Raw genomic sequence first — 43567 nt, forward strand, 5'->3', positions numbered from 1 at the left:
AGCCTGCATCTGCTGCCGCCTTATGTGCTGGCCAATCACGACGGCATGCTGGCGGTGGATATCGGCGGGCGCAACATCCGCGCCGGGATCGTGTTGAGCCAGGTGGACAAGCAGGCCGATCTCGGTCGGGCCAAAGTGGAAAAGCTCGTGATCTGGCGTCATGCCGATGACGAGCCGGCGCGGACGGCGGCGATAGGTCGCCTCGGCGAGATGCTGCAGGACCTGCGCTCGCGCGCGGAGAAGAACAAGATCAGGCTCACCCCGGTGATCGGCGTGGGCTGTCCGGGCGCCATCAGGCCCGACGGTTCCATCGCGCGCGGAGGCCAGAACCTGCCGGGTGCCAACTGGGAAGGCGCCAATTTCAACCTGCCGGCGGCCTTGCTCAAATTCGTACCCAAGATCGGCGGGCAGGCGACCCACGTCGTTCTGCACAATGATGCGGTGGTGCAGGGCCTGTCGGAGGTGCCTCGCATGGGCGACGTCAAGCGTTGGGGCATCTTGACCATCGGCACGGGGCTGGGCAATGCGCGCTTTACCAACAGGAGGAAGGACGAGGGCAAGGCCTCAGCGCGGTGATGCCGGCTGGCGTCTGGCGTTGGAACCGAGTTGTCACCGGACCGTTCGGGAAGTCCATACCGCAACGGAGTGGAGCACGATGCCCGAGAAAAAGACCAGGACGAAGGAGCCGCTGGGACGCCCGAACGACAATGGGCGGAACGAAGAGGCGGAGAAGCTCAAACATGGCGAAACGCCGAAGGATCAGACCGGTGCGCCCAAAGGCAGGAATCGCAGCAATGCCGGTGAGACCACGTCGTGAACAGGCCGGGCCCGGATAGGGTCCTCCCTCGCTTCGGCTGTCATACCGATGAAGGCAGTCTCGGCCTCTGCCGATGCGGCCGGCGATTTGGCCGACCGAGTTTTGGATTGTCTTTATCCAAACGGCTTGGCTATTGTGACCGTGATATTTCTCCGCGCTTCGGGCGTACGGCGCATTTCAGGCAATAGGTCCGAGTCTTTGAAGCAATCAGGGCTGTGTCGGCGTTGAAAACCAAGAAGGAGCCGAGCGGTAGGCCGGCGCTCGTCTCCGGCGTGGCAGATCCGGAGCTGGATGAACAGGCGCCGCTCGCGCATCGGATGCGCCAGCAAAATGCGTTGTTCCACTTCACCGATCTTCTTTATCGCGCGCGCACTCTCGAACAAATCTACGACGCGGCCTTGGACGTCATCAGCGACATGCTGGGCTGCACGCGGGCAGCGATCCTGCGGTTCGACGGCAAGGGTGTTCTGCGTTTTGCGGCCTGGCGACGACTTACCGAACAATATCGAGCCGGCGCCGAGGGGCATTCGCCATGGCGGCCGGACGGCGAGGAACCGGCGGCGATCTATATAGGTGATATCGGCCAGGCCGATCTGCCGCCGGACCTTGCACCCCTGACCCGGCACGAGGGCATCGGCGCACTGGTCTTCATTCCGATCATGGTCAGCCACGGCGTGGCCGGCGAGTTCGTGCTCTATTACGACACCCCCCGTCCGTTCACCGACGAGGAGCGTGAAACGATACTGATCGTTGCCCGCCAACTGGGCTTTGCGGTCGAGCGCCATCACAACGACCAGACCGCCCGCCGCCTCGCGGCGCTGGTGGAATCTTCCGGCGATGCCATCATTTCCAAGAGTCTCGAAGGAATCATCACCAGCTGGAATGCCGGTGCCGAGCAGCTTTTCGGCTATGCCGCCTCCGAGGCGATCGGCCGATCCGTGATGATGCTGATCCCACCTGATCGGCATAATGAGGAACCGGCCATATTGGCGCGGATCCGGGCGGGTGAACGGATCGACCATTACGAGACGATCCGCCGGCGCAAGGATGGCAGCCTTGTCGATATCTCGCTGAGTGTCTCGCCGATCAAGGATGCCGAGGGCGTGATCATCGGGGCGTCCAAGATCGCGCGCGACATCACCGAGCGGCGCCGGGCCCAGGAGCAGCAGCAACTCCTCCTGCATGAGATGAACCACCGGGTGAAGAACCTGTTCGCCCTTGCTACCAGCATCGTCAATCTGAGTGTGGGTTCCGCCGACACGCCGGCGATGCTTGCCTCGATCGTCGCCGATCGCTTGGGGGCGCTGTCCAGGGCGCATGCCCTGACCCTGGCTTCCGGAACGGCCGATAGCGGCTTCAGGAAAACGGCGACGTTGCACGCGCTGATCGAGGCGATCCTGGCTCCCTATGTGGAAGGAGCACAGGGGGAGCGCAGGCGGTTTACGGTTGAAGGGCTCGACATCGAACTTGCGGAAAATGTGGTGACACCTGTTGCCCTTCTCCTGCATGAGTTCGCGACGAATGCTGCCAAATATGGCAGCTTCTCGACGTCGACAGGCCGGGTGGCGATCGAATGCCGGCGACAGGACGGTGATGCTGTGATCGTCTGGCGTGAGATCGGCGGACCAAAGGTGCAGCCATCGGATGCGGAAGGTTTCGGCAGCCATCTCGTGCGGCTGGCTGCGAGCCAATTCGGCGGATTTTCACGCCAATGGCATCCCGAGGGGCTGGTTATCGAACTGAGAATGGATCTGAGCCGCGTCGCCGCCTGAATCCCGGCTGTGTGGCCTCTTGCGGAACCTAAAGCCTTCTGTTGGGTTCTTCTTGCGCATTCGGAACATGAGGGATGCGCAATGGGAAGAATAGTCGGGGCCCTTGCCGGCCTTCTGCTTCTTGCTGGCGTGGCCAGTGCCCAGACCACCAGCACCGCTCTACCTCCGCAGGGCAGCCTGAAATTGTCGCAGATCATCGCCAAGGTCGAAGCCCGGGATGGTTTTGCCTATATTTCGGAGATCGAATGGAGCCAGAGTGGCTATTATGAGGTCACCTATATGACCACCGACAAGGCCAAGGTCGAGCTGCATCTCGATCCGATGTCCGGCGCCACTCGATAGGGCGCATGCGCCGGCGGAGCCACGGCTGAGGACTATGCCGAACCCCTGCGGGGTGGGGTGCTGTCATTGTGCGCGGTTTCCCCCGCTGGGATGCCCACTCGGCGCAAGAGCCTCACCAACGAGGACACTAGCGCGATGGAAGAGCGGATCATTGATGGCGAGGGCGTGAGGATCCGGACGCAGGCCTTCGGCAATCTCGACGATCCGCCGATCCTTCTGATCGCAGGTGCGTTCGCCTCGATGCTCTGGTGGCCGGAAGACTTCGTGGAGTTGCTTTCCTCGGGCGGGCGCTATGTCATCCGCTACGACAACCGGGATACCGGTGCGTCCACAGCCTATGTGCCCGAAACGGCCAGGTATGCGCTTGGAGACATGGCCAAGGACGCCATGGCCGTGCTCAGCGGTTACAACCTCCAGGCAGGCCATCTGGTCGGCATGTCGATGGGAGGCGTCATCGCCCAATTGGCAGCCCTCATCAGGCCGCATCGGGTCAAGACGCTCACCGTCGTCAGCTCCACGCCGCTCGGCGTCGAGTGGTTGCCGCCGCCTAGCGAGGAATACAGGCAGCACATGGCCACGCTCCACCATCTCGATTGGAACGACAAAAACCAGGTGGCTGATTTTTTGGTCCGCGATGCCGAAGCGGTTGCCGGCAGGCGCCACCCGCACGATGCCGATGCGGCCCGGCAGCTGATCGACAGGGATCTGGGCCTCTCGCCGTCCTTTTCCAGCCTGCGGAATCATTTGGCGGTGGCGGCGCCATCACCTGTTCAGGCCAAGGCCGCCGATATCCAGGTTCCCACCTTGATCCTGCATGGCACGGCCGACCCGGTATTTCCGATCGCGCATGCTGAAGCCATGGCGGCGGCCGTGAAGGGTGCCCGCCTGGTCGCCATCGAGGGCGGTGGCCACGAACTGCATCCCAATGACTGGCCGCAGATCGCACGGGAAATCCTGCTCCACACCTGCGTCATTCACATCGGAAGGTCGTGAGAGCCAGGTCCAACCCGCGGGCCTTGGTCGCGTGCCTGGATACCCTCTGGTTGCGCGTTGTCCAGCTGCCTGTGGCGATGCCAGAGAGGCAGGACATACCACAGCCCCAGCAGTAACATGGCCGAGAGGCCGGCAAGCAGGTTGGCGAGCCCGCCGCTCAGGGTGATCTTCTGCACGACGACATGGATGTCCGCGCAGAGGCCGAGAGCGAGAAGGACGGTCGCGGCCAGGACGAGCCGGCTCGCCACCGCATGAAACCCTTCGGTGTCCTGCCCCTGGTAGCCCAGCCGGTGATAGGCCGCCGGCGCCATCAGCAGGACGGTGGAGAGCGCCACCAGGCCAAGCGCCAAGCCGTGCACGAGCTTGGCGGATGGCGGGAGATGCTCAAAGCCGTCGGTCAGGATGATGGCCAGCTGAAAACCCAGCAGCGCCTGCGCACCGGGCAGGACCACGCGCGCCTCCGTGAGGACGTGCTCCACCTTGGTAGCGATAGGGGGCTCCTTGGCGATCGGCATGGCTTGTACTCGCTGTTGCCGGTCGTGAAGGAGCGGCAGGCCGTACCAGAAGCCCAATGCAAGGATGGTTCCAGCCACCGCCGTCGCCACGCCGGTCGTGAAGCCGGCGACGCGGTTTCCGGCGATGTAGAGGTCCAGCCCCAGCGCCACCGCGAAGGGCAGCAGGGTCGCAGCCATGGCCCATTTGACTATCCCTTCAACACTCGGGGCAGCATGTCCCCGGTGTACGACGCGGTGGTGCGCACTGGGACAGACAAGCAGACCCAGAACCAGCACCATGATGCAGAGCACGACGACCTCGATGGTCTTTTCACCGGGCGTCAGATGCTCGAAGGCGTTCTGGAAAGGAGCCTGCAATTGAAAGCCGAGCAGGATCTGAGCCCCGAGCATCAGAGTGCGGGATTCGTCGAGAGCAGCCTTGACCTTGCCCATCTGTTCCTCGTAGCCCCGGCGAGCAGGCTCAGCCGGTGGCAATCGCCAGAGTGAGAAGGCAAAAGGCCAGCACGGCGGCTCCGGGTTTCCAATCCAGGCCGGGGACTGCAGCCCCGATCACGGCGGCCAGGATCGACAGCCCCAGTTCGAGGCAGGCCAGAACCCACAAATGGGCCACTCCCCCCACGGCAAGCGCGACAACATGGGAGAGCAGCAGGAAGATAACGATCAGTGTGAGACGTATGAAGCCGTCATAAGCCTGGCGATGCTCGGCGAAGTCGAGGGATTTTCTCTCCGGTTGCATCATTGTTACCTCCATCATCGACGACTGGTACCCTGTGCCTGGTCTTCTCCTGCGAGTTTGCGATCCGGGGAGCGAGGCATGGTTAGCCGCAAGGCTTCTACCAGGTTGACGGGTTAGCCACACAGGCCGCGGCAGGCATCGCGTCGCCAGTCGCATTCCTAAGCCGGCTGCGGGAGCCTTGTTCCCGCGCATAATGCGAGATTGTCGCGAGATTGTTTCGGCAAACGCAAATCCGGCTGGTCCAACTTCGCGTCGATAGCTATTCCCCGAGGACCGTGTGGATCTTGCGCAGATCCTCGATGAAGGCGGTGCGCGCGCGTTCGGCGGCACCCGAGTCCGGGATACGCTGCAGATAGCTGGGATGAACGGTTACGAGAACCTGGAGCCCGTCCGGGCCGGACAGAACCTGGCCGCGCTGCTTCATCACGCCGACGGCGCGCCCGAGCAGGGCCAGGACGGCCGTTGCTCCCAGGGCCACCACCAATCGGGGCTTGAGGATTTTCAGTTCCCTGTCGAGCCACCATTTGCAGGCCTGCACCTCGCCGGCATTAGGCCTTTCGTGGATCCGGCGCTTGCCGCGGCGTTCGAATTTGAAATGCTTGACGGCGTTGGTGACGTAGCACTCGTCGCGGTCCAATTCCGCTTCCTTGAGGCATCGATCCAGCAATCGGCCGGCCGGCCCGACAAAGGGGCGCCCCTGCAGGTCCTCCTGATCGCCCGGCTGCTCACCGACCAGAACCAGGCGGGCGTGCTCGCTGCCTTCTCCCGTTACGACCTGGGTGGCGTGCTCGTAGAGATCACAGCGCCGGCAGCCGCCGGCGAGTCGCCGGATATCAGCGAGCGTGGCGATCTCCTCGCGATCCGAAGCTGAGGTTTCCGCCTCAGTTGGAGGGTGGGTGCCGGCACCCGTTCGAGCTTGCCGCGCCGTCATCGATCCGGATCGTCTGATCTGCGTGGAGGAGGCCCTTTGTCCGGCGGGCGCTTGACGCCTCCGCCGGGCTTGCTGTGGGCTCGCCTTTCCTGCGGATCGGTCGGCGGTTTCACCTTGTCGAACCGATATTCCTCTCGCTCGGTGGCGTAGGGCTGGTCGTGCTCCCTCTCCGTCCGCTTTGGCTTTCGGGCCATGGTTTCCTCCCTCATGCTGCAGACATCACCTCAGGCATTGTGGGCTTCGTGGCGTTTGCGCGTGGCGGCTGCCTTCTTGGCTGAAGCGGAGCGCGCGGCTGCCGGGCGCGAGGCGGAAGCCTCACCACCGAGTTTGCCGCCCTTGTGGGATGCCGGATGGGTGGTGGATTTTCCGCGTCCCGAACCACCTGGTTTCTTGCCGCCACCATCATCCTTGTTGACAGTGGCCCAGGCGCGCCTTTCGGCCTCCTTTTCGGATACGCCGCGCGCCTCATAGCCTTCGGCGATATGATCTGCCTTGCGTTCCTGCTTGTCGGTGTATTTCGACTTGTCTCCACGGGGCATCATGAGCCTCCTTTGTGCTGGCCTTCCTAACCGGTACGGCCGCCCCGGGTTCCCGAGCCTCCTCGGCGTGACGGCCGCCATGGCTTGCCGTCGATGGGAGGGAAGGAGGAACCGGTGCCGGCATCGGGGGTTCGATGAGCATGGACAAGCCCGCCGACAGGAGGTTTCCATGCCCGATATCAGGCACGCCAGGATACTCATGATCGCCACGCACGGCTTCGAACAATCGGAACTGGTCGAGCCGCGCCATCAGCTGCGCAGCAACGGGGCCGAGGTCGACCTTGCAACGCCCGACGGCCTGCCCATCCGTGGGTGGAACAGAACCGATTGGGGAGAAACAGTCGAAGCGGATCTCAAGATAGGAGAGGCCCGGCCGGATGATTATGATGCTCTCGTCCTGCCCGGCGGCGTGATGAACCCCGACAAGCTCAGGACAGATGATGCGACCATCGAGACCGTCCGCAATTTTATCGACACCGGCAAGGTTGTCGGCGCAATCTGCCATGCCCCTTGGCTTCTGGTCCAGGCCGATGCCATTCGAGGGCGCGACGTGACGTCCTACCAATCCATCCGAAGGGATGTCGAAAATGCCGGCGGCCAATGGATCGATCGGGACGTCGTCGCCGACAACGGCATCGTGACAAGTCGCGGACCGCAGGACATTCCAGCCTTCGTGGCGAAGATCGTCGAGGAAATCCAGGAAGGCCGGCACAAGCGCGCGCGGGATCTGATCAGACCGTCGGTTCCTTCGGTGCCAGAAGACCCAGCGCCGCCTCGGCGCGGCGCCGATAGCCGCTCGAGCGGGCCTTCATGAAGGCTGTGTGCAGCCGGCCCGTCTTGAAGGAGTCGATGATCAGCGCCGGCACATAACTCTTGCGGACGACGGCCGGCGTGTTGACGAGGTGATACGAAACCTGCCGCATGACGGCGGCAATCTGGCGTTTCCGGCCGGCCATGCTGCGGGCCGGGGTTAGGGCGGCCAGCTCCTGGACGGCCCATTTGCTGGCGCCCAGCAGGCGCAGATCCTTGGCTGTGACATCAATGCCGGAGATGCTGCGTAGATAGGCATTGATGTCGTCGGCTTCAATCGTGTGGCGGGCCCCTTCCGCATCCACGAACTGAAACAGCCTGGGACCGGACAGGGTACGCAAGCGGGCGAGAGCACGGGCGAGGGCGGCATCCTCCGCCCTGCGACGGATGGGTTTGCCGCCCTTGCCACGGAAACGCAGTTCCACCCGGCTTGCCGTGATGGTGACGTGCCGTTTGAGCAGGGTGGCCGCACCATGGCTGCCATTGTCCCGCGCATAGGCTTCGCCGCCGACCCGGATATGCGTGCTGTCGATCAAGGCGACGGCACAGGCGACCGCCTTGTTCCGGTCCAGCTTCGGGGAGGCGAGGTCGCGGCGGATGGCCGCCCGGATCCTGGGAAGCGTCCGCACGAGCTTCATCATGTTCAGGGTTTTGCGGTTTTCTCGCCTGCGTTCCCATTCGGGATGATAGCGATATTGCAGCCGGCCGGCTTCGTCTCGGCCGATCGCCTGGATATGAGCCCGCTCGTCCGATGCAATGCGCACCTGCGAATAGGCCGGCGGAATGGCAAGAGCACGAAATCGGGCCAGGGCTGTCTTATCGGTGATGCGTTCCCCCGCCGCGTCGACATAGGAAAATCCGCGCCCGCAGCGGCGTCGGCGCAGCTCGAGTTGATCGGGCGAGACGATCTTCAATTTTGGCACGGGTTCCTCCCTGCGGCAGGGCAACGGCAGAATGAACGGGTTCCGAAGGTTGGGAATCGATCAAACCATCTGGCGCGCCGGGAACCCCTGCGGGCATCGAAGGTTCGGAGAGGAACGCCGCGCCATGGCGCGGCTCAGGTCGTAATGCGCGGAGGAGCGATCCCATGAGATCCAGGCAAGACGGAACCGGCATGGCTCCCTATGCGGCCGAATCCCGGCGTGAAATCCGCACGCTAGGCCCCGGTGGCCGGGGAAATGCCGAGAGTTTGGCAGATTCCATCCGGCGTGGCGTCACGCTGGCACGTGCGGCCGAGGCGGTCGACAGATCGGCTTCCGGGCAAGGCAATGCAGAAGAAGGCGGCACGAGACGCAAGCGGGCACCGCCGTCTTCCCAGCCTCGATAGCTTCATATTCGACCGAGCAGGACGAGTAGAAGCACAATGACGACGACAAGGCCAAGGCCGCCGCTGGGCCAATACCCCCAACCGGCGGAATAAGGCCATGTTGGCAAAGTGCCAACCAGAGCAAGTATAAGTATGATGAGGAGAATTGTGTATAGCATGGAAATCTCCTTTATATTGGCGTCATATAACTCGTATGTGCCGAGATCGGTTCCATGAATTTATTGGTTACTGATATATTTCTGATTTATGAATCAAAAATATTGAGGTATCTCGATCGCTCCTGGTGAGGGTTGGCGAATGCCGACAATCGACGGTGGGCAAGGCTTGCCATAGGTCGATACCGGCTCAGCTCAGCCAGCGACTTTCCCGTTTGAGGAGGATGGCATGTCCGGTCTTCGTCTTCTGGCGTCGCTTGCAGCTGCGTTCACCATCGCCAAGCTGCTGGACGAAAATCGCCGTTTGCGGGCGGAACGGGAGGCTCGCATTGCTCGGGAACTGGCCCTGGATGAGAAGGCTAGGCGCGGATTGGGTGGGGAGCGCCACGCCGGAACCGAGGCGATGCGCTATCCTCCCCGGCATTGGGATGAGGTTGATGAGGCGGCGGATGAATCCTTTCCCGCTAGCGATCCTCCAGCCTTCAATACCCGCAGCACGACATAGCCGGGCGACAGAACATTTCGGCTCCTGGAGAGTTCGGTAGCGGTCTCAAACAGGAGGACGACATGGACTGGAACCGCGTGGAAGGAAACTGGAAGCAGCTCAAGGGACAGGTGAAGGAGCAATGGGGTAAGCTTACCGACGATGACCTGGATGTCATCGCGGGTCGGCGCGACCAGCTCGAAGGCAAGCTCCAGGAGCGTTATGGGCTCACCAAGGACAGAGTTCGCTCAGAGATCGACTCCTGGTACGCCAGCCAGAAGTGGCAGTAAAACCAACGCCCCGGCTCGCCCTTCGTGTGAGCCGGGGCATTCCATGTCCTGGAGCGGCGCCATGGGTAGTGAACGCGTCAATTCACGACATAGATGAAGCGCGTCCGTCCCCGTCTATCCCGGCACCACCAATAGCCGCGCAGGCCGCGAGCTTCCTGAAGCGTTGCATAGCTTTTTTCACGCACGATCCGCTCGTTCGAGCCGGGGCCCAGTTGTGCGATATGAAATGTCATGGCCTGTTCCTTTCGGGTAGACGCGGCCCGGCTGGGCCTCAAGCCGCGGAAGTGAGGCGCCTGACCGGCTGCCCTAGCCGCTCCATCAAGGCCTGGGCGTCATGGGGCGCCTGCAACTTGTCGGTATTGTCGAAGAAGACGAAGACATCGCGCCGTCCTGATATGTCCCTGGCCGGGCCGATGAACCGGCTTTCGACTGGCTTCCTGCCCTGGGTCCATGCCTTGGCCCGCTTTGCCCAGAGATCGATCGCCTTGGCGCCGTAGGCACTGCGATAGAGTTTCTTCGATCCGTGCAGCCGGCAATAGGTGAAGTCCGAGGTAGCGTCCATGACGAGCGGCCAATCGACACTGTCGGCGCAGACCAGCGCCATATCGGCCTCGCGCAGCAGGGTGATGAAATCGCCGACGAGGAAGCTTTCATGCCTGATTTCGAGAGCATGCCGTATCGGCTGTTCGCCGGCGGTTTTCAGCCAGGGTTCGGTGCGAAGTTTGTCGTCATGCTGCCTGGCGATATGCAAGGCAGCGGTGGTGTTCCGAGGTAGGCGTCTCAGGAAGTCAGCGAGCAGATCCGTATCGAACCGGAAATTGGGCGGCAATTGCCAGAGGATCGGCCCCAGCTTGTGCCCTAGCCGCAAGACCCCGGACGCGAAGAAGTTGGCGAGCGGCGCCGAAATATCGCGCAGTCGCTTGACATGGGTGATGAAGCGGGGGGCCTTGACGGCGAAGGTGAAATCCACCGGGGTCTGGTCGAACCATCGCCCGAAGGTCGCCGGGCTCTGCAGACGATAGAAAGTGCTGTTGACCTCGATCGTCCGGAACATGGTGCTGGCGTAGTCCTTCCGGATAGAAGTCGCCGCGCCAGGGCGGATAGGCCCAGCCCGATATGCCGATGCGAATATCTGCGTGGCGCATGCAGCCTCCGTTGACGGACACAGCTGGTGTCGACCAAACCTGCATCGGCCCATGCTGTTCCAGACTGCCGACGAAGAGCGGAGATTCATCACGAAGTTCGACCCGGCGACGGAACAACCACCGTTATCTTCGCGTTGACCCAGGACATCCCATCATTTCAGCCGTCAAACGAAGGGGATTTCCTTTGCAGGATAATCACGTGACCGAGAATGCTGAGCGGGCCGACATCGTAAAGCTGATCCCAGCCTTGCGGGCCTTTGCGCGCACCTTCTGTCAGGAACCCGCCGATGCCGACGATCTGGTTCAGGAAACGCTTCTCAAGGCTCTCGCCAATATCGATCAGTTCGAACCGGGAACCCGTTTGAAGTCCTGGCTCTTCACGATCATGCGCAACAGCTATTGCACGAAGGCCAAGAAGCGGAGCCGTGAAGTGCTGCGTGGTGACGACACGCTGTTCGACAGTGCGGCGATGCCGGGCGAACAGGAATGGAATGTCAGGATCGGCGAGGTCGGCCGGGCGTTCCAGTGCCTGCCCGACAAATACAAGGAGATCATCGCCCTGATCGTGGTTCTGGGAGAATCCTACGAAAGCGCGGCGGGGATCTGTGGCTGTGCCGTAGGCACGGTCAAGAGCAGGCTCAACCGGGCGAGGGCCCGCCTGAGCTGTGAAATGGGCGAGGATGACTACAGACAGGCGAGCTAACTGCGGCCGCCATGCGTTTTGCTTGCAGCCGCAGGACCGCTCCGCCAGCTGCGGGCGAAGAAATGAGTCCTCCCCTCAAGGCACGACGTCGATTTCGGCTTCCTTGCAAGCCTCGAGGAAGGCGGCCCGGGCATCGTCGGGGCCTCCGATGCCTGCCAGAACATCCAGGCAGGTGCGCTGGGCTTCGATGAACTTCGGCCCGATGTCGGCAGGCCAGTCGTTCTGCAGATAGTAGGATGCCTCTTCCGTCGAAGTCAGGATCCTGATGTCTCCGCCCTCGGTTCCAAACTGGACCGGGCGGCTCCAGGGCTGGGTGTCCATATCATATCTCCTGCTCAACAACCCGAGCGGGATCGGATGGTTCCGGCACGGCCGGAACAGGAACGTATCGTCAGGAAAGAAGTTGGGGGCGCAGGCAGATCGAGAAAAGGAGGCCGACATGACCCCCACGGTCGAAAAGGACAATGTCCAGCCGGCACCGCCCGATGGGCGAGAGACGCAGAACATCACGACCGATACCGTTCGGCAGGGGCCGGCGGGATGGCGGGTTCTCTACGTCCTGATCCTGGGAATGGCAGGTGCGGCCCTGGCCTGTTTCGTTGCCTACATGATCTGGACATATGTCCAATAGGCAGGCCCCTTGGCTTCGTCGCAGGGGGCTGCCTTTGGCGTTGATGCCGACATCGATGGCCTGCCGGAACAATAGTGCCGACGCCCGGTTTGAGAAACGGTCGCGGGCACCGGCTCAAAGCTTCTCGCGACGTTCATCGTCGAGCCCGGAGGCGGATCCATGGCACCACGAGCGAACTGGAAGGGGTTCTTGAAAATCGCCGAGGTCACGTGTCCGGTTGCGCTCTATACGGCCGCATCGGCCTCCGATCGCATCGTGTTCCACACGCTCAACCGTGCAACCGGCCATCGCGTCCATCGCATCTTCATCGATGGCGAGACCGGCAAGACCGTGCCCCGGGAGGAACAGGTCAAGGGCTATGAGACCGCGCCCGGGGACTATGTGGTGCTGGAGCCCGAGGAAATCGCCTCGGCTGTCCCCGAAAGCGACAAGACGCTTGCCGTCGACGCCTTTATCCGGTGCCGGGAGATCGATGATATCTATTTCGACAATCCCTATTATCTTGCGCCCGCCAACAGCGAGGCTGCGGAAGTCTATGCCGTGATCCGCGACGGCATGAGGGACCGGCAAGTCGCGGCGCTGGCCCGAACCGTGTTGTTTCGGCGGGTTCGGACGGTGTTGATCCGGGCGCAGGGACCCGGCCTGATCGCGACCACACTCAATTTCGACTATGAGGTGCGTGCGGCCGAAGAGGTGTTCGACGAGGTGCCGGACCTCACCATCAAAGGCGAGATGCTGGATCTGGCCGAGCATATCATTCGAACCAAGTCGGGCTGGTTCGATCCATCGAAATTCGAGGATCGCTATGAAGAGGCTCTCGCCGACCTGGTCAAGGCCAAGATCGAGGGAAAACCGGTTCCTATCCGCAGGGAGCCCGTGCGCGAGAAGGTGGTCGATCTGATGGCCGTGTTGCGGGAGAGCGCCGGGCTGGTTGAGGGCAAAACGGCTCAGCGGTCCTCGGCGCCGGCCAAGGTCGCCCGCAAGACCGCAGCGCGCAAGACGCGTGCGAGCAGGACCCGCACCGCTCGACGCAAGGCGAGCTGACATGAGCGCGCTCGAGCCCTATCACAACAAACGCGATTTCAAGGTGACGCCCGAACCGAAGGGACGCGCCGGGCGCAGGCGCGGCAACAGCTTCGTGATCCAGAAGCACGACGCCAGGCGGCTGCATTATGATTTCCGGCTCGAAATGGACGGCGTGCTCAAGAGCTGGGCGGTAACCCGGGGTCCCAGCCTGGTTCCCGGCGAGAAGCGCCTTGCCGTGCATGTCGAGGACCATCCGCTCGACTATGGAGATTTCGAGGGAACCATCCCCAAGGGAGAATATGGTGGCGGCACGGTGATCGTCTGGGATCGCGGGACCTGGCAGCCGATCGGGGATCCGCGTCGGGGCTATGACAAGGGACATCTGGGATTCGAGCTGAAGGGCGAGAAACTCACTGGCCACTGGCATCTGATCCGCATGCGCGGCAAGCCGCGTGAAAAGCGCGAGAACTGGCTGCTGATCAAGGGCGATGACGAGGCCGCTCGCCCGCCGGACGCTCCCGACATCCTCGAGGAGCGGCCGGAATCGGTAAAGACGGGCCGCCAGGTTGCAGAGGTCGCTGGCGAAGAGCCGGGCTGGTCATCGAGGACCGGCAGGATCGCGCCCAAACGCAGGCGAGCCCAACCATCGGAGGGGCGACAGGAGCCTGGCGCCGTCTCCGATCCGGCCTCGATCAAAGGCGCCAGGAAGGCGCCGATGCCGGATTTCGTCGAGCCGACACTCGCGACGCTGGTCGCCAAGGCGCCGGCAGGTTCCGATTGGGTGCACGAGATCAAATTCGATGGCTACCGCCTCCAGGCGCGCATCGAGGCAAAGCGAGTGACGCTTCTGACCCGCAGCGGGCTCGATTGGACCGAAAAGTTCGGCGGACCGGTGCGCGCGGCGTTGCAGGCCTTGCCGGCACGTTCGGCACTCCTCGACGGCGAACTGGTGGTCGAGACAGGCATGGGCGCTTCGGATTTTTCCACCCTTCAGGCGGATCTGAGCGAAGGCCGCTCTGACCGCTTTGTCTATTACGGCTTCGATCTCCTCTATCTCGACGGCCATGATCTCCGGGCCCTGCCACTCATTCGGCGCAAGGCGCTCCTGCAGCAATTGCTGGCTCAGGCCACAAAGGAAATTCGCTTTTCCGATCATTTCGAGGAAAGCGGTGCCATGGTGCTGCGCCATGCCTGCCGGCTGAGCCTCGAAGGCGTCGTCTCCAAGCTTCGCTCCGCCCCCTACCAGTCGGGGCGCGGCCGGAGTTGGGTGAAGTCCAAATGCTCGGCACGCCAGGAACTCGTGGTCGGCGGCTATGTCCCGTCCACCACGTCCCGAACGGCGGTCGGATCGCTCGTCCTCGGCGTCTATCAGGGCGACGAGCTGGAGCCGGTCGGCCGTGTCGGCACCGGTTTCACCCGATCGGTCGCCGAAGACCTGTTCCGGCGGCTGGAGGGCATGCGTATCAAGCAAAGCCCGTTCGGCCGGCCGCTCACGGCCGAGGAAGGCCGGCAGGTGCGCTTCACGCGTCCGGAATTGGTGGCGGAGGTGGAATTCCGGGCCTGGACGGCCGATCGTCATCTGCGCCATGCTGCCTTTCGCGGCCTTCGTGAGGACAAGCCGGCGAGAGAGGTCGTCAGGGAGACCAGGAAAAAGGCAGGAACCATGGCTGCAGCACCGCGCCGTACCGTGAAGCTCACCCATCCGGACCGGCTCTATTGGCCCCAGCAAGGCGTGACGAAGGAAGGACTCGCCGATTATTATGCCGAGGTGTGGCGCGTCATGGCGCCCTTCGTCGTCGGCCGGCCCCTCGCCCTGTTGCGCTGCCCTGATGGCATCGACGGGCCGCGCTTCTTCCAGAAGCATGCCTGGAAGGGTGTGAACGAACACATCCTTCAGGTGAGCGATCCCAAGGACGGGGATGGCGAGCCCCTGATCGCGATCGAGGATCTCGACGGCCTGATCGGCCTGGTCCAAGCGGCCGTCCTGGAGATCCACCCCTGGGGGTCGACGCTCGCCGACTGGGAGCGGCCGGACATGATCACCATGGATCTCGATCCGGGCGATGATGTCGCCTGGAGCGAGGTGATCGCAGCGGCTGAACAGGTGAAGGAGCGCCTCGAACAAGCCGGGCTTGCCGCCTTCGTGAAGACATCGGGCGGCAAGGGGCTGCATGTGGTCGCTCCCCTCAAGCCGAAAGCCAGTTGGCCGAAGATCAAGGCCTTCGCCAAGGCCCTTGCCGACGCCATGGCCGCCGACAGTCCGGATCGTTTCGTCTCGACCATCACCAAGGCCAAGCGCCATGGCAAGATCCTGATCGATTATCTGCGCAACCAGCGCGGCGCCACGGCGGTTGCGCCCTATTCGACGCGGGCGCGGCCCGGTGCCGCCGTCTCCATGCCGATTGCCTGGGAGGAACTGGCGCCGGCGATAGGCCCTGCCTATTTCACGGTGACGAACACGCCGACGCGCCTATCGGCACTTGCCGCTGATCCCTGGGCGCATTTCCGCGAGGCGGCCGTGCCACTCGAGGCCCGCGCGGCGCGCAAGGCAGCCTGACCAGGCGAGCGCCGTACCTGCTGGAATCAGTGCCGTGCCTCGTGCGCCAGGCTCTTGCGCAGGGCATCCATGATACTGACGACCTTGCCGGACTCCTCGCTCTTGCGCCGGGCCACGGGCCGACGCCGTCCTTTCTTCTTGGCGGCGATAGTCTCGAGAAGGCGCTCCTGCACGGGGTCGCGGACCATGTTCCGGTTCCAGGGTCTGGTGCGCCCGTCGATCAGTTTTTGCATGAGCTGCATCGTGGGGCGATCAGGGCTGATATCGCCGAACTCGCCGAAATAGGCGTGGGGGTCACGGACCTCGTCGCCGAAACGCAGCGTCCATACGACGATGCCCTTGCCGCGGGGCTCCAGCATCACCGCGCGCTCGCGCCGATACATCACCAGGCGGGCGATCCCGACCATCTTCGTGGTGACCATGGCGTTGCGAATGACCGCGAAAGCCTCTTCGCCGACGGGATCGTCCGGCGTCAGATAGTGCGGCTTGTCGAGCCAGATCCATTCGATGTCGCCATGGGGGGTGAAGAGGTCGATGTCGATGGTGCGGGTGCTCTCCAGGGCGACCGCTTCGATCTCCTCGTCATCGAGCATGACATAATCGTCCTCGCCGCGCTGATAGCCCTTGATCTCGTCCTCCTCGTCGACGCGCTTGCCGGTGACCGCATCGACATATTGGCTGATGATGCGGTTGCCGGTTGCCCGGTTGAGCGTGTGGAAATGGACCTTCTCGCTTTCCGAGGTCGCCGGCGTCAGCGCCACAGGGCAGGTGACCAGCGAGAGCTTGAGGTAACCTTTCCAGAACGGACGAGAAACCATGGGGCTTTCTCCTGAAGCCGGACTCATTCATGCCCGGACGCCTGTCTTTTCCTGAACTCTGTCCCGACCGGCCTTCACGTCGGGCTCATCCTGGGCCTCCCGAAGGAAGGTATCGGCGTTCGTCGTCACCGCATGCGGCCAGGGCCGCTCGGTGATGCGGGCGTCCGGATCGAGCCGGCCGTCGGAGATGACGTGCCAGACCGTATGGAGGCGGTCGCCGCGCAACAATCCGCTATAGGAACACAAAAGGTCCCCGCCCGCGGTTGAAGCCGTAAAGGCAAAGCTGATGCAATGTCCCAGATGAATGCCGCAGACCGCGATTTCGGTACCGTAGAAACCGCTATCGAGCAGTGCCGTCTTGAAAGTGCCGGTGACCTGGCCATCCCCGTCTTCGGTAATGGTGAGGATCGAGCCATACTGGTTTTTCCATTTTCCTACCCAGCTCATGCCATCCTCCATATTGGCCCTTCCGCTGCTGCCGGCGCAGTCCCGCTGAGAGAAGGGCGCCATGCCGGCGGGATGGCGTGCGTTCGGCACGCCTGCGAAAAATCCCTCCCCAAGGAGAACCAGACTGGACAAGGATTGTTTCATGCTGCGCCCGGGCGGCTGGCGGAAACCCGTTGCCATGGGCCTCGACGGGCCAGCCGATGTCGTCGCTCCGCGATGCTTGAGGAACTTCGTATCTGTCTGGTGGTTAGGTGCTCGTTTCTAACGCGAGCGCACCCAATGATGGATATCCGAGAGAATATGGAAGTCGTCGATGCCAATGACCAACATGTCGGTATCGTCGAAAAGGTGGAAGGCACCTCGATCAAGTTGAGCAGCCATGAAATGCTGGATCCCCGGAAGCCCTTTCTCGACATGTCTCAAGTTTCCGCCGTCGAGGGCAACAAGGTGAAGTTGCGGCAGAAGGTGTCGGCTGTTTCGACGCGAGCTTTCCTGTCTTCCGAGGGATAGGTGCTCAAAGGGGCGAGGCGTCAAGTGAAGCCCTTTGCTTTCAGCGAGCGATGGGAGGTCGCGAGAGGCTCCCATGGTATTTTCAGTGCCTCCGACGGCGCATGGTGAAGCTGTTTCTCCTCGCGGTGGCCGAGATGTTCTCAATTCTTCGTCCGCGACATATCATTCGGGGGTGAATCGGGCATGGTGCTTGGACTTGAAACCGCCCGGGCGGGAACATAGCAGCCGGCCGATGCCGAGCATGCGAATTTCACAGGATGCTTGACATGGGCATGACGCCTCGCCCGCGCACCACTGGCTTGCGGCAATTCCTCGAGCTTGAGCAGCAGCGCGAATGGATAGAGGGCAGAATCGACTTGCCGGACACAGCCGATCGCTCGGAGTCCCTGGAGCATCGATTCAAATATGCCGCTCGCTTTGCAAAGCTGCTTTGCCGTCCCCAAGCAAAGGAAGTGCTGGAGATTCTCAGGCTATACGGTCCAAACTGTATTCCGATCCTGCGCAAGACCGAGCGTTACTACTGGTCGGTTTCCTGTCTGCCGTCGACCTCGGACAAACCGCTGATACGCGTCAATGCGAGCTGGATGGAGCTTTTTACACTCTATGCCCAGGGCGAGGACGTCCGCGCCAGATTCATCGTGCATCTTTCGGATTTCACCAAAGATCGTTCCGCCACGCCGAACCAGGTGGACGAACCCTTGCTCGAGCAAAGCGTCGCCGCGCCGGAGGACGTCAGTTATTTCTTCCCAAGCGGGGCGGACATGTTCGGCATCAATGTGCGCAGCTCCGTCTCGATACGCCAGTTCCTCGCGAACAGCCGCGTCTTGCGCGCCATTCGGGCGTTCAACCTGACGCACATGAACCGGGGTCGGAACGCCTACCAGGCGAGCCATTGCTACAGCGTGGTGGATTACATGCTGGCAGACTGAGAGGCTGTGAAGGGCGTGCCGACCTGGCGAACGCCACAGCGCCGCATGTCGAGAAGTCGAAACGACAACGAAAGCATTTTTGTGCTTGGCCGTCTTGCCTGAACGACGATGCCAAGTTCGGCTGGTATGCGGCCTCATGTCGGTCCAGGACGATCATAAAAGCATGGGGCAATGAGTGGGACGCGTCTGCAGATTCGGCTCCGCTTCTTGGAGATGCATGATTTTGGAGACGCATGATTTCAGTATCGAGCTCGCTGCCCCTGTCCAGACCCGTGGGATCTTGCGGGAAAATTTAGGGCACGATCTCAGTTTTCGTGTCGCTTCACCAATTGAAGAACTTATTATCTGTAGTAGTTCGTAGTGATAAATCTACATGCCGATGCAATCATACCCCTTTGGGTAATAGTCAGCTGAAGATTTATTGGGAATGTTGCTGCTCATTCACCGCGACGCAGCGCGTGGAATTTGTCAGCGGCCGGCCCAGCCATGACCGGTCCTGATCTCCAATAATCTGTCGACAGCCGCCGGGGGCATTGAGGTGACTCCGTTGGACGGTGCGGTGCGGCAAACTCTCGCCCACTCAACCTCCCTCCCGGCCATGAGGAGCAAGAAATGGGCTACGTTCCTGTGATAGTCGGCGACCAGGTCGAGGTCTCCGGCGGCAATATTCCGGTCGGGACTACCCTGACCGCAGGTCAATGGATCATCAGCACGGCCAATACCTACCTGCTGACCATGCAGACGGATGGCAATCTCGTGCTGTACCAGGTGATCGGCACGCCTCCGGAGAGCGGGGGGAGCTTTACCGGCTTCGCGCTGTGGTGGACCGGCACAGATGCCAATGGCGGCAAGACCTTCTCCGTCCAGACGGACGGTAACCTGGTCGTCTATGACAGTGACGGTTCCCCGGTCTGGTCATCCGGCACGGTCGGCCTCCCGGCTGCAAATCTGACCGTGCAGAACGACGGCAACCTGGTGCTCTACTCCGTGCAGCTCGCGGCGCTATGGGCAACGTATACGAATGACAGCCAGGTCTGGCCCAAGTCGAACTGGAGCTACATCCAGTATAGCTTGTCCGAGCAAGGGCAGGCGCCCCTGGTCCTTACCGCAGGCAGCGGCGGCCTGACGCTTACCCCGGCGCAGACGGCGGCGCCTTCGCAGATGTGGCAGTTCACCCCTGATGGGCGCTTGCTCAGCGGCTTGCTGGGAGGCGAGGTGCTGACCCAGCAGACCGCCAGCGACGGCTCGGCCAGCCTGGTCCTCGCCACCCAGACCATGCCCCCTGCGGGCGCGCAGATCTGGGTCTTCAGCAGTGCGCTGGAGGCGGCTTCCATCACTGCCCTGGATTCAGGGCTGGTCCTCGGCGTCGGCAGCGACGGCACATCAGTGCAACTGCAATCGCTTACCGGTGCGGATGCGCGGCAATGGTTCCTGATGCCGGCCAATCCGCTGCAGGCGGTCATCGCGCTGCCCCCGGCAAACCCGTCCTTTCCGGCTTTCACGACGGAGCAGCAACAAGTCTATGCCGTGATCAACCAGCGGCTGAACCTCGCGCCTTCGACCTTGCGCGAGCAGTACACCAATTTGAATGCTGCCATCGGCAGCTATCAAACCAGCGTACTCGGGATGACATTCGACTCCTTCGACCCTGACGTCTGGAAGCCGGTTGTCGAGCAGCTCAATCGTGAGATGACGGCTGTCATCGTCGTGCACAACCTGTTCAACAATTATAGCACCTTCCACAACGCCCTCTTTGCGGATCAGAGCGACCTGCTGTCCGAACTCACGGCCCTGGCCGGTTTCGAGACCGGGGACGATCAGACCACGGGGGTCTGGGGCGTCATCATCAACATCCTCTCCTCGATCGTGTACACCGTGCTCTCGGCGGACCCGGCAACCGCGGTGGCGGCCAATATCATCCAAAGCGCGGTGAATGTTGCCCTGGCAGCGAGCGATGTCGGTACGCAAAGCATTACCGCAAGCCCGTTCCAGGTCACCGCCGCCCAACTTGCGGGCCAGCTCAGCGATTCCCTCGAAACCCTGCTGACGACGGTCGGGGATATGGCAACCACGATCCTCACCGATTGGACCAAGCTCCAGGCGACGGCCAAATTGGGCATATCGTTTGCCCCCAATGGGCTGGCGTGGCCTCCTCTCACGACTGCGGAACTCGTCAAGCAGGCCAAGCCGAGTTACGTCGCCTCGGTGATGCAGATGTTGTTGCAGGCCAAATTCCGCATCTATCAATACTCGACGAGCAATGCGAGCGGATCGGGCTTTGCCAGCCAGTATGATGATGCTCCGAGCTACGGCAAATACGCATCGTCCCAGCCAGATGGAAGCAGCGTTTGCTATTGGATCGCCGACGCGAACGACTATGGCACCTATCCGTCCAGCCAGGCCATGGATGTCATCTGGGGCGCAGGCGTGCCGCAAAACGACTTCTTCGCCGGCAATAATGGCTGGGGGCTGCCTAAGGCCGTCTACGAACCGGCCGGCGCCCCGCCCTTCGACATCCTGGCGGTGGCGATCACCAACCTCACGCCCAACATGCTGACGATCACGGCCGACTGCACGGAAGGTTCTCTGCTCTCGCCGGCCAACACCGTACTGGCGCCCTACAGTACCGTGTTGCTGCTGGGACAGTGCCTCAGCAATCTCAAGGGGCAGGCAATCACATTCACGCTTTATGATCCGTCCGCCGGCCCGACTGCGGGCGATTTCGTCGCCCAGTTTTCGACGCACCAGCATCCCGGCGGCATCGTCGTTGGCGACGTCTGGGCCGATGGCCTGAATCAGGCCGGCAACTACACCCTGACCGCGCCGGTCTGCTACGAGGGGTCCATGGGCCAGACCTATTCCGGCTCCGTGCAGATTGCGGTGGCCCGGACCTGCTGACGGAACTCAGGCAAGGCTGGCGGTGGAATTGAGATGAGTACGGGGGACAGTGTCACGTTGGCAAGATTTCGACATGGCCGTGGCGTGGCTGGCCCTCGCGCTCATTTGTACGGTCTCTTTCACCCTATCTGCAGGTATAACCGCCATCGATGGGTAGCGAGACGCCGGTGATCATCGATGCCGCATCGCTCAGCAGGAACACGATGGGGGCAGCAATCTCGTCCTCCGTTGCCCAGCGGCCCAGTGGCATGTTCTTCAGGAAGGGTTCGGCGACGTGGGGCTGGCTCCAATGTCCTGAAGATATCGGCGTCATGACCACGGTTGGGTTCACGCTGTTGACGCGAATATTGTATTTGCCGAGCTCGAGCGCCGAGACACGCGTGATGTTGTCGAGCGCTGCTTTGGATGAGCCATAGGAGATGTGACCGTCGAGAGCCACCAGGGCCGCCTGGCTGGAAACGTTGACGATCGCGCCGCCTTTGCCGAGCCGAACCATCGACTGGGTGGCATATTTGGTGACGATCAGGGCCCCACGGGCGTTGATGCTGATCACCTTGTCGAAAATAGCGATATCGGTGTCCATCGGGGTGGCGATCTCCCCGCCGAAGCCGCCGCAATTCACGACGCCCCACAGGTCGAGCCCTTCCAGCGCGTTTCGGATCTCCTCTTCGGATGCAAGATCAAACGCCAGGGTGCGGCAGCCTGTTTCCTCCGCGATGGCGTCCAGCGCACTTTGCGAACGTCCGCTCGCGATGACCTTGGCATTGGCCTTGACGAGATGGCGTACAGTGGCGCCTCCGATGCCACCGCTGCCGCCCGTGACCAGAATGGTGCGCCCGTTGAAGTCGGTCATTTGTCGTCTCCTTTGCAAGTCTTTGTGGTGTCCGAGGTGTCTGCGCGGTGTCATAGGCAGCCCGAAGCCGGTTCGTCAGTTCGCCTGCGAAACGCGCAGGCCTTCCGCGTTGAACAAATGGCAGGCCTGCCTGGGGAAGGACGAAGCAACCTGGTCCCCCGCCCGGGCGCGCCGGCCGGCACTGTCGCGGATAACCAGGGCTTCGTCGTTGCAACGCAGATGAATGAAAGTGTCGCTGCCCAACATCTCGACCATGTGGGCCTGGCCGACGTAATCGGCAGGTCCCCCGTCGAGGGAATAGGTCACATGCTCCGGTCTGATGCCCAGGGTAACCGCATCTCCGGGTTTCAGCCCCGTGGCGAGGGGAACGCGCATATGAGCCCCGATCTCCAACCCAATGGATAGGTGTCCGCCGTCGACGGTTTCGACCCTGCCTTTCAGCAGGTTCATGGCAGGTGAGCCGATGAAACCCGCGACGAAGAGATTGGCTGGCTTCTCATAGAGCTCCAGCGGCGGGCCCACCTGTTCGATGCGGCCGGCATTCATCACCACGATGCGGTCAGCCAAAGTCATGGCCTCGACCTGGTCATGGGTGACGTAGATCATGGTGGATGCGAGTTCGGCCTTGAGCCGGGCGATCTCGAGCCGCATGCCGACACGCAACGCCGCATCGAGGTTCGACAGGGGCTCGTCCAGGAGGAAGAGCTTGGGCTTGCGCGTAATCGCCCGCCCTATCGCCACGCGCTGGCGCTGGCCCCCCGAGAGCTCCCGTGGCCGGCGGCGAAGATAGGTGGACAGGCGCAATTTATCGGCCACCGTCGCGACCCGGTCCGAGATCTCGCTGCGCGGCGTGCGGGCGATTTCCAACCCGAAGCCGATGTTCCGGCTGACATCCATGTGCGGGTAGAGTGCGTAGGACTGGAAGACCATCGCCACGCCGCGCTCCGTCGGCTCGGCCGCACTCATATCGGTACCGTCGATGAGGATCCGGCCCGAGGAGATCGGCTCCAGCCCGGCAATGGTCCGCAACAGGGTTGACTTCCCGCAGCCCGAGGGCCCGACGAGCACGCAGAACTCCCCATCGGGTATGGTCAGCGAAAGCTCCGGTATGACCGAGTAGTTTCCGAACCGCTTGGTGATGTTGTCGATCGATAGCGTGGCCATGCCTCAGCCTTTCACCGCGCCGGCCAGCAGACCTCGGACAAAGGCTCTCTGTACCAGCACGTAGAGGAAGATCAGGGGAAGAGCGATCAAGGTGAGGATCGCGAACAAGGCGCCCGGATTGGCCATGTAGAGGCCGGAATACTGCATTGGAACGATGGTAAGCGTTTTCATTTCGGCCTTGGTCAGAACGATCAGGGCCAGGAAGAATTCGTTCCAGGTCACGATGAATTGCCAGATGGTCACGAAGACCAGGGCCGGGCGCACCAGCGGCAGGGCAACGTGCCAATAGGTCTGCCAGGGAGTGCACCCGTCAATGCGCGCCGCTTCGAAGAGCTCCTGCGGCGAATCCTCCATGAAGGCCTTGAGGATCACCATCGCAAAAGGCACCCCAAGCGCGGCATAGGGCATGATCAGGCCGATATAGGTGTTGATCCAGCCGAAATTCTTCAGAAGGATTGCGAGGGGCAGAACCAGCGAGGCGAGGGGTACCATCAGCGTGGTCAAGAGAGCCGTATAGATGAAAAGCGTCCCCCTCAGGCGCAGCACAGCACATGCGAAAGCAAAGAGCGAAGAGATCGCCACGACGATCGCCACGGTCGCGACCGTGACGATAAGGCTGTTCAGGAAGATCCTGCTGAGAGGATTGTCTCGGATCACCGTCACGAAATTGTCGAAGGTGACTGGCCAGGTGACGAGAGAGGCATCGAAGGCCTGGGCCGGGGTCCGCAGTCCGATCGAGAGCATATAGATCTGCGGAACCATCCAGAGCGCCAGCACGATGAACAGCACGAGGTGGATGATGAACGAGCGGATCTGGTTTCGCGTGAGGCTGGTCATGATCTTTCCTTCGACGCTGGCGTGAGGCGAGTGCCGAGGAGAACGATCTGGATCAGCGAAAGCGCCAGGGCGAGCAGCAGGACGATAACCGAGAGCGCCGCTCCGTTTCCGCTGTCGTTGAGGATGAAGCTCTGCTTGAAAATATAGGTGCCGAAGACTTCGCTGGCGTGGTTGGGCCCGCCGCCGGTCATCAGATGGACGATCGGGAAGGTCTGCAGCGTACCGATGATGCCGAGCAATAACAGCGACTTGGTCGCCGGCGCGAGCATCGGTATCACGACATTCACGGCCAGACGCCAGCCGGTGGCGCCGTCGATGCGGGCCGCATCGAGAATTTCGCTCGGCATGTTCGCAATGCCGGCGATGTACATCAGCATCGAAAACCCGGTCCACTGCCAGATATTCACGATGATGAGGGCATAGATCGCCGTCTTGGCATCGCCGATGGGCGAGCTCGACATCACGATCCCGACATGCTTCAGATATTCCTGGGCGATGCCGTAGTAAGGCGCATAGATCTGGACCCAGACGAGGCTGACGACGGAAACCGATGTCACCACGGGCAGGAAGAACATCGTGCGGAAAAAGCCGCGCAAACGATGGGTATGGCGTTCGATGAAATAGGCGAGCAAGCCGCCAATCACCATCTGCACCGGGATGGTGATCACGGCCCAGAGCGTCATGTTGCGCACGACCACCCAGAATGTCGGGTCGCGCAGTACGCCGATGTAGTTTGCCGACAGGCTCAGCGAGGGCGCGCCAGCCGCATCCTTGGTATAGAAACTCTGGCCGAGAACCCAGAGGATCGGATAGGCGATGAAGACGATGAACAACGCCACTGCCGGGATCACGAAGCCGTAGCGACCCAGGGCTCTCCTCGAGGCGGAATATTTCGTCGTCGCGATCGCATGTCCAGCCATCCCGGTTCCTACTGCCATGTCTTCTTCTCCGGGAAGGACCGGGTGCACCGCACCCGGCCCCCTCAGCTGTTGACTTGCCGGGTTACTTGCCGAGCGCCTTGTCCGTCGCGGCTTGCACGGAGGCCAATGCCGCCTCCGGCTGCACACTGCCATCCGCAACGCCGGCGAGCGCATTGTCCAAAGCCTCGGCGACGGCGGGCGAGGCAAAACGCTGGTTCTCGGCCTTTGGCAGATCGGCCATGAACCGGGCCGACATCTGCTTGACGTGATCGGTGATGTCGCCCTTGGGTTCATGCCCCTCGAAAGCCGGCAGATCGTTGAGATCGTTCAACGCCTGCTGCAGGCCGACGCCATTGGTCAGCTCGGAGAGGAAGGTCCAGGCCTCGGGATTCTTCGCCCCGTTCTTCGTCAGGCCATAGCCGATGTCGATGCCCCCGATCGGCGGGCTTGCGGAGCCGCCATCCTTGACAGGCGGGAGATAGAAATAGTCGAAGCCATCCATGTTCTGGACATATTCGGAAAGCGGCGGCGGAAACTTGCTTTCCTGCATCCACCACGAACCCAGTGCCATCATCCCGACGCGGCCCTGTGCGAACAACTGGGCACCGGTGGGATAGGCATGCGCGCCCAGGGCACCCTGCTGGAAGATGCCGTCGTCGAACAGGCCCTTCCAGGCCTTCATCGCGGAGACCAGTTCAGGTGCCGACCAGGGCATCTGGCCAGCCTGGGCCTTGTCGACGATCCCCGGTGAGAATTGATTGGCGAGCATCAGGAATACGTTCTCGTTCTGCCAGCCGTCAGCAGCTCCCTGGAACATCGGGATGTAGCCACCATCGGTGAGAGCCTTCGAAGCTGCCTTCAGATCGGCATATGTCTTGGGAACGGAGATCTTGAGTTTTTCAAAGAGTTTTCTGTTGTACCAAATGCAAAGAACCTGTGATTCCTGGGGGACGATGTAGGTTTTGTTGTCTCCCGCCGGATTGCCCATCTGCATCTGCTTGCGATTGACAGCGAATACATTGTCCTTCCAGTCCTTGCCCCATGTCTTTGCTGCGAGTTCGTCGACCGGGGCCAGATTGTCGCGGTATTGCTGGGTCAGGGAGCCCGGCTGCAGGCCAATGACGTCAGGCAGGCTGTTGGAGGCCGCAGCCGCCTTGAGCGCCGTTATGTATTCCGGCGAGTAATTATAGTAGGTATAGGTTATCTTGACACCGGGATGTGCCTTCTCGAAGGCATCTATGGACTTTTGCATGGTGCTCTGGATGAACCAGGACCACACCGTCACTTCCTTTTGCTGTGCAAACGCCGACACCGTCGACAAGGCAAGCACAAGCATGCTTGTGCCAAGAAATGCTCTGCGTCGCATAACGTCTCCTCCTCCTGGATATTTTTATGTTTATGGTGCGCACGCGCTGCGCTGTATTTGCGCGTAAACCTCCCTCGCTATGGTCGTATCAAGACAAGGGAGCGAGGGCGTTGCAGTGTCGGTGCCTGGTCGAACACTCGGTCCGGCCCAGTCTCACACATGGCCTGGTCAACTGGCCTCACAGGGGTGCAGGCGAATGCCTCTTGTTCGGCCAGCCATTCCAAGCCCGATTGAGAGACCGGGATGATGTCGACGATGTCTCGCGCGTCCGCGCCGACATCGCGGTCCTTGTTGCAGCCGGCGCGGTGATTTGCCGGTTTCTGATCAAGTCTGGTTGACACCGGATGGACCTCGTTGGAGGGCATTGCTCTGGCTTGCTCGTCATAAAAGCAAAATTCCAAACTCTGTCAATCTCTATCTAATTAGCGCAGAAAGATTGATCGAGCTTCGCGCTCGAGCTCTTGAATGCGGCCACATCCTTCAATGTTTTCCGGTAGTTTGGAGCAAAATTCAATGAATTCGCCGATGCCTCGCTCTCTCCAGAGTCAGCTCGGCTTCGGAGCTATCTCCATTTTTGACTGTGTGTTTTTGCCCATCTTCAGAAAATCATGATCAAATAGCGATAAAAAGCATGTGCGTTGGATCAAATGACCCAGATTATTGCGTTTCCGCCAAAGACGGCGATATCGTAGACGAGAGTTCGATTGCCCAGTTGATCGATAATGATAGAAATTGAAGGATCGAGCGTAATGACCGGATCTGGTCTGATCGTAGATTGCAGGTACGTGATCTGATGGTGGCAGCGACAAGCACGCAGGCTTGTGCGCTTGTCGGAAGGCGGCAGGAATAACCAAGGTAGAGCCATGGAATCAGCGACCAAACGAGTGGACATGGTTCCTGCAAAGCGCAGGGCGATCATTCTGGAGCATTTGCGGGCGAATGGCGCAGCCAGCGTACAGGAATTGGCTGATGCGACGGGCGGATCCCAATCAACCGCACGGCGCGATCTCGAATATTTGATGGAAAAGGGTTATCTTGAGAGAACCCATGGCGGCGCCCATCTGGTTCAGCCGGCGCGAGCAACCTTCGAGCGCGAGAATTCACTCAATGCTCAGCTGCAACGCGCCGAGAAGTTGGCAATCGGGCGGGAGGCTGCATCACGGCTGAGCGCCGGACACAGCGTCATCCTGGACAGTTCATCGACGGTGATGGAGGCTGTGCGGGCTGCGGCCGAGCGTGACCTACCGCTGACGATCGTGACAAATAGCCTCGAAATCGCGGATTTCGCCGCTGATATCAGGTCCTGGCGGACGATCATGCCTGGTGGAAGCATTCGCGCCGGCTACAGGCATCTTGCCGGAGAGCCAGGGGAGAGCTTCATTCGCACGCTGCACGCCGATCTTTGTCTCATGGGTGCATCGGCCGTCACCGGCACCCTCTTGACCGAGGCGTCATTGGAAGTGGCCTCGTTGAAGCGCGCCATGATTGCCTCGGCGGGACGCAAGATCCTGCTTGTCGACAGCTCCAAATTTACCTCGCCGAGCTTCTGCACTCTTTGCGAAGTTTCGGAGATCGACGAAATCATCACCGATGACGCGGTTGGCGATGAAGCCCTGGCGCCGCTGCGCACAGCCGAGAAACCGGTAACGCTGGTACCGGTGCAACGCTTGGACGGCAGGCCCCTTCGTCGCGCCGGCGGTGTGATGAGCGAAGCGATGGCAGCGCCAACTTTTCGGTAGAGAACGTCCGAGAAGCAGGCCTCTCTATCTTCAGGGGATCGCGTCCTATGCAGGGATAGCTGTTTCGATCAGTCAGCCATGCCGCCCGTTCTCCCTACTTGCCGAGCTTGGCGAGTTCGTCCTTGAGCTCCGGCAGGGCGATATAGAGATCGGCGACCAGGCCGTAATCGGCGACCTGGAAGATCGGGGCCTCTTCGTCCTTGTTGATGGCGACGATGACCTTCGAATCCTTCGTGCCGGCCAGATGCTGGATGGCCCCGGAGATGCCGACGGCGATGTAGAGGTCGGGGGCGACCACCTTGCCGGTCTGGCCGACCTGCCAGTCGTTGGGGGCATAGCCCGCATCGCTGACCGCGCTGCTTGTCGGGCGCATCATCTCGTTCGGGATTTTGGACAATACGGTCAAGATGGTCAAAATAGTGGCGCCGACCATCTCGGCTTCGTGCCACTCGACAATTCCGAACCCTTCCGCGCGGCGGTCGAAGCCAGGACACCCGTTTCCGATCCGAGGACGCCGGCTGTCCCATGCTGCAAGCTTCGCCGCGGGCCGACGGTGGACAACGCGACAAGGTGCCGGAAGGGCATATGCCTCTTCAGCGCCGTGGACCGGTGTTGGCCTGACCGCCGGCAACGGCAATCACGGCGACGATGACGAGCCCGGTCACCATCAGACGCATCCCCGCGTCGGCGCCAAGCGTGTTGAGCATGATCTGCAGAAACATCAGGAACAATGATGCCCCCCACACGCCCGCGACGCTGGCCTGGCCGCCGCCCACGGCGGTGCCGCCGATGACCACCACCGCGATGGAGGCAAGCAGATACTCATTGCCGATGTCGACCGAAGAACCGCGAAAATAGCCAGCCAGCAAGGCGCCGTTGAGGCCGCCCAGGCCGCCGCAGAGCATATAGGTGAGGCAGCGGATGGCGGCGACCGGTATGCCAGCAAGCCAGGCGGCCCGCTGGTTCTGACCGATGGCAGTGACGCTGTAGCCGAAGATCGAGCGGTGCAGCAGCACCGCGACGCCGATGCTGACGAGCACCGCGGCAAGCACGAAGAGGGGCAGGCCGGCAAGGCGCAGATCCGTGAAGGCGGCAAAGGCGGGCGGCGGCTTGATCTGCAGGCCGCGGCCATAGCTGATGTCGACGGATTGGATGACGAAGCTGGCCGAGAGGGTGGCGATGATGGGAGGAATCCGCAGGGCTGCGATCAGGAGATAGTTGATCGCGCCGATGGCGGTGCCGCAAGCGAGCGCGGCGCACAGGCCGAGCGGGATCATGGCATCCGAGCCGCCCATCACTTTCATCGCAACGGCGCTGGCCAGGCCGATATTGGCCGGCAGCGACAGGTCGACATTGCCGGGACCGAGCGTGATGACGAACATCTGCCCGATGCCGACCACGATGGTGAATACCGCCAGCGAGAAGGCAGCGTCGAGCATGCCGGCGGCGCCGCCCCCGCCGGTGGCGAGGATGGTGACGGCATAGACGAGGCCAGCGCCGATGAAGGACCAGATCCAGGGCAGGGTGAAGAGCTTGCGGACCGGATCCATCGCTCAGTTCTCCCGTTTCGCGATGAGCGCGCGCGCCGCCAGAATGACGATCAGGATGGCGCCGTTGGCACCGACCTGCCAATCGGGCGGGACATGCATGAAGCTGAGCAGCGAGGAGGAGGCGAGAGAGAGTGTCAGGGCGCCGATCACTGCGCCGATGGGCGAGACGCGACCGCCCACGAATTCGCCGCCGCCGAGGATGACGCCGGCGATCGAGAGCAGGGTGTAGCCATTGCCGATATTGGCATCGCCGGCCGTCGACAGCCCAACGAGCGCAAAGCCCGAGAGCACGCCGAAGACGCCGGCCAGCATGAAGGCCGCCACCTTGATCTTCAGAAGCGACCAGCCCGCCCGCCGGATGGCAGCGGGATTGCCGCCGGCCCCGCGCAGGATGGCGCCGTAGGCGGTGCGCTTCAGCCCGTAATGCAAGGTGAGGGCGATGATGACAGCTGCGACGATCGGCATCGGCACGTACGGCGTCTTGATGGTCATCGCTGCATGGAGCCAGTCCGGTGCCTTGCCGCCTGGCGTGGGGAGCAGCAGAATGGCCGCGCCCTGCCAGAAGAAGCTCATGCCGAGCGTCACCACGATGGACGGCAGGTTGCGCAGATGGATGAGAGCACCGATCAAGCCATAGACGGCGACGGCGCCGGTGATCACCGCGGCACCCAGCAAGGGGGTCTGCACCAGCCAGGTGGCGGTGACGCAGCCAATGAAACTGACGAAGAAGCCGAGCGACAGGTCGAGATCGTTGACGGTGATCACGAACATCTGGCCGATGGTGACGAGTACCAGCGGCACGGCTAGGTTCAACATCAGGTTGAAGCCGAGATAGCTGATGGCGCGCGGATTCAGCCAGCCGATCGCACCGAGCACGAGGATGAGGGAGATCGCAGGCAGCACTGCCCGCAGGAGCGGGCGCCAGCCGGCAATGCGGGCCGGAGCGGGGGCAGGGGAGGCGAGGCTCATGCGGCCTCCGTGAAGGAAGACTGGATGACCTTCTCTTCGGTAATCTCGTGGCTGGCGAGTTCGGCGACGATGCTGCCGTTTCGGAAGACATAGACCCGGTTGCAGTTCTCGAGTTCCTCCGTTTCGGTGGTGTACCACAGGAAGGTGCGCCCCTTGCGAGCCTCCTCGCGCAGGAGATCGTAGACTTCCAGCTTGGTGGCGATGTCGACGCCGCGCATGGGATCGTCCATCAATACGATGCGGGCATCCGAGGCGAGCGCCCGCGCGAAGAGGGCTTTCTGCTGGTTGCCGCCGGAGAGGGTCAGGATGTTATCGGTCATGGCCGGCGTGCGGATGCGCATGCGTTTGCGCCAAGTCTCGGCGAGTTCGGCTTCGCTCTGGCGGGAAATCAGCAGGCCGTGCTTGAGGGCACGCATCGAGCCGATGGCGATGTTGCGAGCAATCGAGGAGAGCGGAAAGATGCCGTCGCGCTGCCGGTCGCCCGCGACCAGGGCGGCCGGTGCGGTGACTTCGATCCCGGGTTTGCGCCTGCGTCCCGCCGCGAAGATGTCGATGAGCATCTTGGTCTGGCCGTGTCCGGCAAGGCCCGCAAGCCCGACGATCTCGCCCTGGCGTGCCACCAACTCGATGGCCGATCCCGCACCCGTAGGCCGGGCGTGTACGCAGATCTGGCCGTGCTCGGTCGCCGTCTGCATCCTGGCGCTGCTCTCGCGATGCTCCGCTCCCATGGCATTGACGAGCTTGTCGCGGCTGAATTCGCCGGCCGGTCCGTTCGCGACCACGGTGCCGTCACGCATGACCACGATGCGGTCGGCATTGTCGAGGATCTCGCCGAGCATGTGGGAGATCAGGATGCAGCTCAGGCCTTTTGCCACTGCAGCGCGCATATAGGCGAGGAGCTGGCCTGCCGTGTGGCTGTCGAGCGAGGAAGTCGGCTCGTCGAGAATGATGAGATGGAGCGGTGCACCCGTCACCGTAAAGGCGCGGGCCACTTCCACCATCTGCCGGCGGCCGATCGAGAGATCCTCCACCACGTCGCCGGCGGCGATGCCATGGCCGGGAAAGATCTCGTCGAGCTTGGCCTTGATCAGGGCGCCGGCCCGGCGTCGCCAACCCAGGCCGCGCAGCGCGCCGTGATTGACGCGGGTGTTCTCGGCCACGGTGAGATTGGCGCAGAGCGACAATTCCTGGAATACGCAGCGGATGCCGAGCGCATTGGCGGCCGCCACCGTATAGCTGGTCTGCTGCCGGCCCGAGATCCGGATGGTGCCGGAGGTGGGCGGCAAGGTACCCGCCAGCACGTTCATCAGCGTCGACTTGCCGGCGCCGTTATGGCCGACAAGCCCGATACACTCGCCGGGGGTGACAGTGAAATCGACCCCGGCGAGCGCACGTACAGTGCCGAACTGCATGGTCACGCCATCGAGGCGAACGATATCGGAAGGCCTTTGCGTCACCGATGAATCTCCGCCCTGCATCGCGGCCGCTTACTTCGCGGCCGCTTCGATGGCCTTGGCGACTTCGTCCTGGCCGTATTCGCGATTGGCCGCGCCCCCGGCCGGTGTATCGGCGAGATACTTGTCGAGCTCGCTCGCCCCGATCGTCAGGATGCCCATCGGCACCTCGTTGGGAACCTTCTTGCCGTCGAGGACCTGCTGGGCCACCCAGAAGGCGAAGGTCACCATGCCCGGCGCTTCGGAGGCCGACCAGGTATCATAGCCGCTGGCGCCACCCTGTTCCTTCCACCAGGCAAGCTCGTCCTGGCGGTTGCCGAGCATGATCAGCGGCAGGGGCCGGCCGGCGGCCTTGAAGGCCTGCGCTGTGCCGTAGCCATCGCCGCCCTGGTCGATCACCGCAGCGATCTGGGGCAGCGCGGGCAGGACCGTCGTCACCGCCTTCTGCGCCGTGGTCTGGTCCCAATTGCCGTTGACCTCGGAAACGATCTTGAGGTTCGGGTGTTTCTTGATTTCGGCTTCCACGCCCTTTGAAATGTCCGCGTCGATGCTCGTGCCGGCGAGGCCGCGTACATAGAGCACGTTGCCGCCATTGGGCAGGCGCTTGGCAACCTGGCGGACCTGCTCGGCGCCATAGGTCTCGGCGAGGTCCACCGTCACCTTGTAGGCGCAGGGCTCGGTGACGAGGCCGTCGAAGGCCACGACCACGATGCCGGCGTCGCAGGCCTGCTTGACCGCGCCGTTCAGGGCCTCGGGGGAGGCGGCATCGATGACGATGGCATCATAGCCCTGCAGGATGAGGTTCTGGATCTGGGCGGCCTGGGTCGGAGCTTCCTTGTCGGCCGTGGTGAAGGCGTCTGCGGCAGCAATCAACTTGTCGGCGACGGCCTTCTTGCCGACCTTGTCCCAGCTCTGCAGCATGGCCTGGCGCCAGGAATTGCCGGCATAATTGTTGGAAAGAGCGATCTTCTTGCCCGACGTGTCGGCAAGCGCGGGACCTCCCAGCAGGAGCGCCAGCATCGGCGCGACGACAAAGGCCAGCTTCGAATTCATGGGAGTCCTCCGGTTCGGTGCTCTGATGTTTTTCTTGCCTGCCAACGCAGGCTGCTTGCCGATGAACCTAAGGTACAATATGTCACGTGGTCAAGCGCCCGACCACAACGCGATAGTGGCGCCCTAGCGGAGGTGACTGTGACGATGTCTTGCTTCGAAAGTCTCGACGACCGTTTCCGGCGCCTGTTCGTGGGCACCGCGCAGCTCGACCGGCTGTATACGGGCTGCCGCTGGGCCGAGGGGCCGGCCTATTTCCCGGCGGCCCGTTCGCTGGTCTGGTCCGATATCCCGAACGACCGCATGCTGCGCCTCGACGAATGCAATGGCTCGGTCTCGGTATTCCGCCATCCTGCCGGCCATTCAAACGGCAACACCGTGGACCGGCAAGGCCGGCTGGTGACCTGCGAGCATGGCGGGCGCCGCCGTTTCGCGCACCGATATCGATGGTCGCGTGATCACGCTGGCGGACCGCCATGACGGCAAGCGCCTCAACAGCCCCAACGATGTGGTCGTGCAGTCCAATGGCGATATCTGGTTCACCGATCCCACCTATGGCATCGATTCCGACTATGAAGGCCACCAGGCCGAGAGCGAGCAGGGCGCCAACCGGGTATACCGCCTCGATGCGTCGGGCAAGCTGAGCGTGATGGCGGACGATTTCGTCCAGCCCAACGGTCTTGGCTTCTCGCCGGACGAAAAGCTGCTCTATATCGTCGACACCGGCCGCAGCCATCTGCCGGATGGTCCGGCCCATATCCGCCGTTTCGCCGTGGGCGAGAAGGGGGCGCTCGTCGACAAAGGGCTGTTTGCCGACTGCACGGCCGGCTTCTTCGATGGCCTGCGCCTCGACACGCAGGGCCGCATCTGGACCAGTGCCGGCGACGGCGTGCATTGCTACGATCCGGACGGCAGTCTCATCGGCAAGATCCTCGTGCCGGAGGTGGTCGCCAATGTCTGTTTCGGCGGGCCGAAGCGCAATTATCTTTATATCTGCGGGACGACGTCGCTCTACGGCGTCCGCCTGCCGGTCAACGGCGCCAAGACGTTCTAGGTGGCCGGCGCCCTAATCGTGTCGGGCGCTAGTGCCGATCAGGCCTTCCTGCAAGGCGCGGACATAGGAGTGCCGCGTGTTGAGGATATGATTGACCAGGATCGAATCGAGCTCGACGAGGTCGCCTCTCTCGAAGGCCGACATCATCTGTTGATGCTCGATATAGGAGCGGTCCTGTACGCCGGCGAGCGGTACCGAAAGATGGGTGCGCAACGTCGCAATGGGGCCGGAGACGAGGGCGTAACCGTCTTCGATGAAGCGATTGCGGCAATTGCGGATGAACGCCTCGTGGAACACGGTGTCGGCCCGCGAATAAGCCACGGGATCGGCCTTGGCCCTGGCCTCGTCCATGGCCGCCTTGGCGCCATTCAGCATCTCGATCGTCTCGGCACGGCGGCGGGCCAGCGCGAAACTGACGGCGCGGCATTCGAGCAGGATGCGATATTCGCAAAGGTCCACCAGGTCCTGCTCCGTGGGGAAGAAAACATAGCTGCCTTTCTGCGGCACGATGTTCACCATTCCCTGCAGCTGTAGCATCGAGAGCGCTTCGCGCACCGGCGTGCGGCTGACGCCGAGCTTGGCGGCGAGGCCGAGTTCGGAAAGCTCGCTGCCGAGCGGCAATTCAGAATCGATGATGGCTTGGCGCAACCTTTCGGCCACGGTGGTCGTCAGCGAGCGCGGTCGGTCGATCGACAGAGCTGAGGATGAAGCGAGCGACACGATGGGCGGTTCTCCCGGATTCCAGCTTTCCAGTATGCAAGATACAGCTCGAACCGGCAATGGGGAGTGAATTTCCTCGAGATGCATGCGCTGGCAACAAAAATATCTGAAGTACTGTACTTCAGATAAAGAGGCGTTTAAGTTGCGGGCAGCCTTGGTGGGCTCAGCATCCGGGAAGCCAGGGCATCGACAGGCCTCGTGCTACCCGACGGGAGGGGGAAGTGTTCAAGCCAAATCAGCTGAAGCGGCGCCTCGCAGCAGGGGATGCCCTGTTCGGTGCCTGGGTGGAGACGGGAAGCGCCACCAATGTCGAAATCCTGGCGCATCAGGGTTTCGACTTTCTCATCCTCGATCTCGAACATGGCCTGGGTGAGTTGCGCGATGCCGTCGACATGCTTCGAGCGGCCGAAGGGGGCACGCCCTGCATCGTGCGCGTGCCTTGGAACGATCCGATCATCCTCAAGCGCCTGCTAGACGCCGGCGCCAACAGCCTGATGATCCCATCGGTCGAGACGGCCGAGGAGGCCAGGGCAGCCGTCGCCGCCTGCCGTTACCCGCCGCAGGGACGGCGCGGCTATGCGGCGCCGCTGGTGCGTGCCTCGACCTTCGGCAAGGCCGCCGACTATATGACGCGGGCGAATGAAGAACTCCTGATCGTCATCCAGCTCGAATCCGCCGATGCCGTGCATCGTGCCGCCGAGATCTGTGCCGTGGAGGGCGTCGACGTGCCGTTCCTCGGGGTCAACGACATGGCCGGTTCGATCGGCATGCTGGAGCAGCTCGACAGGCCGGAAGTGCGGGTCCTGGTGAGCGAAGCGGAAAAGGCGCTGCTTGCCAGCGGCAAGCCGATGGGCACCGTCCCGAGCGCCGGTGCAAATTGGCAGTCCCTCATCGAGGCCGGCTATCGCCTGGTCCCGGTGGCAAGCGATGTCGGTCTCATGCGCGACGCCGCTCTGGCGGTGGTGCGCGAACAGGTGAAATTCCGCGAGGAGCGGACGGGCGTGGCGGTTCACTCCGCCCTGCCGATGGACAGGGCTTATGCTTACTAAGATGTCGGCAAATGCCTCCGCCGAGGCCATCCGTGCGCTGGAGGAGGCGCTCGGTCCTGCCGCGGTGCTTTCGGGTGCCGATATTCCCGAACGCAATCTCCAGGATTGGAGCACGCTCGGACCCGTCCGTCCGCTGGCCGTGGTCCGGCCGTCCGATGCCCAGGGCGTTGCGACGGCGATGCGGATTGCCGCTCGTCACGGCGTGGCAGTCGTGCCGCAAGGGGGGCTCACCGGTTTGGCCGGCGGCAGCCGCCCAGTCGACGGCGCCATCGCCCTGTCGCTCGAACGGCTGGTGGGCGTCGAGGAGATCGATCCTGCGGCCGCGACCATGACCGTGAAAGCCGGCACCACGCTGGAGGCGATCCAGCGGGCGGCCGACGATGCCGGCTTCTTCTTTGCCCTGGATCTCGGGGCCCGTGGGTCCTGCGCCATCGGCGGCAATATCGGTACCAATGCCGGCGGCAACCGCGTCATCCGCTACGGCATGACTCGCGACATGGTGCTCGGGCTCGAGGTCGTGCTGCCGGACGGCACGCTGATGACCAGCCTCAACAAGATGATCAAGAACAATGCGGGCTTCGATCTCAAGCAGCTCTTCATCGGGTCGGAAGGCACTCTCGGCATCGTGACGCGGGCTGTGCTGCGCCTGCATCCCAAGCCCAATTGCGTCATGGCAGCCCTGTGTGGCCTTGGCAGCTACGACAAGGTTCTCTCCTTTCTGACCAGCACCCGCCGCTGGCTGGGGCCGACCCTGTCGGCCTTCGAGGTGATGTGGCCAGACTATTGGCAGGTGGCGACCCAGCGTGTTCCAAACATCCGCCGTCCGATTTCCGGCGAGCATGCCTTCTACGTGCTCGTCGAGGGCATGGGCACCCATGAGGACGAAAAAGCGCGCTTCGATGCCCTGCTCGAGAACCAGATGGAAGCTGGCGTCATCGAAGATGCGGCAGTGGCGCAATCGCTGGGCGACGTAAAGGCATTCTGGGGCGCGCGAGACGCGGCGGCCGAGTTCAGGCAGGTGCTGGGGCCGCACAGTTCCTTCGATATCGGTCTTCCGGTTGCCGAGATGGATATCTATGCCCGCGCGTGCCGCGCGCGATTGGCGCGTGAGCTGCCGGGGTGCGAAAGCTATTTCTACGGCCACATTGCCGATGGCAACATGCACATCATCGCCTGCGTTCCCGGCGCGGCGCAGCAGCCTTACGAGGCGATCGACGACATCGTCTATGACCTCGTGCGCAGCCATGGCGGCACCATTTCGGCTGAGCACGGCATTGGGCTGAAAAAGAAGAAGTTCCTGCCTTACACGCGCTCGCCGGCCGAGCTCGAGCTCATGCGCTCGATCAAGGCTGCTCTCGATCCTCGCGGTTTGCTGAACCCTGGAAAGGTTGTCTGAGGCCTGGCGGAGCCGGGCCGTGGCGCAGCCACGACGGTTGCCATTGCGCATGCATATCATTCGGCGGACGGGGCGCAGGGCGTGCTTGCCTCGTCGGCACTTCGAGCCTGCGGCCGAAGCGAACTGCGCCACGCAAGCCGGTGCAGCCGGAGATAGGCGTCTGGCCCGAGGGCAGGGCCAGACTGCGCATCCTGGCAGCCTCCAAACGGGCCTTTCGGAAGATCACCCGACTTAAAACAGAACCGGCCACATGGGAAAGGCCAATGGGACGGAGACTATGATGACTATGAACAATGGCCAGGCCCACCTGGCCGGCCGCGACAGGTCCGATCGGGCATCGCTCGACCGCGCCATATCTCGGGCGAAATGGCGCATCCTGCCGTTCTTGATCCTGATGTATCTGCTGGCCTATCTCGACCGCGTGAACATCGGCTTCGCCAAGCAATCCTATCAGGCCACCACCGGCGTAACCGAAGCGGCCTTCGCCTTTGGCGCGGGTGTCTTCTTCCTCACCTATGCCCTCTTCGAACTGCCGAGCAACTTGATGCTGCACAAGGTCGGGGCTCGCAGGTGGCTGGCCCGCATCATGGTGACCTGGGGCGTCATCTCCGCGCTGATGATGTTTGCCTACAACGACACGACTTTCTCGCTGATCCGCGTCGTCCTTGGGGCAGCCGAGGCCGGCCTTTTCCCTGGCGCCATCCTGTATCTGACGCTCTGGTTTCCCAAGGAAGTCCGCGGAAAAATCCTGGCGATCTTCTATTTCGGCAGTCCGCTCGCCTTGATCTTTGGTGGGCCGATTTCCGGCCTGTTCCTCGACCTGGACGGCCTGTTCGGGCTCCATGGCTGGCAATTGATGTTCCTGATCGAGGGAGGCATCACCGTTCTGGTCGGCGTCTGGGCCTATTTCTATCTGACCGACACGCCGGCCGACGCCAAGTGGATGCCTGCCGACGAGCGCCAGGCCCTGACGGCCGCGCTTGCCGCCGAGCAGTCCGAAAAGGCCCATAGCGGGGAGATCGACTTCGCGCGTGCCGTTCGCAATCCGCTCCTGTTCTATTTTGCCGCCATCTATTTCCTGATCCAGATCACCGGCCTGGGTGTGGCCTTCTATCTTCCGACGCAGGTCGCGGCCCTGCTCGGCGTCAAGGTCGGCCTGCTGGTTGGGTGCATTTCGGCCATTCCGTGGATTTGTGCCCTGATCGCGGGCTTCTTCTATCCGGACTGGGCGGTGCGCTCGGGCCGGCGCCAGATCTGCCTGTTGTTTTCGCTGGCTGCGATCGCGCTCGGCCTGGTCGCATCCGCACATGCCAGCCCGGCACTGGCGATTGCCGCGCTCTGCCTCGTCACCATGGGCATCATGACGGCGCAGCCGATTTTCTGGACCTTCCCGACGCAATATCTGGGCGGCGCGGCGGCAGCCGGAGGCTTTGCGGTGATCAATTCCTTGGGCGCCTTGGGCGGCTTCGTCGCCCCCAACATCCGCACTGGTGCGATCACCTGGTCTGGCATCGACGCTTACGGCCTGTATGCCATCGCTGCAGCCGCGTTTCTTGCCTTCGTCCTGGTGCTTTTCATCAAACGGGTATCGGGCAGCCAGCCGCTCAGCGCGACGATCTCCCCTGTTAGGACGTGAGCGGGACAGCCCGGAGACTGAACAGTTCTCACCGCATGTCGCCGATGCCGCGCCGTTTGGAAGCGGCGTCGCTCGCGCCCGCCGGCCTTACCGCCGGCTTGCCGGACGACCAGGATGGCCGTCCAATCTCGTTGATTCCAAGATAAACACCCAGGCTGACACACGATGATGAAGAAAATCGAGGGCATCATTCCCGTCATGATCACACCGTTCACTTCGAGCGGGAAGATCGACTATGCGGGCGTGGCCAATCTGGTGGAATGGTATGTCGCAAACGGCTCGGATGCCCTGTTTGCCGTTTGTCAATCCAGCGAAATGCAGTTCCTGAGCCTGGAGGAGCGTGTCGAACTCGCAGCCTTCGTCAAGAAGGCGGCTTCAGGCCGGATCCCCGTCATCGCCTCGGGCCATGTGAGCGAAGATCTCGATGATCAGCTCACCGAACTCACCGCGATCGCGGCCACGGGTGTCGACGGCATCGTTCTCGTCACAAACCGCCTCGATGCCAAGAAGGAGGGCGGCACGATATTCATCGACGATCTCAATTGGCTGTTGCTCCGGCTGCCGAAGGACATGCCATTGGGTCTTTACGAATGCCCTGCACCCTATCGCCGTCTGTTGACGGATGATGAGCTGATCTTCTGCGCCAATAGCGGCAGATTTGTCATCTTGAAGCACGTGTCATGCGACCTCGATACGGTCAGGCGGCGCATCGAGCTCACCAAAGATACACCGCTCTCGGTCATCAATGCCAATGCAGCGATTGCTTTCGACGCGATCAAGGCGGGTTCGCGCGGTTTCACCGGGGTTTTTACCAATTTCCATCCCGATCTCTACAAATGGCTGCTGACCAAGAGCTCGGATAATCCGGCCCTCGCCGATGAGCTCTCGGTCTATCTCGCACTTGCCGCGATGGCCGAACCGATGGGGTATCCGAAACTGGCAAAGCTTTATCATCAGCGCATTGGTACTTTCTCCTGTACCGACAGCCGGACCGTGACTTTCGATATTCGCGAGCGATTCTGGGCGCTGGATGCGCTTATGGACAAAATCGTCCAAGGGACCGAAAATTACCGCGGGCGTATTGCGGCGGCCGAGCTTCTTCAGAACAGTTGAGATCGACGCGCGTTCCTGACCTTCACGGCATCTGGCCCGACGCGGTTCATACACGAATATAGTCGTGCGTCCGGCTTTCTCGGCCTCGTCGTCGCCAGGCTGCAACATCCTTTCGGTTTCCAAAGGAATCCGGCCTGGCGGCCCGGCGCGTGGCCTTTGACGAAAGCGGTCTTTGAAGATTTGAACGCTCCGCATGTCGGGGTGTCTTCCAATGCTGCCGGCTTGCCGAAGGTGTCCGCGCTGGAAGCGAGCCCGCCCTGGATGTCGCAGCACGAACCTGCCGGTCTTTGTCGTACTCCTCTACTACCCCAAGCCAGAAAATCGGGCCTATAAGGTCATGCTGGTGAGGTGGCTGGAAAAAGAATATGCTCGCGACAGAGCATGAAATGCCGCCGTTCTGGCCAATGAAATCTGGGAGGAGTTCGTGGTCGAGATCATTTCCAAGCGGGATGGCCCACGCCGGGAGGATGCTGCGTTCCGCAGGCTTCTTTCGGAAAATCGTGCGACCATTACGCGTCTTGCTGATCAGTTCAGTGCCGGCAGCTACTCTGCGAGCAAGGCGCCCAAGCCGAAACCGCAGCCCAAGGGGCTCATCTTCCACGACATGAGCACGAGCGCTCCCGCCGGCGAGCTGCTCGCCCGCATACGCGTCAGCCTGAACGGCCGCGTCATCATGGTGGATGAAAACACCAGCCGCCAGCTCCATCATCTCGGCCAGATCACGGCTCGGAACGGTGAGGAGACCTTCGTGCTGGCGACGAGCGAGAATGGTTTCTTTGCTCCTCTCGACGAGCCGATCGCGACGCTGCTCACCGATCTCGACAACCAGATCGTATCCGGCGTCCATACTGAAGAGTGGCTCATTGCCGAGATCGGCCGCCGGCTGGATCTCAAATGAACGCCGGAGCTTTGCTCTCGCCATGTCCATGGATCTTGCGAGGGCGGCGCATTCACGACGATCTTTCCATCTGCTGCATGGCGCCGGCATTATGCGTTTCGCGCGATCGCCGCCGCCCGATTGGAACTCCCATGAACTAGAGGTGCTACTCGAGAAAGCGATGTGAAGCACGCATGACACGCGATATCGATCTGGACGACATCCGCACCGGCGTTGCCCCACCCGTCCGACAGGCGCAGAACCTGTCCGTGGCGAAGCTCGACTATGACGAACGGCGGACCATGCGGGCCTGGGAGAATCTGCTCTCCGGTGCTTCGGACCAGGATCGCGCGCGTTCGCCGGTCCGCTCCCTCATCCGCGACTCCTGGCATCGCTGCGCCACCGGCGGGATCGACGCGCAGCAGAACGAGGCTCCCCTGAGGGGAGGACGCGACGAAGTCGAGCATCTGGCCTGTCTCAACCGCGAACTGCTGGAGGCGGCGCGCCGGTCCTTCTTCACGATCGGCCGGTTGCTCGAAGGCACCGGCGCCATGCTGGTTCTCGCCGATGGTGAGGGCACCCTCATCGATACGGTCGGCGACGAACGCACCTTGCGCGACGGCATGGATATCCATCTGGCGATTGGCGGCAAATGGACCGAGGATGTCGTGGGCACCAACGGCATCGGTACGGCGCTGTGGGCCGGCGAGCCTGTCTTCGTGCATGCGGCCGAGCATTTCTGCGCGGGCATCAAGGCGTGGACCTGCGCCGGTGCCCCGGTGCGTGATCCCTTCGATGGGCGCATCATCGGCGTGGTCGACCTCTCGGGCCATCCCGACATCTTCAGGCCCCACAACACCGCTCTGGTCGCGGCGGCCGCGCGCGAAATCGAGAAAGCCCTGGCCGACCAGCAGAGCGAGGAGCGCACGCGCCTGCTCGAAGCCTTCATCACCTCGGCACCGCGTTATCGTCGGTCCGACGGATTGATGATCGTCGACCGCCATGGCCGGGTGATCTACAAGGCCAACCTGCCCAGGCCGATCGAGGGGGGCTTCCTCGCCTCCTTCTCGGGCGCCCCGGCCCGCAGGCTGGTCGAACTGACGGGGGCCGACAGCCTGGAGGGGCTGGTCAGCCAACTGCCGCAGGAATTCCAGACCTGCCATGTCAACCGGCTGGAGCTGGATGGAGATCTGCGGGGAGCGGCGCTGGTGTTTCCGCCCGTTGCGGCGCCGAGCCTCGTGCCGGCCGTCAATCCGGCATCCACGCGTCTCAACGAGGCCCGGGCCGCCATCGTCGGCGAAAGCCCTGCCTTGCGGGCGGCCGTCGACGTCGCCTGCCGGGTGTCCCAATCCAGTGACGTCACATCCCTGCTGATTGAAGGGGAGACCGGCGTCGGCAAGGAGCTGTTCGCCAGGCTCCTCCAGCAAGGCAGCCGCTCGGGCACGAGCGCGCCATTCATTGCCCTCAATTGCGGGGCGATCACCCGTGAGCTCTTCGGCAGCGAGCTGTTCGGCCATGCACCCGGCGCCTTCACCGGTGCCAGCCGCGAGGGCAAGCCGGGTGTGTTCGAGCTCGCGAATGGCGGTGTGCTCAGTCTCGACGAGATCGGCGAAATGCCGCTCGATATCCAGCCCTTCCTGTTGCGCGTGCTCGAGGACCGCGTGGTGACCCGTATCGGCGACAGCCGGCGCCGGCCGGTCGACGTGCGGCTGGTGGCTTCGACCAATCGCGAGCTCAAGCAGGAGGTGGAGGCCGGGCGCTTCCGCCGGGATCTCTATTATCGCATTAGCACTGTATCGATCCGCGTGCCGCCCCTGCGCGAGCGCGGGGAGGACATCGTGCTGCTGCTCGATCACTTCAACCAGAAGATCGCTACCCGCATGCAGATGGAGCCGCTGATGTTCACGCCGCAGGCGCTGGACCATCTCATGGCCTATCACTGGCCCGGCAATGTGCGCGAGCTGCGCAACCTGGTCGAGAAGCTGCATGTGCTCAGCCATGGCGGCAGCGTCGGCGTCGCCGACCTGCCGGGGGAGATTATCCGTGGTGATGGCGGCGCACACGCCCCGGCTTCATTGCCCCTCGTGGGAACAGGAACGCTGGAGGACGCGGAGCGTCAGGCGATCCGCCAGGTTCTGGCTGCCGAGGACGGCAATCTGAGCCGGGCGGCGCGCCGGCTCGGCGTCTCCCGCCCCACGCTTTACCGCAAGCTCGACCAATATGGCATCCGCCGCGGTTTCATCTGAATTGGGCTGAGGCTGTTTCGCCTGCGGGCGGGGAGCGGCGCGGCGGTATGCCGATGTGCGCCGCTCCCTGTCGGGATCAGGCGAGATCGAAGCGATCTGCGTTCATGACCTTTGTCCAGGCGGCGACGAAGTCGGTCACGAACTGGCCCTTGGCATCATCGCTGGCATAGACCTCGGCCAGAGCGCGCAGCTGGGAGTT

The 43567-nt window shown here is 62.5% G+C and carries 43 protein-coding genes and 3 pseudogenes (1 of these 46 running past the window's edge); 23 read left to right on the forward strand and 23 right to left on the reverse strand.

Features of this window, described 5'->3' with window-relative positions; translation table 11 throughout:
* The 5 genes from U1R88_RS29525 to U1R88_RS29545 all read left to right on the forward strand — a co-directional run.
* A protein-coding gene (locus tag U1R88_RS29525; RefSeq protein WP_322434501.1) for an ROK family protein crosses the window boundary here: on the forward strand, positions 1-576 show its 3' portion. The gene continues 504 nt to the left of window position 1, outside the view; only the last 576 of its 1080 coding nucleotides appear in the window; its start codon lies off the left edge, out of view; its stop codon occupies positions 574-576.
* Between the two features lie 79 nt (positions 577-655).
* On the forward strand, positions 656-817 hold the full coding sequence (locus tag U1R88_RS29530; protein WP_156771565.1) for a hypothetical protein: 162 nt from the start codon (positions 656-658) through the stop codon (positions 815-817).
* A gap of 224 nt (positions 818-1041) precedes the next feature.
* A complete protein-coding gene (locus U1R88_RS29535; RefSeq protein WP_322434502.1) occupies positions 1042-2589 on the forward strand; it encodes a PAS domain S-box protein in 1548 nt (515 codons plus the stop codon).
* 81 nt (positions 2590-2670) lie between these two features.
* The gene (locus U1R88_RS29540) at positions 2671-2931 is read left to right on the forward strand and encodes a PepSY domain-containing protein (RefSeq protein ID WP_068290161.1); all 261 of its coding nucleotides are present in this window, start codon (positions 2671-2673) and stop codon (positions 2929-2931) included.
* A gap of 135 nt (positions 2932-3066) precedes the next feature.
* A complete protein-coding gene (locus U1R88_RS29545) occupies positions 3067-3924 on the forward strand; it encodes an alpha/beta fold hydrolase (protein WP_322434503.1) in 858 nt (285 codons plus the stop codon).
* Here U1R88_RS29545 and U1R88_RS29550 read toward each other — a convergent pair.
* The 4 genes from U1R88_RS29550 to U1R88_RS29565 form a co-directional block, all read right to left on the reverse strand.
* Positions 3906-4871, reverse strand: a complete 966-nt coding sequence (locus U1R88_RS29550; RefSeq protein ID WP_322434504.1) for a DUF6328 family protein — start codon at positions 4869-4871, stop codon at positions 3906-3908. The genes U1R88_RS29545 and U1R88_RS29550 overlap by 19 nt on opposite strands.
* 28 nt (positions 4872-4899) lie before the next feature.
* Complete coding sequence (locus tag U1R88_RS29555; RefSeq protein ID WP_322434505.1) at positions 4900-5178, reverse strand: hypothetical protein; 279 nt, start codon at positions 5176-5178, stop codon at positions 4900-4902.
* 256 nt (positions 5179-5434) lie between these two features.
* Positions 5435-6124 carry a UdgX family uracil-DNA binding protein gene (locus U1R88_RS29560; RefSeq protein ID WP_322434535.1) on the reverse strand — a complete coding sequence of 230 codons (690 nt, stop codon included), beginning with the start codon at positions 6122-6124 and terminating at the stop codon, positions 5435-5437.
* Between the two features lie 206 nt (positions 6125-6330).
* Positions 6331-6645, reverse strand: coding sequence for a plasmid stabilization protein (locus U1R88_RS29565; protein WP_322434536.1), 315 nt, complete (start codon positions 6643-6645; stop codon positions 6331-6333).
* A gap of 169 nt (positions 6646-6814) precedes the next feature.
* Between U1R88_RS29565 and U1R88_RS29570 the strand changes: the two genes are divergently transcribed.
* Positions 6815-7459: a type 1 glutamine amidotransferase domain-containing protein gene (locus tag U1R88_RS29570; protein ID WP_322434506.1), complete on the forward strand. Its 645-nt coding sequence runs from the start codon at positions 6815-6817 to the stop codon at positions 7457-7459.
* On the opposite strand, the gene U1R88_RS29575 is transcribed toward U1R88_RS29570, so the two are convergent.
* Together U1R88_RS29575 and U1R88_RS29580 are read right to left on the reverse strand one after the other, a co-directional pair.
* On the reverse strand, positions 7377-8378 hold the full coding sequence (locus U1R88_RS29575; RefSeq protein ID WP_322434507.1) for a DNA topoisomerase IB: 1002 nt from the start codon (positions 8376-8378) through the stop codon (positions 7377-7379). The two genes, U1R88_RS29570 and U1R88_RS29575, sit on opposite strands and share 83 nt — an antisense overlap.
* A 406-nt stretch (positions 8379-8784) precedes the next feature.
* The gene (locus U1R88_RS29580) at positions 8785-8940 is read right to left on the reverse strand and encodes a DUF3309 family protein (RefSeq protein ID WP_322434508.1); all 156 of its coding nucleotides are present in this window, start codon (positions 8938-8940) and stop codon (positions 8785-8787) included.
* Between the two features lie 226 nt (positions 8941-9166).
* On the opposite strand from U1R88_RS29580, the gene U1R88_RS29585 reads away from it, so the two are divergent.
* Together U1R88_RS29585 and U1R88_RS29590 are read left to right on the forward strand one after the other, a co-directional pair.
* On the forward strand, positions 9167-9442 hold the full coding sequence (locus tag U1R88_RS29585) for a hypothetical protein (protein WP_322434509.1): 276 nt from the start codon (positions 9167-9169) through the stop codon (positions 9440-9442).
* A 62-nt stretch (positions 9443-9504) separates the two neighbouring features.
* Complete coding sequence (locus U1R88_RS29590) at positions 9505-9711, forward strand: CsbD family protein (RefSeq protein ID WP_068290145.1); 207 nt, start codon at positions 9505-9507, stop codon at positions 9709-9711.
* 77 nt (positions 9712-9788) lie between these two features.
* Here the strand turns inward: U1R88_RS29590 and U1R88_RS29595 are convergent, their stop codons facing one another.
* The gene (locus tag U1R88_RS29595; RefSeq protein WP_322434510.1) at positions 9789-9944 is read right to left on the reverse strand and encodes a hypothetical protein; all 156 of its coding nucleotides are present in this window, start codon (positions 9942-9944) and stop codon (positions 9789-9791) included.
* A gap of 38 nt (positions 9945-9982) precedes the next feature.
* Positions 9983-10765, reverse strand: a complete 783-nt coding sequence (locus tag U1R88_RS29600) for a DUF72 domain-containing protein (RefSeq protein ID WP_425545497.1) — start codon at positions 10763-10765, stop codon at positions 9983-9985.
* Between the two features lie 290 nt (positions 10766-11055).
* On the opposite strand from U1R88_RS29600, the gene U1R88_RS29605 reads away from it, so the two are divergent.
* Entirely contained in the window at positions 11056-11559 is a 504-nt protein-coding gene (locus U1R88_RS29605) for a sigma-70 family RNA polymerase sigma factor (protein WP_322434511.1), read from the forward strand.
* A gap of 75 nt (positions 11560-11634) precedes the next feature.
* Here U1R88_RS29605 and U1R88_RS29610 read toward each other — a convergent pair whose 3' ends face one another.
* Entirely contained in the window at positions 11635-11880 is a 246-nt protein-coding gene (locus U1R88_RS29610; protein WP_068290139.1) for a DUF982 domain-containing protein, read from the reverse strand.
* A gap of 118 nt (positions 11881-11998) precedes the next feature.
* Here U1R88_RS29610 and U1R88_RS29615 point away from each other — a divergent pair, with 118 nt between their 5' ends.
* The 3 genes from U1R88_RS29615 (at position 11999) to ligD (ending at position 15773) form a co-directional block, all read left to right on the forward strand.
* A complete protein-coding gene (locus tag U1R88_RS29615; RefSeq protein ID WP_322434512.1) occupies positions 11999-12190 on the forward strand; it encodes a hypothetical protein in 192 nt (63 codons plus the stop codon).
* Positions 12191-12349: 159 nt separating this feature from the next.
* A complete protein-coding gene (gene ku, locus U1R88_RS29620) occupies positions 12350-13234 on the forward strand; it encodes a non-homologous end joining protein Ku (protein ID WP_322434513.1) in 885 nt (294 codons plus the stop codon).
* Position 13235: 1 nt separating this feature from the next.
* A complete protein-coding gene (gene ligD, locus U1R88_RS29625) occupies positions 13236-15773 on the forward strand; it encodes a DNA ligase D (protein WP_322434514.1) in 2538 nt (845 codons plus the stop codon).
* A gap of 26 nt (positions 15774-15799) precedes the next feature.
* On the opposite strand, the gene ku (U1R88_RS29630) is transcribed toward ligD, so the two are convergent.
* Positions 15800-16591, reverse strand: coding sequence for a non-homologous end joining protein Ku (ku, locus tag U1R88_RS29630; protein ID WP_322434515.1), 792 nt, complete (start codon positions 16589-16591; stop codon positions 15800-15802).
* Positions 16592-16618: 27 nt separating this feature from the next.
* On the reverse strand, positions 16619-17038 hold the full coding sequence (locus tag U1R88_RS29635) for an avidin/streptavidin family protein (protein ID WP_322434516.1): 420 nt from the start codon (positions 17036-17038) through the stop codon (positions 16619-16621).
* A gap of 279 nt (positions 17039-17317) precedes the next feature.
* Here U1R88_RS29635 and U1R88_RS29640 point away from each other — a divergent pair, with 279 nt between their 5' ends.
* From U1R88_RS29640 to U1R88_RS29650, 3 genes are all read left to right on the forward strand, one after another.
* Positions 17318-17548, forward strand: a complete 231-nt coding sequence (locus U1R88_RS29640; protein WP_322434517.1) for a DUF2171 domain-containing protein — start codon at positions 17318-17320, stop codon at positions 17546-17548.
* Between the two features lie 266 nt (positions 17549-17814).
* The gene (locus U1R88_RS29645; RefSeq protein WP_322434518.1) at positions 17815-18477 is read left to right on the forward strand and encodes a hypothetical protein; all 663 of its coding nucleotides are present in this window, start codon (positions 17815-17817) and stop codon (positions 18475-18477) included.
* A 612-nt stretch (positions 18478-19089) separates the two neighbouring features.
* Positions 19090-21375, forward strand: coding sequence for a hypothetical protein (locus tag U1R88_RS29650; RefSeq protein ID WP_322434519.1), 2286 nt, complete (start codon positions 19090-19092; stop codon positions 21373-21375).
* A 124-nt stretch (positions 21376-21499) separates the two neighbouring features.
* On the opposite strand, the gene U1R88_RS29655 is transcribed toward U1R88_RS29650, so the two are convergent.
* The 5 genes from U1R88_RS29655 to U1R88_RS29675 form a co-directional block, all read right to left on the reverse strand.
* Complete coding sequence (locus tag U1R88_RS29655; protein WP_068290123.1) at positions 21500-22228, reverse strand: SDR family oxidoreductase; 729 nt, start codon at positions 22226-22228, stop codon at positions 21500-21502.
* A 75-nt stretch (positions 22229-22303) separates the two neighbouring features.
* Positions 22304-23392, reverse strand: a complete 1089-nt coding sequence (locus tag U1R88_RS29660) for an ABC transporter ATP-binding protein (RefSeq protein WP_322434520.1) — start codon at positions 23390-23392, stop codon at positions 22304-22306.
* A 3-nt stretch (positions 23393-23395) separates the two neighbouring features.
* Positions 23396-24229 carry a carbohydrate ABC transporter permease gene (locus U1R88_RS29665; protein WP_322434521.1) on the reverse strand — a complete coding sequence of 278 codons (834 nt, stop codon included), beginning with the start codon at positions 24227-24229 and terminating at the stop codon, positions 23396-23398.
* A complete protein-coding gene (locus U1R88_RS29670) occupies positions 24226-25167 on the reverse strand; it encodes a carbohydrate ABC transporter permease (RefSeq protein ID WP_322434522.1) in 942 nt (313 codons plus the stop codon). Before U1R88_RS29670 ends, U1R88_RS29665 begins: the two co-directional genes overlap by 4 nt.
* 64 nt (positions 25168-25231) lie before the next feature.
* Positions 25232-26515, reverse strand: a complete 1284-nt coding sequence (locus U1R88_RS29675; protein WP_322434523.1) for an ABC transporter substrate-binding protein — start codon at positions 26513-26515, stop codon at positions 25232-25234.
* An 863-nt stretch (positions 26516-27378) separates the two neighbouring features.
* Between U1R88_RS29675 and U1R88_RS29680 the strand changes: the two genes are divergently transcribed.
* The gene (locus U1R88_RS29680) at positions 27379-28254 is read left to right on the forward strand and encodes a DeoR/GlpR family DNA-binding transcription regulator (protein ID WP_068290111.1); all 876 of its coding nucleotides are present in this window, start codon (positions 27379-27381) and stop codon (positions 28252-28254) included.
* A 94-nt stretch (positions 28255-28348) separates the two neighbouring features.
* Here the strand turns inward: U1R88_RS29680 and U1R88_RS29685 are convergent.
* The 5 genes and pseudogenes from U1R88_RS29685 to U1R88_RS29705 all read right to left on the reverse strand — a co-directional run.
* A pseudogene (locus U1R88_RS29685) lies at positions 28349-28615 on the reverse strand (electron transfer flavoprotein subunit alpha/FixB family protein); the annotation flags it as partial.
* 232 nt (positions 28616-28847) lie between these two features.
* The gene (locus U1R88_RS29690; RefSeq protein ID WP_322434524.1) at positions 28848-29804 is read right to left on the reverse strand and encodes an ABC transporter permease; all 957 of its coding nucleotides are present in this window, start codon (positions 29802-29804) and stop codon (positions 28848-28850) included.
* Between the two features lie 3 nt (positions 29805-29807).
* Positions 29808-30773: an ABC transporter permease gene (locus U1R88_RS29695; protein ID WP_322434525.1), complete on the reverse strand. Its 966-nt coding sequence runs from the start codon at positions 30771-30773 to the stop codon at positions 29808-29810.
* Positions 30770-32230, reverse strand: a complete 1461-nt coding sequence (locus tag U1R88_RS29700; RefSeq protein ID WP_322434526.1) for a sugar ABC transporter ATP-binding protein — start codon at positions 32228-32230, stop codon at positions 30770-30772. Before U1R88_RS29700 ends, U1R88_RS29695 begins: the two co-directional genes overlap by 4 nt.
* Before the next feature lie 30 nt (positions 32231-32260).
* Positions 32261-33280, reverse strand: a complete 1020-nt coding sequence (locus U1R88_RS29705) for an ABC transporter substrate-binding protein (protein WP_322434527.1) — start codon at positions 33278-33280, stop codon at positions 32261-32263.
* A gap of 144 nt (positions 33281-33424) precedes the next feature.
* On the opposite strand from U1R88_RS29705, the pseudogene U1R88_RS29710 reads away from it, so the two are divergent.
* Positions 33425-34331, forward strand: a pseudogene (locus U1R88_RS29710) (SMP-30/gluconolactonase/LRE family protein).
* 12 nt (positions 34332-34343) lie between these two features.
* Here U1R88_RS29710 and U1R88_RS29715 read toward each other — a convergent pair.
* Positions 34344-35051 carry a GntR family transcriptional regulator gene (locus tag U1R88_RS29715; RefSeq protein ID WP_322434528.1) on the reverse strand — a complete coding sequence of 236 codons (708 nt, stop codon included), beginning with the start codon at positions 35049-35051 and terminating at the stop codon, positions 34344-34346.
* 221 nt (positions 35052-35272) lie between these two features.
* Between U1R88_RS29715 and U1R88_RS29720 the strand changes: the two genes are divergently transcribed.
* The 6 genes from U1R88_RS29720 (at position 35273) to U1R88_RS29745 (ending at position 43368) form a co-directional block, all read left to right on the forward strand.
* A complete protein-coding gene (locus U1R88_RS29720; RefSeq protein WP_322434529.1) occupies positions 35273-36100 on the forward strand; it encodes an HpcH/HpaI aldolase family protein in 828 nt (275 codons plus the stop codon).
* Complete coding sequence (locus U1R88_RS29725; RefSeq protein WP_322434530.1) at positions 36090-37496, forward strand: FAD-binding oxidoreductase; 1407 nt, start codon at positions 36090-36092, stop codon at positions 37494-37496. The genes U1R88_RS29720 and U1R88_RS29725 overlap by 11 nt, the downstream gene beginning before the upstream one ends.
* Before the next feature lie 277 nt (positions 37497-37773).
* Positions 37774-39132, forward strand: a complete 1359-nt coding sequence (locus U1R88_RS29730) for an MFS transporter (RefSeq protein ID WP_322434531.1) — start codon at positions 37774-37776, stop codon at positions 39130-39132.
* 165 nt (positions 39133-39297) lie between these two features.
* Positions 39298-40245, forward strand: coding sequence for a dihydrodipicolinate synthase family protein (locus tag U1R88_RS29735; protein WP_322434532.1), 948 nt, complete (start codon positions 39298-39300; stop codon positions 40243-40245).
* A gap of 424 nt (positions 40246-40669) precedes the next feature.
* Entirely contained in the window at positions 40670-41143 is a 474-nt protein-coding gene (locus tag U1R88_RS29740) for a hypothetical protein (protein WP_322434533.1), read from the forward strand.
* Between the two features lie 173 nt (positions 41144-41316).
* On the forward strand, positions 41317-43368 hold the full coding sequence (locus U1R88_RS29745; RefSeq protein WP_322434534.1) for a sigma-54-dependent Fis family transcriptional regulator: 2052 nt from the start codon (positions 41317-41319) through the stop codon (positions 43366-43368).
* A 76-nt stretch (positions 43369-43444) separates the two neighbouring features.
* Here U1R88_RS29745 and U1R88_RS29750 read toward each other — a convergent pair.
* Positions 43445-43567 (reverse strand): annotated as a pseudogene (locus U1R88_RS29750) (catalase (peroxidase I)-like protein); the annotation flags it as partial.

Origin of the sequence: Labrys sedimenti, from assembly GCF_034424805.1 — a bacterium.
Lineage (GTDB): Bacteria > Pseudomonadota > Alphaproteobacteria > Rhizobiales > Labraceae > Labrys > Labrys sedimenti.

Coding starts and splice junctions, on each gene's coding strand:
- U1R88_RS29530 (WP_156771565.1), top strand. CDS start 656: ATGCCCGAGAAAAAGACCAGGACGAAGGAGCCGCTGGGACGCCCGAAC.
- U1R88_RS29540 (WP_068290161.1), top strand. CDS start 2,671: ATGGGAAGAATAGTCGGGGCCCTTGCCGGCCTTCTGCTTCTTGCTGGC.
- U1R88_RS29545 (WP_322434503.1), top strand. CDS start 3,067: ATGGAAGAGCGGATCATTGATGGCGAGGGCGTGAGGATCCGGACGCAG.
- U1R88_RS29550 (WP_322434504.1), bottom strand. CDS start 4,871: ATGGGCAAGGTCAAGGCTGCTCTCGACGAATCCCGCACTCTGATGCTC.
- U1R88_RS29555 (WP_322434505.1), bottom strand. CDS start 5,178: ATGATGCAACCGGAGAGAAAATCCCTCGACTTCGCCGAGCATCGCCAG.
- U1R88_RS29565 (WP_322434536.1), bottom strand. CDS start 6,645: ATGCCCCGTGGAGACAAGTCGAAATACACCGACAAGCAGGAACGCAAG.
- U1R88_RS29570 (WP_322434506.1), top strand. CDS start 6,815: ATGCCCGATATCAGGCACGCCAGGATACTCATGATCGCCACGCACGGC.
- U1R88_RS29580 (WP_322434508.1), bottom strand. CDS start 8,940: ATGCTATACACAATTCTCCTCATCATACTTATACTTGCTCTGGTTGGC.
- U1R88_RS29585 (WP_322434509.1), top strand. CDS start 9,167: ATGTCCGGTCTTCGTCTTCTGGCGTCGCTTGCAGCTGCGTTCACCATC.
- U1R88_RS29590 (WP_068290145.1), top strand. CDS start 9,505: ATGGACTGGAACCGCGTGGAAGGAAACTGGAAGCAGCTCAAGGGACAG.
- U1R88_RS29595 (WP_322434510.1), bottom strand. CDS start 9,944: ATGACATTTCATATCGCACAACTGGGCCCCGGCTCGAACGAGCGGATC.
- U1R88_RS29600 (WP_425545497.1), bottom strand. CDS start 10,765: ATGTTCCGGACGATCGAGGTCAACAGCACTTTCTATCGTCTGCAGAGC.
- U1R88_RS29610 (WP_068290139.1), bottom strand. CDS start 11,880: ATGGACACCCAGCCCTGGAGCCGCCCGGTCCAGTTTGGAACCGAGGGC.
- U1R88_RS29615 (WP_322434512.1), top strand. CDS start 11,999: ATGACCCCCACGGTCGAAAAGGACAATGTCCAGCCGGCACCGCCCGAT.
- ku (WP_322434513.1), top strand. CDS start 12,350: ATGGCACCACGAGCGAACTGGAAGGGGTTCTTGAAAATCGCCGAGGTC.
- ligD (WP_322434514.1), top strand. CDS start 13,236: ATGAGCGCGCTCGAGCCCTATCACAACAAACGCGATTTCAAGGTGACG.
- ku (WP_322434515.1), bottom strand. CDS start 16,591: ATGGTTTCTCGTCCGTTCTGGAAAGGTTACCTCAAGCTCTCGCTGGTC.
- U1R88_RS29635 (WP_322434516.1), bottom strand. CDS start 17,038: ATGAGCTGGGTAGGAAAATGGAAAAACCAGTATGGCTCGATCCTCACC.
- U1R88_RS29640 (WP_322434517.1), top strand. CDS start 17,318: ATGATGGATATCCGAGAGAATATGGAAGTCGTCGATGCCAATGACCAA.
- U1R88_RS29645 (WP_322434518.1), top strand. CDS start 17,815: ATGGGCATGACGCCTCGCCCGCGCACCACTGGCTTGCGGCAATTCCTC.
- U1R88_RS29650 (WP_322434519.1), top strand. CDS start 19,090: ATGGGCTACGTTCCTGTGATAGTCGGCGACCAGGTCGAGGTCTCCGGC.
- U1R88_RS29655 (WP_068290123.1), bottom strand. CDS start 22,228: ATGACCGACTTCAACGGGCGCACCATTCTGGTCACGGGCGGCAGCGGT.
- U1R88_RS29660 (WP_322434520.1), bottom strand. CDS start 23,392: ATGGCCACGCTATCGATCGACAACATCACCAAGCGGTTCGGAAACTAC.
- U1R88_RS29665 (WP_322434521.1), bottom strand. CDS start 24,229: ATGACCAGCCTCACGCGAAACCAGATCCGCTCGTTCATCATCCACCTC.
- U1R88_RS29670 (WP_322434522.1), bottom strand. CDS start 25,167: ATGGCAGTAGGAACCGGGATGGCTGGACATGCGATCGCGACGACGAAA.
- U1R88_RS29675 (WP_322434523.1), bottom strand. CDS start 26,515: ATGCGACGCAGAGCATTTCTTGGCACAAGCATGCTTGTGCTTGCCTTG.
- U1R88_RS29680 (WP_068290111.1), top strand. CDS start 27,379: ATGGAATCAGCGACCAAACGAGTGGACATGGTTCCTGCAAAGCGCAGG.
- U1R88_RS29690 (WP_322434524.1), bottom strand. CDS start 29,804: ATGGATCCGGTCCGCAAGCTCTTCACCCTGCCCTGGATCTGGTCCTTC.
- U1R88_RS29695 (WP_322434525.1), bottom strand. CDS start 30,773: ATGAGCCTCGCCTCCCCTGCCCCCGCTCCGGCCCGCATTGCCGGCTGG.
- U1R88_RS29705 (WP_322434527.1), bottom strand. CDS start 33,280: ATGAATTCGAAGCTGGCCTTTGTCGTCGCGCCGATGCTGGCGCTCCTG.
- U1R88_RS29725 (WP_322434530.1), top strand. CDS start 36,090: ATGCTTACTAAGATGTCGGCAAATGCCTCCGCCGAGGCCATCCGTGCG.
- U1R88_RS29730 (WP_322434531.1), top strand. CDS start 37,774: ATGATGACTATGAACAATGGCCAGGCCCACCTGGCCGGCCGCGACAGG.
- U1R88_RS29735 (WP_322434532.1), top strand. CDS start 39,298: ATGATGAAGAAAATCGAGGGCATCATTCCCGTCATGATCACACCGTTC.
- U1R88_RS29745 (WP_322434534.1), top strand. CDS start 41,317: ATGACACGCGATATCGATCTGGACGACATCCGCACCGGCGTTGCCCCA.